Raw genomic sequence first — 57,671 nt, 5'->3', positions numbered from 1 at the left:
CTTCGGCTTCACCACGCGCTCCAGCCAGCTGCACGAACACAGGATGCTGCGCGTCGGCGGCACGCTGTTCCACTACGGACTGCTCTTCGTGGTCGCGGGGCATGCCGTCGGCCTCCTGGTGCCGGAGTCGTTCACCGAACGCCTCCGCATCCACGAGTGGCTGTACCACGCCGACGCCCTGCTCGTCGGCGGCACCGCGGGCCTCGCCACCCTCGCGGGCCTGGCGATCCTGCTCCACCGGCGGCTGCGCGTGCCCGCGGTGCGGGCCGCGACCAGCCGCAGCGACCGCGCCGTCTACCCGGTCCTGGTCTGTGTGATCCTCGCGGGACCCACCGCGACGGCCACCACGCTCCAACCCCATTCCTACGACTACCGGTTGGGGGCCTCGGTGTGGTTCCGCTCGCTGTTCGCCCTCGATCCGGACGTGCCCGCCATGGCCCACGCGCCGCTCGTCCACCAGGTGCACGCCCTGCTCGTATGGCCCTGTTCGCCCTGTGGCCCTTCAGCCGCCTGGTCCACGCCTTCACCCCGCCGCTCGGCTATCTGGCGCGCCCCTACATCGTCTACCGCTCGCGCGGCTCCCGGCAGGTGCCCGCGGGGCGCAGGTGAAGGACACCGGGCAGGGGCGTCGCGCCTCAGACCTGCTCGGCCCGGAACCCCGCAGGCGTCACTCCGGTGTGCAGCTGGAAGAACTTGGAGAAGTTCGCCGAGTCCCCGAAGCCCACCGCCGCACCGATCCGCCCCACCGGCAGATCGGTGTGGGCGAGGAGCCGCTTCGCCTCCAGGACGACGCGCCGGTCGATGAAGCCCTTGGGCGTCTGGCCGGTGGCGGCGCGCACGGCACGCACCAGCGTGCGGCGCGAGTAACCGAGCTCGTCCGCATACGCACTGACGCTGTGATTGGTGGTGAATCCCTGCTCCACCGCGGAGCGGAACCGGGTGAATGTCGTGTCGGGCTGCGGCCTGCACTCGTCCGCCGCGGCCTGCGCCGACACATGCGCCACCCGCAGCATGAAGGCCGTCAGGGAGTGCCGAAGCACGGACGCGTGCAGGCTCAGCGGCAGCGTCTGCGTGTCGAGGTACTCGCGCTGCAGCTGCTCCAGTGAGGCCTCCAGCGCCGCGTGTTGGGCCTGATCGGGGTGGAGCAGCGGCGGACGGTCGTAGCGGTACATGCCCGTCGACTCCACGGTCGCGCGCGGCAGGAAGCCGGGCTGCATCGTGAGCGCCGTACCCACGTACCGGTCGTTCGCCGAGAAGCCGTGCACCTGGCCGGGCCTGATCCACAGGATGTCGCCCGCCCCGGCCTCGTACTCGGTGAAGTCGACCATGTGGCGGACCGGGCCCTCGCGGAAGAACAGCAGGACGTGGAAGTCGATCCGGTGCACGCGCCGCGAGAGGCCCACGCCGCCCGCCCAGGGCCCGTCCGTGCCCATCGGGCCGACCTGTATCCCGACCCCGGAGACGCTCGCGCTCGGGTCGAAGGGATAGGTGCGGATGTGCTCCGCGGCTCCCAGATGTGCGCTCGGATGTGCGCTGCCCCGCTCCGTCATCCGCGTTCCTCGACCTCGACCGACTTCGACCTGTGATGGTGTCCCATTTTCACCGAACGCTGACACGGGGGCACCTACCTCGCCAAAAGTATGACCTTTAAGTTCGAGTCTGGCTGGACCAGGGGCTTTGGACCCGGGCCGCCGGTGCCTTTCGGCACTACGGATGCACAACGGATGCGAAGGAAGTCTTACAGATGAGCACGCAGACACCGGACGCCCTCGGTCCCTTCGAGTGGACCGAACTCGACCGGCGTGCCGTCGACACCGCCCGCCTCCTGGCGGCCGATGCCGTGCAGCAGGTCGGCAACGGACACCCCGGCACAGCCATGAGCCTGGCCCCCGTCGCGTACACCCTCTTCCAGAAGGTCATGCGGCACGACCCGGCCGACCCGGAGTGGACCGGCCGTGACCGCTTCGTCCTGTCGCCCGGCCACACCAGCCTCACCCTCTACGCGCAGCTGTTCCTCTCCGGCTACGAGCTGGAGCTCGACGACCTGAAGGCGTTCCGCACGCAGGGCTCCAAGACGCCGGGCCACCCCGAGTACGGGCACACCGCCGGTGTCGAGACGACGACAGGGCCGCTGGGCCAGGGCGTCGCCAACGCCGTGGGCATGGCGATGGCCGCCCGCTACGAGCGCGGCCTGTTCGACCCCGAGGCCCCCGAGGGCGCGAGCCCCTTCGACCACACCATCTGGGCGATCGTCTCCGACGGCGACCTGGAGGAGGGCGTCTCCGCCGAGGCCTCCTCGCTCGCCGGACACCAGAAGCTCGGCAACCTCGTCTTCGTCTACGACGACAACCACATCTCCATCGAGGGCGACACGGAGACCGCGTTCTCCGAGGACGTCCTGAAGCGGTACGAGGCGTACGGCTGGCACGTGCAGCGGATCACGCCGAGCGCCGACGGCGACATCGACGTCCAGGCCCTGTACGAGGCGCTCGCCGCCGCCAAGGCCGAGACCGGGCGGCCCTCCATCATCGCGATGCGCACGATCATCGCCTGGCCCGCCCCGAACGCGCAGAACACCGAAGCCTCGCACGGCTCGGCGCTGGGCGCCGAGGAGATCGCCGCCACCAAGCGCGTCCTCGGCTTCGACCCCGAGCAGACCTTCGAGGTCACCGACGAGGTCATCGCGCACACCCGGGGGGCCCTCGACCGCGGCGCGGAGGCCCACGCCGCCTGGGACAAGCGGATCGCCGAGTGGCGCGCCGACCACCCCGAGCGCTCCGAGCTCCTGGACCGCATCGTGGCAGGACGCCTCCCCGAGGGTTGGGAGCAAGCCCTGCCCGCCTTCGAGGCGGGCACGAAGGTCGCCACGCGCGCCGCGTCCGGCAAGGTCCTCAAGGCCCTCGGCCCGGTCATCCCCGAACTGTGGGGCGGTTCCGCCGACTTGGCGGGCTCCAACAACACCACCATCGACAAGGGCTCGTCCTTCCTGCCGAAGGGTAACCCGCTCCCGGAGGCCGACCCCTACGGCCGCACCGTGCACTTCGGCATCCGCGAGTTCTCGATGGCCGCCGAGATGAACGGCATCGCGCTGCACGGCAACACCCGTATCTACGGCGGCACGTTCCTCGTGTTCTCCGACTACATGCGCAACGCGGTCCGCATGTCCGCGCTGATGCAGCTGCCCGTCACCTACGTCTGGACCCACGACTCGATCGGCCTCGGCGAGGACGGTCCCACGCACCAGCCGGTCGAGCACCTCGCCTCGCTGCGCGCCATCCCGGGCCTGAACATCGTCCGCCCCGCCGACGCCAACGAGACGGCCATCGCCTGGCGCGAGATCCTGCGCCGCGGCGAGGGCTTGCCGGCCCCGCACGGGCTGGTGCTGACCCGGCAGGGCGTGCCCACCTACGAGGCCAACTCCGAAGCGGCCAAGGGCGGTTACATCCTCGCCGAGGCGTCCACCGGCACCCCGGACGTCCTCCTCATCGCCACCGGCTCCGAGGTGCAGCTGGCCGTCGCCGCCCGCGAGGCGCTGGAGGCCGAGGGCATCGCGACCCGCGTCGTGTCGATGCCGTCCGTGGAGTGGTTCGAGGAGCAGTCGCGGGACTACCGCGACAGTGTTCTGCCGCCCGCCGTGAAGGCCCGCGTCGCCGTCGAGGCCGGGATCGGTCTGACCTGGTACCGCTACGTGGGAGACGCGGGCCGCATCGTCTCCCTGGAGCACTTCGGCGCCTCCGCCGACGCGAACGTCCTCTTCGAGGAGTTCGGCTTCACCGCAGAGAACGTCGCGGCGAAGGCCCGGGAATCCCTTGCCGCCGCCCGCGCTTGATCACTCCATAACGAGCACCACCGAAAGAAGATGACGAACATCATGAGCAACGCCGTCGAACCCCTCAAGTCCCTTTCCGACGAAGGCGTTTCCATCTGGCTCGACGACCTGTCCCGCACGCGCATCGAGTCCGGCAACCTCGCCGAACTCATCGAGAAGAGCCACGTCGTGGGCGTCACCACGAACCCGTCGATCTTCCAGGCCGCCATCGGCTCCGGCGCGGGCTACGAGGACCAGCTCGCCGACCTGGCCGTGCGCGGCGTCACCGTCGACGAGGCCGTCCGCATGATGACCACGGCCGACGTCCGCGCCGCCGCCGACGTCCTGCGCCCCGTGTACGACGCCACCGGTGGCCGTGACGGCCGCGTGTCGATCGAGGTCGACCCGCGCCTTGCCCACGAGACCGAGGCCACCGTCGCCGAGGCCAAGCAGCTGGCCTGGCTCGTCGACCGCCCGAACGTCATGATCAAGATCCCGGCGACGAAGGCGGGCCTCCCGGCCATCACCGAGGTCATCGGCCTGGGCATCAGCGTGAACGTCACCCTGATCTTCTCGCTGGACCGCTACAAGGCCGTCATGGACGCCTACCTCAAGGGACTTGAGCTGGCACACGAGCGCGGCATCGACCTCTCCACCGTCCACTCCGTGGCCTCCTTCTTCGTCTCGCGCGTCGACTCCGAGATCGACAAGCGCCTCGACAAGGTCGGCACGGACGAGGCCAAGGCCCTCAAGGGCAAGGCCGCTCTCGCCAACGCCCGTCTCGCCTACGAGGCGTACGAGGAGGTCTTCGCCTCCGAGCGCGCCGCCAAGCTCGCGGCCGCGGGCGCCCACAAGCAGCGTCCGCTGTGGGCCTCGACCGGCGTCAAGGACCCGGCGTACAAGGACACCCTGTACGTCGACGAGCTGGTCGCCCCGGGCACGGTGAACACCATGCCGGAGGGCACCCTGAAGGCCACCGCCGACCACGGCGACATCCACGGCGACGCCGTCTCGGGCACGTACGAGACCTCCCGCGCGGAGCTCGCCGCCGTCGAGAAGCTCGGCATCTCCTACGACGAGGTCGTCCAGCAGCTGGAGGACGAGGCCGTCGCCAAGTTCGAGATCGCCTGGAACGACCTGCTCGGCGCCGTCTCGACGGCTCTGTCCGCCAAGGGAACCAAGGGAATCAAGGAAACCAAGGGAGTTGACGCCAAGTGAGCGTCACCGCCAAGGAGTGGCTGAACCCGCTCCGCGACCCCCGCGACCGCCGTCTGCCGCGCATCGCGGGCCCCTCCGGCCTCGTCATCTTCGGCGTCACCGGCGACCTGTCCCGCAAGAAGCTGATGCCGGCGGTCTACGACCTCGCCAACCGCGGTCTGCTCCCGCCGGGCTTCTCCCTCCTCGGGTTCGCCCGCCGCGAGTGGGAGGACCAGGACTTCGCCCAGGTCGTCCACGACTCCGTACGCGAGTACGCCCGCACCCCCTTCCGCGAGGAGGTCTGGCAGCAGCTCGCCGAGGGCATGCGGTTCATCCCCGGTGACTTCGACGACGACACGGCCTTCAAGCAGCTGCGGGAAGCGGTCGACGACCTGGACGAGAAGCGCGGGACGAGCGGCAACTACGCCTTCTACCTCTCCGTACCGCCGAAGTTCTTCCCCAAGGTCGTCCAGCAGCTCAAGAAGCACGGGCTCGCGGACGCCCCCGAGGGTTCCTGGCGGCGTGCGGTCATCGAGAAGCCGTTCGGCCACGACATGGAGTCGGCGCGCGAGCTCAACCGCATCGTGCACGACGTGTTCGCGCCCGAGCAGGTCTTCCGCATCGACCACTACCTCGGCAAGGAGACCGTCCAGAACATCCTGGCGCTCCGCTTCGCCAACCAGATGTACGAGCCCATCTGGAACCGCAGTTACGTCGACCATGTGCAGATCACGATGGCCGAGGACATCGGCATCGGCGGCCGCGCCGGGTACTACGACGGCATCGGCGCCGCCCGTGACGTCATCCAGAACCACCTGCTCCAGCTCCTCGCCCTCACGGCGATGGAGGAGCCGGCCGCGTTCGACGCCGAGTCGCTCGTCAACGAGAAGCTCAAGGTCCTCAAGTCCGTGCGGCTCCCCGCCGACCTGGAGAAGTCCACGGTCCGCGCGCAGTACGCCGAGGGCTGGCAGGGCGGCGAGAAGGTCAAGGGCTACCTCCAGGAAGACGGCATCGACGCCAGGTCGAAGACCGACACCTACGCCGCCGTGAAGCTGGAGATCGACAACCGCCGCTGGGCGGGCGTCCCCTTCTATCTGCGCACCGGCAAGCGCCTGGGCCGCCGCGTCACCGAGATCGCGGTCGTCTTCCAGCGCGCCCCGCACTCCCCGTTCGACTCCACGGCCACCGAGGAACTCGGCCAGAACGCGGTCGTCATCCGCGTCCAGCCGGACGAGGGCATGACCGTGCGCTTCGGCTCCAAGGTGCCGGGTACGTCGATGGAGATCCGCGACGTGTCCATGGACTTCGCGTACGGCGAGTCGTTCACGGAGTCCAGCCCGGAGGCGTACGAGCGGTTGATCCTGGACGTTCTGCTCGGCGACGCCAACCTCTTCCCGCGCACGGAGGAGGTGGAGGAGTCCTGGCGCATCCTCGACCCGGTCGAGGAACACTGGGACGCCCACGGCAGGCCCGCGCGGTACGCCTCGGGCAGCTGGGGCCCGAAGGAAGCGGACGAGATGCTCGCACGAGACGGACGGAGCTGGCGCAGGCCATGAAGATCGATCTGACCGACACCACGGCAAGCAAGATCAACAAGGCGCTCGTCGAAGGACGCCGCGCCATCGGGACCCCGGCCGTGGGCATGGTCCTCACGATGGTGGTCGTCACCGACGAGGAGAACGCGTACGACGCCACGAAGGCCGCCCAGGAGGCGTCCCGTGAGCACCCCTCGCGCACCCTCGTCGTCATCCGGCGCACCGCACGCTCGCCGCGCGACCGCCAGGGCACCCGCCTCGACGCGGAGGTCCGGGTCGGCGCCGACGCGGGCACCGGCGAGACGGTGGTCCTGCGGCTGTACGGCGAGGTGGGCAACCACGCCGACTCGGTCGTCCTGCCGCTGCTCCTTCCCGACGCGCCGGTCGTCGTGTGGTGGCCCGTCGACGCCCCGGACGAGCCCGCGAAGGACCCGCTCGGCGCGCTCGCCGCCCGCCGCATCACCGACGCCTATGCCGTCGAGGACCCCATCGCCGCGCTCGCCGACCGGGCCAAGTCCTACGCGCCCGGCGACACCGACCTGGCCTGGACCCGCCTCACGCCGTGGCGCTCCATGCTGGCCGCCGCCCTCGACCAGGCCCGCGCCGACATCGTCTCCGCGGCCGTCGAGTCCGAGGCCGAGAACCCCAGCGCCGAGCTCCTCGCGTGCTGGCTCGGCGCCCGCCTCGGCGTCCCGGTCGAGCGCGTCACGACCGCGGGGCCCGTCGTCACCGCGGTCCGCCTCGGCACGGCGAACGGAGAGATCCGCATCGACCGCCCCGAAGGCCCCCTCGCCACCCTGTCCCTGCCCGGTCAGCCCGAGCGCACCCTCGCCCTGAAGGTCCGCTCGACCTCCGAGCTGATCGCCGAAGAGCTTCGCCGCCTCGACGCCGACGAGATGTACGCCGTGGCGCTGCACGGAGACGCCTCCGGCTCCACCGCCACCAAGGAGTCCGTTCAACATGCCTGACACCGCACCCCTCCTGACCCGCCGTCCGCAGTGGACCGCCCTGGAGGACCACCGCGCCAAGGTCAACGGCACGCATCTGCGCGAGCTGTTCGCCGCCGACCCGGGCCGCGCCGAGCGCTACACCGTCCAGGTGGGCGACCTGCACATCGACTACTCCAAGCACCTGGTCACGGACGAGACGCTCGCCCTCCTACGGGAACTGGCCGCCGCCACCGACGTGTTCGGCCAGCGCGACGCCATGTTCCGCGGCGAGAAGATCAACACGACCGAGGGCCGCGCGGTGCTGCACACGGCGCTGCGGGCCCCCGCCGACGCCGTGGTCGAGGTCGACGGCGAGAACGTCGTGCCCAAGGTGCACGCCGTCCTCGACAAGATGGCCGCCTTCGCACAGAGGATCCGTACGGGCGAGTGGACCGGCCACACCGGCAAGCGGATCAAGAACGTCGTGAACGTCGGCATCGGCGGCTCCGACCTCGGCCCCGCGATGGCGTACGAGGCGCTGCGCCCGTACACCGCACGGGACCTGACGTTCCGCTTCGTCTCGAACGTCGACGGCGCCGACCTGCACGAGGCCGTGCGCGACCTCGACCCGGCCGAGACGCTGTTCGTCATCGCGTCCAAGACCTTCACGACGATCGAGACGATCACCAACGCCACGGCGGCCCGCTCCTGGCTGCTCGCCGGGCTCGGCGGCGACGAGAGCGCCGTCGCCAAGCACTTCGTCGCCCTGTCGACCAACGCCGAGAAGGTCGCGGGCTTCGGCATCGACACGGCCAACATGTTCGAGTTCTGGGACTGGGTCGGCGGCCGCTACTCCTTCGACTCGGCCATCGGCCTGTCCCTGATGATCGCCATCGGCCCGGACCACTTCCGCGAGCTGCTCGACGGCTTCCGCCTGGTCGACGAGCACTTCCGCACGGCACCGGCCGAGGCCAACGCCCCGCTGCTCCTCGGCCTGTTGGGCATCTGGTACGGCAACTTCCACGGTGCCCAGTCGCACGCGGTGCTGCCGTACTCGCACTACCTCTCCAAGTTCACCGCGTACCTCCAGCAGCTGGACATGGAGTCCAACGGCAAGTCCGTGGACCGCGAGGGCCGGGGCGTCCAGTGGCAGACCGGCCCTGTGGTGTGGGGCACGCCCGGCACCAACGGTCAGCACGCCTACTACCAACTCATCCACCAGGGCACGAAGTTGATCCCGGCGGACCTCATCGGCTTCGCGCGTCCTGTCGACGAGCTGAGCGACGGCCTCAAGGACCAGCACGACCTGCTGATGGCCAACCTCTTCGCGCAGGGCCAGGCCCTCGCGTTCGGCAAGACGGCCGACGAGGTACGGGCCGAGGGAATCGCCGAGGAGCAGGTCGCCCACCGCACGTTCCAGGGCAACCACCCCACGACGACGATCCTCGCGAAGTCCCTGACCCCCTCGGTCCTCGGCCAGCTCATCGCCCTCTACGAGCAGAAGGTCTTCGTCCAGGGCGCCGTCTGGAACATCGACTCCTTCGACCAGTGGGGCGTCGAGCTCGGCAAGGTCCTCGCCAAGCGCGTCGAGCCCGCCCTCACCGAAGGCGCGGACGTCGCGGGCCTCGACGCCTCCACCCAGTCCCTGGTCGCCACGTACCGCGCCCTGCGCGGCCGTAACTAATTACTGAAGGTAAGTGAACTGACATGCAGCTCGGACTGATCGGTCTCGGCAAGATGGGCGGCAACATGCGCGAGCGCATCCGCCGCGCGGGCCACACCGTCATCGGCTACGACCGCAACCCCGAGGTCTCCGACGTCGCGTCGCTCGCCGAACTCGTCGAGCGCCTCGAAGGCCCGCGCGTGGTCTGGGTGATGGTCCCGGCCGGTGCCCCCACCCAGTCGACCGTCGACGAACTGAAGGACCTGCTCTCCGAGGGCGACATCGTCGTCGACGGCGGCAACTCCCGCTGGACCGACGACGAGAAGCACGCCGCCGAGCTCGCCGAGCGCGGTATCGGCTTCGTCGACGCCGGTGTCTCCGGCGGCGTGTGGGGCCTTGAGAACGGCTACGCGCTGATGGTCGGCGGCTCCGACGAGAACGTCGCCCGCGTCAAGCCGGTCTTCGATGCCCTCAAGCCGGAGGGCGACTTCGGCTACGTCCACGCGGGCAAGGTCGGCGCGGGCCACTTCTCCAAGATGGTCCACAACGGCATCGAGTACGCCATGATGCAGGCCTACGCCGAGGGCTGGGAGCTGCTGGAGGCCGCCGACTCGGTGACCGACGTCCGCGAGGTCTTCCGCTCCTGGCAGGAGGGCACGGTCATCCGCTCCTGGCTGCTGGACCTCGCCGTCAACGCCCTGGACGACGACGAGCACCTGGAGAAGCTGCGCGGCTTCGCGCAGGACTCCGGTGAGGGCCGCTGGACCGTCGAGGCCGCCATCGACAACGCCGTGCCGCTGCCGGCGATCACGGCATCCCTCTTCGCGCGCTTCGCCTCGCGCCAGGAGGACTCCCCGCAGATGAAGATGATCGCCGCGCTGCGCAACCAGTTCGGCGGCCACGCGGTGGAGAAGAAGTAGCGCCATGGGTGACCTCCTGCTGGTCCGCCACGGCGAGACCGAGTGGAGCCTGTCCGGGCAGCACACCAGCTGGACGGACAAGCCCCTCACCCGGAACGGCGAGGAACAGGCCAAGTCCCTGGCCCCGTTCTTCTCCGGCCGCCCCTTCGCGCTCGCTCTCACCAGCCCGCTGGACCGCGCGGTCCGCACCGCCGACCTGGCGGGCCTGGTGGGGGCCACCCCGTACGACGACCTGCACGAGTGGGACTACGGGGCCTACGAAGGCATCACCACCCGCGAGATCCACCGCACCCGGCCCGGCTGGGACCTCTGGACGGACGGCGTGCCGCCGGGCGTCGAAGGCCGGCCGGGGGAGTCCCCGGCGCAGGTGGGGGAGCGGGCCGACCGCGTCCTGTCCCGCGTGGACGCGGCGCTCGCGGCCGACGGGGGAGACGTCGTCCTGGTCGCGCACGCGCACTTCCTGCGCGTGCTGACCGCGCGCCGCCTCGGGCTCGCGCCCGCCGAAGGGCGGCTGTTCCAGTTGGCCACGGGCACGGTGAGCCGTCTGTCGACGGAACACGGCAGGCCTGTGATCGCGGCGTGGAACGTGCGGCCGGCGGCGTGACCGCCTCAAGACCGACGGTCTGAATGCGTCAAGAAAGGCGCCTGACGGGCAAAAGCCCCAGTCGGGCGCCTTTCGCATGTCCGCGCGCGTTACCGCGAGTTCACGCGAGGCCGGGCGCGGTGAAGATCACTTGCGTACGCTTCGGCTGGTTAGTTAGGTTAGCCTTGCCTAGTCAAACGGGGGTGGTGCATGCCGGATTGGAATGCGTGCCGACCCCGCTGCCGTCACCGACCCCCGCAGGAGCCGCCCCGATGAGTCAGAGCCTGTCAGCCGAGAAGATCCGCGCCGACGTCGCGGAGCTGCTCGACTGCGACCCCGCCGACCTCGAGCCGGACGACAACCTGCTCGACCACGGCCTCGACTCGATGCGGATCATGACGCTGATCGAGCGCTGGCGTGCCGCGGGGGCGACCACGGTGGAGTTCCCCGACCTGGCCGAGCAGCCCGAACTCGCGCACTGGACGGCCCTGCTGACGGGCGAGAAGGCATGACCCGCGAGGACCACCGCCACCGCCACCTGGAGCGCATAGCCGAGGTCAGGGCCGGGCGCCGGGCCGAGAAGGTGGGCTACCCGATCCACGTGCGCAAGACCGAGGTCGTCCGCACCGTCATGGTCGGCAGCGGCCTGCTGCGGGTGACCCTGGGCGGCCCCGGGGCCGAGGGCTTCGAGGCGCACTCTCCCGACGAGCACGTGAAGCTGATCTTCCCGGAGCCCGACGGCTCCCTGCGGCTGCCCGAGCAGAACGGGACGATGCTGCGCTGGCCGCGGCCCTCGCCCACCTCGCGCGAATACACCGTGCGCCGCTACGACCCCGTCACGGCCGAGATCGACCTCGACTTCGCCCTGCACGACGGCGGCCTCGCCTCGGACTGGGCGCGTGCGGTGGAGGAGGGCACCGTCGTACACGTCGCGGGCCCGCCCGGCGGACTGATCGTCCCGCACACCTACGACCGCTACCTGCTCGTCGGCGACATCACGGCGCTGCCCGCGATCGCGCGCTGGCTGGAGGAGCTCCCCAGGAGCGCGAAGGGCTGGGCGTTCGTCGAAGTCGCCGACGCCGACGAGGAGATCGAGCTGCTCGCGCCCGAGGGCGTCGAGGTGCGCTGGCTGCACCGCGGCGAACGCCCCGCGGGCACCGGCGAGGAGCTGGCACAGGCCGCGATGGCGGTGACCGTGCCCGAGGGCGAGCGGGTCTACGTGTGGGCCGCGGGCGAGGCGGGCCAGATCAAGCCGCTGCGCCGCTGGGTCCGCGACGAACTGCGCCTGGACAAGGCCGATCACGACATCACCGGCTACTGGAAGCGCGGCGTCGCCGACTTCGACGACGACCACTGAACCTGCCGACGACCACTGAGCAACCGGCCGCCGAGCCACGGCGAGCCGTTCAGGAAGAACAAGGAGCAACACATGTCCATACGCAGATCGTCGGGTCTGATCGGCGCCGTGGCACTGGCCCTCGCCCTGTCCGGGTGCGGCTCGTCGGACGGCGGGTCGGACGACGCGGGCAACGGCAAGACGCGGGTCTTCAAGGCCGACAACGGCAAGATCAAGATCCCGGACGACCCGAAGCGTGTGGTCGCCACCGGTTACGCCGTGCCCGTCATGATCGAGGCGCACGCCCCGCTGGTCGGCATCTCGTCGTGGAAGCGCGGCGAGCCGATGATGAGCAAGCAGGACCTCGCCACCTACAAGAAGACCCCCAAGGTGGCGGGCGAGCTCGCGACCGAGACCAACTACGAGGCCATCGCCGAGGCCGAGCCCGACCTCATCGTCATCGGCGTCCCCGCCCCGGTGCTCGGCGACATCGACGTCAAGCGCCTGGAGGGCATCGCCCCGGTCGTCGCGATCGGCCCGACCGTGCCGTCCATGTGGCGCGAGCAGTCCCGCCAGCAGGCCGACGCCGCCGGTTCGCTCAAGCAGTTCGACGCCATCCAGGCCAAGTACGAGGCCAAGGCCAAGAAGCTCGCCAAGAAGTACGAGAACGTGCTGCCCGACCTCAAGATGGGCCACGTCGGCGCGTACGGCGAGAACGCCAAGGGCACCTGGCAGCGCGAGTTCGGCGGCTCCTGGGGCACCAACGTCGCCGAGGACGTCGGCGCGAAGTACTACGGCAAGGTCAAGAAGAAGGGCCCCGGCTCGCGCGCCGTCAGTGAGTACCCCTCCATCGAGGAACTCCCCGAGGCCCTCGGTGACGCCGACGCCATCACGTACTCCGTCAACGCCGACGGCAGCGTCCCCGAGCCGGTGAAGTACGTCATGGACTCGAAGCTGTGGAAGAACCTGCCCGCCGTCAAGGCCGGCAAGACCTTCCCGATCCGCTACACCGAGGCCGCGACCTACGGGCAGGCCATGCAGACCCTGGACGCGATCGACAAGTCGTTCGCGCCGCTCCTGAAGCGGTGACCGCCGCAGGCCGCACGTCCACGGCTGCGGGAAGCGGGCGGGCCGCGCCACAGATCGGCCTGCTCGTCGGCGGCCTGGTGCTGCTCGCGGTCGTCGCCGTGGTCAGCATCGGCGTCGGCGCCCGCCACATCTCGCCCGCCGAGGTCGTGCGCGCGCTGCTCGACTACCAGGGAACGGACGACCACGTCGTCGTGCGCGACGTCAGGGCGCCCCGCGCGCTGCTCGCCATCGCGGTGGGCGCCGCCCTCGCGGTGGCGGGCGCGCTGATCCAGACGCTCGCCCGCAACCCGCTGGCCGAGCCCGGCATCCTCGGCGTGACCGCGGGCGCCGGGTTCGCCATCACCATCGGCTCCGGGCTCGGTCTGGCCGCGGGCCAGGCCGGGCAGTTGGGCTGGGCGATCATCGGCTCCGTCTTCGCGGCGCTCCTCGTCGCCGCGGTCGGCCGCCGCTCACCGCTGCGCCTCGTCCTCACCGGCGTGGCCCTCACCGCGATCCTGAACGGTGTCGCGCTGGGCATGCGGCTGATGCTCCCGGACACCTTCGACACGTACCGCTTCTGGTCCGTCGGCTCGCTCGCGGCCCGTGAGAAGGCGCCGCTGGCCCTGCCGTTGACCGCGATCGGCGTGTGCCTGGTCGGCGCTCTGCTGATGAGCCGGGCCCTCAACGCCCTCTCGCTCGGCGAGAACGTGGCCAGCACCCTGGGCGCGAGCGTGAACCGGGTACGGGGCCTCGCCCTCGTCCTGATCACCGTGCTCAGCGGCGCGGCGACCGCGGTGGCCGGGCCGATCCTGTTCGTCGGCCTGATCGTGCCGCACCTGGTCCGCAAGCCTGCCCAGGGCTCGGTTCCGTGGCTCATCCTCTACACGATGGTCCTCGGCCCGATCCTGCTGCTCATCGCCGACATCGGCTCGCGGATCCTGCTGCCCACCGGCGAGGTGCCGGTGGCCATCGTGACCGCTTTCCTCGGCGGCCCCATGCTGATCTGGGCCGTCCGTCGCTACGGGGCGGGATCGCTGTGAACGTGAACGTCATCGGACTGCGCGTCGAACGCCGCACCGTGGTGCTCGTCGCCGTACTCGTCCCCCTGATCCTCGGCCTCGGCCTGCTCGGGCTGTGCTACGGCGCCTCCTGGTCCTCTCCGCGCGAGGTGTTCTCCGTGCTGAGCGGGGCCGAACCCTCCGTCGTGATCTGGGACTGGCGGATGCCGCGGGTCCTGGCCGGTCTCGTCTTCGGCGCCGCCCTCGGCGTGGCCGGGGCGATCTTCCAGAACCTCACCCGCAACCCGATGGGCAGCCCGGACGTCATCGGCCTGGACGCGGGCGCCTACACCGGCGCCCTGGTCGCGATGACCGTCCTGTCGGGCACGGCCGCGCAGGTGGCCGTCGGCTCGGTCATCGGCGGACTCGTCGTCGCGGCCGCCATCTATCTGCTCTCCTTCGACAAGGGCTTCTCCGGAATGCGCCTCGTGGTGATCGGCATCGCGATCAACGCGATGGTCACCGCGGTCAACTCCTGGATCGTGCTCCGCGCCGACCTGGAGGTGGCGATCGCCGCGGTCGGCTGGAGCGCGGGCTCCCTCAACAACGTGGGCTGGGGCGACCTGGGCATTCCGTTCACGGTCATCGGTGTGCTGCTCGCCCTGATGGCCACCCGCGCGCACGCCATGCACCAGGCGGCGCTCGGCGACGCGGTCGCGGTCTCCACCGGCGTCGGACTCGACAGGCTGCGGCTGTTGATGGTCCTCGTCGGCGTCGGCTGCACCGCCACGGTGACCGCGGTGGCCGGACCCATCGCGTTCATCGCCCTTGCCGCCCCGCAGATCGGCCGCCGCCTCGCCGGCGCGGCCGGAGTGCCGCTGCTGCCGGCCGCCCTGACCGGATCGGCGCTGCTCATGGGCGCCGACCTGATCGCGCAGATGCTGCTCGCGCCCGTCTCGCTGCCCGTCGGCGTGGTGAGCACCGCGATCGGCGGTTGCTATCTGATCTGGCTGCTGACCAAGGAGGTGAGGCGCGCGTGACCGCACGCCTGACCGCGCGGGACATCACCCTGCGCTACGGAGACCGTGTGGTGTCCACACGGCTGAGCCTCGACGTCCCCGACGGCGCGTTCACCGCCATCGTGGGCCCCAACGGGTGCGGGAAGTCGACCCTGTTGCGCGCCCTGGTGCGGCTCCTTCGCCCCGACGAGGGGCAGGTGGAGCTGGACGGCCGCGACGTCGGCGGCTACGGCGGCAAGGCACTGGCCAAGCAGCTCGGCTTCCTGCCGCAGGACCCACAGGCCCCCGACGACATCAAGGTCCGCCAACTCGTGGGCCGGGGCCGCTTCCCGCACCAGTCGATGCTCGCCCTGTGGTCGAAGCACGACGAGGAGGCCGTCGCCGAGGCGATGATCGCCGCCGGCGTCACCGACCTGGCCGACCGCCCGGTGCAGGAGCTGTCCGGTGGCCAGCGGCAGCGGGTGTGGATGGCCATGGTGCTCGCCCAGGAGACGCCCTATCTGCTCCTCGACGAGCCGACGTCCTTCCTGGACATCACCCACCAGTACCAACTGCTCGGCCTGCTGGCCAGGTTGCGCGATCAGGGCCGCACAGTCATCGCCGTCCTGCACGACATCAACCAGGCGTGCCGGTTCGCCGACCACCTGGTCGCCATGAAGGACGGCAGCGTGATCGCCGAGGGCGACCCCACGGACATCGTGGACGCCGCGCTGATCAAGGACGTCTTCGACCTGCCGAACGTCATCATCCCCGACCCCGTGACGGACACGCCGATGGTCGTCCCCACACTGCAAGGAGAGTGAGTTGAGCACCATCGTGTCCTCGGAGGGACTGCTCGACCTGACCAGCGCCCAGCTGGGCATCTGGAACGCGCAGCGCCTGGAGCCGGACTCGCCGTACTACGTGGTCGGCGACGTCGTGGAGATATCCGGCGACGAGCCCGTCGACGTGGACGCGCTGGTCGAGGCGGTCAGGGCGACCACCGAGGAGGCCGAGACCCTGCGGCTGCGGGTGTACGACACCCCCGAGGGCCCGCGCCAGCGGATCGGCGACGAGCCCGTGGAGCCGCCCCGGGTGGTCGACCTCAGCGGCGAGGCCGACCCCGCGGCGGCCGCCGAGGCGTTCGTGGCCGCCGAGCGGGCCCGCACCGGCGAGGCCTGCCGCACGATGGTGGACATCCCGCTCTACTCGCGCACCGTCATCAAGCTCTCCGACCGCGAGGTCTGGTACACCCAGCTCGGTCACCACCTGATCTTCGACGGCTACACCGCGGCGATGCTCGCCCGCCGTACGGCCGCCCGCTACACCGCGCTGGTGAACGGCACCGAACCCCGCACGTCGACCTTCGGGTCCTTCACCGATCTGGTCGCCGCCGACCGCGCCTACCGCGAGAGCGAGCGCTTCGCCGAGGACCGCGCCTACTGGGTCGAGCGGTTCACCCCGCTCCCCGAACTGGGGGACCCCGGAAGTTCCGACTCCGCCGCGGGCCCGCCCGAGGCCACCCTGACCGCCCGTGCCGTCCTGCCGCCCGAAGAGCTGGCCAGGCTGCGCGAGTTCGCCGACCGTGAGGGCGTCACCTGGGGCGAGGCCCTGATCGCCGGATACGCCGCGTTCCTGCATCGCGTCCTTGGCCGCACCGATGTCGTCTTCGCGCTGCCGCTGATGTGCCGGACCGGCTCGATCGAACTGCGCACCCCCTCCATGGCGGTCAACGTGCTCCCGCTGCGGGTGAGCGTGCAACACGGCGACGGGCTCGGGGAGTTGAGCAAGCGGGTCGCCGCAGCGATGAAGGAGATGCGCGACCACCAGCGCTACCGCGGCGAGGACCTGCCGCGCGACCTCGGCGTGCCCGGCGCGGGCGCGCTGCTGCACGGACGGGGCATCAACCTCAAGGCGTTCGACCTGGCGATCGACTTCGCGGGCTCCACCGGCGTCATGCGCAACGTCGCGGGCGGCCCGCCCGAGGACATGGGCCTGAGCGTCCTGCCGACCCGCGACGGCGGACTGCTGCTCGGCTTCGAGGTCGACGCCCGCGGCACCGACCAGAGCATGGTCGACGCCAAGCTCTCCGGCCTTCGCGCGCTGCTCACCGGGCTCACCGACGGCCTTCCCGTGGGGCGCATCGCCCTGGCCGATGACGTGGCGGGGCTCCTCGCGGACTGGGCGCCGCCCGCCCTGCCCGGCACCCCCGTCGACGTACCGACCGCCTTCGCGGCGATGGCCGCGGCCGATCCCGCTCGCACCGCCCTGGTCTGCGGCGACGTCCGGCTCACCGCGGGGGAGTTGGCGGGCCGCGTGCACCGCGTCGCCCGCGCGCTGCGGGCCCGCGGCATCGGCACCGAGGACATCGTGGCCCTTGCCCTGCCGCGCTCGGCCGACTCCGTGGTCGCCCTCCTCGCGGTCATGGACGCGGGCGCCGCGTTCCAGCCGCTGGACGCCGCGCACCCGCCGGAGCGGCTGCGCGAACTGCTCGACGACACCCGTCCCGCGCTGGTCCTGACCGACGGCGCGGTCGCCCTGACCGACGGCACGCCCGTCCTCACCGACGGCACGCCCCTCCTCACCGACAGCACGGTCGACGGACTGCCCTGGACCACCCTGCTCGCCGAGGCCGCGGGCCTCTCCGACGCGCCGCTGGGCGCCGACGAGTTGGCCGCGCCCCGCCACCCCGAGCACCTCGCCTACGTGATCCACACCTCCGGGTCGACCGGCCGCCCCAAGGGCGTCCTCGGCCGGGTCGGCGGTCTCGCCTCGCTCCTGCACCACCAGCGGTCCACGGTCGTCGCCGAGGCCGAGCGGTCGGTGGACAGGCCGCTGCGCGCCTCCCACACGTACTCGTTCGCCTTCGACTCCGCCTTCGACCACCTGATGTGGCTGCTGTGCGGGCACGAACTGCACGTCTACGACGCCGAGACCGCCCGTGACGCCGACGCCCTGCTCGCCGCGTACGTCCGTGACGGCATCGACGTCGTGGACACCACGCCCTCGATGGCCGCGCCCCTGATCGACGGCGGCCTCCTGGAGCGGCGCCCCGCGCTCCTCGTCCTCGGCGGCGAGGCGACCCCGCCCGCGCTGTGGCGGCGGGTCGTCGAGTCCGGGATCGCCGCGCGCAACATCTACGGGCCGACCGAGGCGACGGTGGACGCCACCACCGCCCGCGTCGAAGGCGACGAGCCGACGATCGGTCACCCGCTCGCCGGCACCCGGATCCACGTCCTCGACAACGCGCTGCAGCCGGTGCCGCACGGCACGGCGGGCGAGCTGTACCTGGCAGGGCCGCACCTGGCCCGCGGCTACCTCGGCAGGCCCGGCGCGAGCGCCGAGCGCTTCGTCGCCGACCCGTTCGGGGCGCCGGGGGAGCGGATGTACCGCACCGGCGACGTCGTCCGGTGGCTTCCCGGACGCGGCCTGGAGTACCTCGGCCGCGGCGACGGCCAGGTCAAGATCCGCGGCCACCGCGTGGAGACCGGCGAGGTCGAGGCCGCCCTCGGCGCGGTGCCGACCGTCACCGCGGCGGCCGCCACGGTGCGTGCGGGGCGCCTGATCGGCTACGTGGTGTCCCCCTCCGCCACCGCCGAAGCGGTCCGCGCCCACTTGGCCGAGCGGCTGCCCGAGCACATGGTGCCCGCCGCGGTCGTGGTCCTGGACGAACTGCCGGTCACGGCCAACGGCAAGCTCGACCGCGCCGCCCTGCCCGCGCCCGCCGTCTCCGGCGGCGGCCGCGAGGCGGGCACCGAGCGGGAGAAGCTGCTCTGCGCCGTCCTCGCCGAGGTGTTCGAGGTCGAACGGGTCGGTGTGGACGACGACTTCTTCGCCCTCGGCGGCGACAGCATCACCGCGATCACCGTCAGCAGCAGGCTGCGGGCCAAGGGCTTCGAGCTGCGCCCGCGCGACCTGCTCGCCCGCCGCAGCTTCGCCTCCCTCGCCGCCTCCGCCGAGGTGGTCAAGGACACCGCCGAGCCCATCGACGACCCGACCGGGTCCGTGCCCGCGCCGCCCATCGTGCGCGCCCTGCTCGACCCCCACCCGGACGTGGACACCGTCGCCGGATACGCGCAGTGGACCGCCCTGCGCGTCGACCAACTCGCCCACGACGACCTGGCCAAGGGCGTCCAGGCCGTGCTCGACCACCACGACGCGCTGCGGCTGCGCGCGGACGACGGCCTGGAGGTGCTGCCCCGCGGGGCGGTGCGCGCCGTCGTCAACGAGGTGCACGGCGAGGACGTGACCGAGCTGGCCGGGCGCCTCGCCGGTGAACTCGACCCGCGCTCGGGCGACCTGCTGCGCGCCGCCCTCGTGAGGACCGGCGACGGCACCCCCGACCGCCTGGTCCTCGTCGTCCACCACCTCGCCATGGACGGCGTCTCCTGGCGCGTCCTGCTGCCCGACCTGCACACCGCCTGCGCCGGCGGCGCGCTCGCCCCGGTCGGCACCTCCTGGCGGCGGCACGCGCTGTTCCTCGCCGAGCAGGGCGTGTCCGGTGCGCGACAGGGCGAACTCGCCTACTGGCGCACCGCGTTGGACTCCGCTTCCCGTCTGGGTGCCCGCCCCCTCGACCAGACGAAGGACACCGTGGCCACCGCACACCGGTCGGTCACCGTGGCCTCGCCCGAGGTCACCGATGCGCTCCTGACCACGCTGCCCGCGGCCTACCGCGCAGGCGTGGACGAGGTCCTGCTCGCCGCCCTCGTGCTCGCCCTGCGCGAGTGGGGCCTGACCGGCGACGCGACGACCGTCACGATGGAGGGCCACGGCCGCGAACACCTCGACCTGGCCCGCACGGTGGGCTGGTTCACCGGCGAGTACCCGGTGCGCGTGCCCTCCGTCGGCGATGTCGGGCGGGTGCTGCGCGCGGCCAAGGAGGCCCGCCGCGGCGTCCCCGACGGCGGCATCGGCTACGGCGTGCTGCGCTCCCTTGACCCGGCGGTCGACGCGGAGTTCACCTCGGCCCCGCCGCCGGACGTCCTCCTGAACTACCTGGGCCGCTTCGCCGCGCAGCCCGCCGAGGGCTGGCGCCTGCCGGAGCGCGACGCCTTCTCGGTCGTCGAGCCCGACGCCAAGGCCCTCGAACAGGTCCTCGCCCTCAACTGCTTCGTGCACGAGGAGGGAACCGAAGAGGGCGGGCCCCAGCTCGCCGTCGAGTGGACGGCCGCGACCGAGGTGCTCGGCACGGACGTCGTGGCAGCCCTCCAGGCCGCCTGGGCCACGGCCTTGGACGCGCTGGCCGAGCACGCCCGCCACACCGTCGGCGGGCTCACCCCCTCCGACCTGCCGCTGGTCGACCTCGACCAGGCGGCCATCGACGCCCTCGAACGCACCGACGGCGTCGGCCGCATCGCGGACGTCCTGCCCGCCACCCCGCTCCAGGTCGGTCTCTCCTTCCACACCCTGGTCCGCGACGACCAGGACACCGATGTGTACGTCGTCCAGGCCGTGACCACCCTCGTCGGCGCGCTCGACCCGGACCGCATGGCCGAGGCCGCGCGCGAACTGCTGCGCCGCCACTCCGCGCTGCGCGTGTACCTGGGCACGGCCGGGGACGAGGTCGTGCAGGTGATCCCCGCCGACGTCACCCTGGACTGGCGTCAGGACGACCGGTTCGAGGAAGCCGTCCGCGCGGATCTCGCGCGGCCGTTCGACCCGGCGAAGGCGCCGCTGATCCGCTTCCTGCTGTCCCGGATCGGCCCCGACGAGCACAAGCTGGTGATCACCAACCACCATGCCCTCCTTGACGGTTGGTCGATGCCGCTGGTCGGTCGCACCCTGCTCGCCATCTACGCCGAGCTGGGCGGCGGCCCCGCGGCTCCGGTCTCCCCTCCGCTGTCGGAGTACTTCCGCTGGCTGGCGGGCCGCGACCACGCGGCCTCGCTGCAGGCGTGGCGCGACGCGCTGGCCGGTGTCGACGACGCGACGCGCCTCGCGCCCGCGAGCGTCGGCACCGCCGTCGAGCGGCCCGGCCGCGTCGGCGTCGGCCTCGGCCAGGAGTTCAGCGACCGGCTGCGCACGTTCGCCCGCGACCAGGGCGTCACCCTGACCACGGTCCTCCAGACCGCCTGGGGCCTGCTGCTCGGCCGGCTCACCGGGCGCCGCGACGTCGTGTTCGGCTGCCCCGTCTCCGGACGGCCCGCCGAGGTCGACGGCGTGGAGTCGATGGTCGGCCAGCTCGGCACCACCATCCCGGTGCGGGTGCGGCACACCCAGGACCGCACGGCGCGGGACCTGATGGCCGACGTGCACGCCGAGAGCGTGGCGCTCGCCGACCACCACCACGTCGGCCTGCCCGAGATCCAGCGCGCGGTGGGCGTCGGCGAACTCTTCGACACCATGCTGGTGATGGAGAACTTCCCGCTCTCCAGCCGCAAGCGCACCCCGCTCGCCCCCGGGCTCGACCTCGCGGGCGTCGACATCACCGACGCCACGCACTACGCCCTCACCGTGATCGTCATCCCCGACGACGAGATCACGATCGGCCTCGGCTACCAGCCGCACGCCTTCGCCGAGGAGACCGTCCGCGACTACGGCCGCTGGCTGCACACCCTCCTGAAGGAGATCGTCGAGGACCCGGCACGGCCCGCGATCCGCATCCCCTCCCTCGACGCCGAGGAGCGGGCGCGGATGCTGCGCACCGGCACCGAGGTCGTCCCCGCCAGGGACCGCGGTCACTGGCTGGAGGAGTTCGACGCCTGGGTGCGCAGCAAGCCCGACGGCGAGGCCCTGGTCTGCCGCGATCGCAGCCTCAGCTATGCCGAACTCGACCGGCAGGCCAACCGCGTGGCCCACGCGCTAATCGAGCGCGGGGTCCGTCCCCAGGACCCGGTCGCCGTCCTCCTCGGCCGCGACATCGAGATGACCGTGGCGCTCTTCGGGGTGGCCAAGGCGGGCGCCGTTTACGTCCCCCTGGACGCGAGCTACCCGCGCGAGCGGCTCGCGTACATGATCGACGACATCGTCCCCGCCGCCGCCCTGACGACCGGCGCCGACGTGCCCTCCGAGCGCGACATCCCGGTGCTGCGCCTCGACGACCCGGCGACGCTCGCCGCCGTGCCCGACACCGACCCGGTCGAGGCACGCGCGAAGCTCACCGACGACGCCCTCGCGTACGTCATCTACACCTCGGGAACCACCGGGCGCCCCAAGGGAGTCGGCGTCACCCACCGCGGTGTGCCCGACCTGATCGCGCTGCAGGAGGAGGTCGTCGGCGTCACCGAGCACGACCGGTATCTGCACTTCGCTTCGACCAGCTTCGACGTCGCGTTCTGGCAGACCATGGTGCCGCTGCTCTCCGGCGGCACGTCGGTGATCGCCCCCGAGGAAGTGCGCGTCCCCGGCGACGAGTTGCTCGACTACATCGCCGAGCACCGCGTGACCGGCGTCAACCTGCTGCCGTCGTTCCTCGCCGCGATGCCCGACGACCGCACGGTCCCCTCCGACGTGTTCTTCGTCGTCGGCGCCGAGCGGCTCGACCCCGAGCTGGCGCGCCGCTGGGGCCAGGGACGCAAGGCGCTCTTCAACGCCTACGGACCCACCGAGGTCACGATCAACTCCGTGACCTGGCACTACGACCCGGACGACCAGGGACCCCTGCCCATCGGCCGTCCCGACCCCAATGTCCGCGCCTACGTCCTCGACGGCGGACTCCAGCCCGTCGGCGTCGGTGTCACGGGCGAGCTCTACCTCGGCGGACCCAGCGTGGCCCGCGGCTACCTCGGCCGCCCCGGCCTGACCTCCGAGCGGTTCGTCGCCGACCCGTTCGGCGCGCCGGGGGAGCGGATGTACCGCACGGGCGACCTCGTGCGCTGGCGTCCCGACGGACAGATCGTGTTCCTCGGCCGCGTCGACCACCAGGTCAAGGTCCGCGGCTTCCGCGTCGAGCTGGGCGAGATCGAGTCCACGCTGACCCGCCACCCCGACGTCCGCGCCAGCGCCGTCATCGTGCGCGAGGACCGCCTCGTCGGCTACGTCATCCCGACCGACGGCGCCGACCTGGACATCGCGCAGGTACGCGAATACCTGGCGGGCGAACTGCCCGACCACATGGTGCCGACGGCGTACGTGGAGATCGACCGGCTGCCGCTGACTCCCGGCGGCAAGCTCGACCCCACCGCGCTGCCCGCCCCCGAGGCCGCGTCCGCCGCGCGCCGCGAGCCCGCCACCGAGGCCGAGGCGATCCTGCTCGGCGTGTTCCAGGACGTCCTCGGCACCGAGGACATCGGGCCCGACGACGACTTCTTCACCATCGGCGGCGACAGCATCGTGTCGCTGCAGGTGGTCTCCCGCGCCCGGCGCAAGGGCCTCGGCCTGACCGCGCGGGACGTCTTCGAAGGAGAGACGGTCGCCGGCATCGCGGCACGGGCCCGCGCCCTGGACGGCGGCACGGCGCCCGCGACCGGCGACGCGCCCCTGACCCCGGTCATGAAGGACCTGCTGCGCCGCGCGGGCACCGCCGCGGACGGGTTCTGCCAGTGGGTGGAGATCTGCGTCCCGCCGGGCGGCGACGAGTCCACCTGGCAGGCCGCGCTCGACGCCCTCCTGGCCCGGCACGACGTGCTGCGGGCCCACCTCGTCGACGACGCGCTGCGCGTGCCGCAGGTCGGCGCCGTCACCGGCGCCGACGTGCTGACCCGCGTACCGGCGACGGACGACCTGCGCGCCCTGATCGCCTCCCGCGTCACCGAGGCCCTCGACGCGATGGACCCCCGCACCGGGCCGCTGCTGCGCGCCCTGTGGGTGGACGCCGGGCCCGAGCGTCCGGGCAGGCTCGTCCTGGTCGCCCACCACCTGGTCGCCGACGGCGTCTCCTGGCGCGTCCTGCTCGACGACGTCGAGCACGCCTACTCGGGCGGCGCGCTGACCCGGCACGGCCAGTCGTTCGTCGGCTGGGCGAGCTCCCTGCGCGAGGCCGACCGGCGGGCCGAACTGCCGCACTGGCAGCGGATGACCGCCACCAAGGCGCTCACCGCACCGCTCGATCCCGCACGGGACACCGCGGCCACCGCGGCGCACCACGAGATCTGGCTCGGCGCCGACGCGACCCGCGCCCTGATCACGACGCTGCCCGCCGCCTACCGCACCACCCCGGACGCGGTGCTCCTCACGGCGCTCGCCCAGGCGGTCAAGGCCTGGCGCGGCACGCCGGAGCTGCTCGTCGCACTGGAGAGCCACGGCAGGCCGACACAGGTCGACCTCTCCCAGACGGTGGGCTGGTTCACCGCCGTCCACCCCGTACGGCTCGACGCGGACGACGACGTCCGCGCGGTCGGCGAGCGGCTGCGCGCCCAGGGCGACGGCCTCGGATACGGCATCCTCACCTCGGCCGGTCTCCTCGACCCGGTGGAGCCGGAGGTCGCCTGGAACTACCTCGGTCAGTTCCCCGGCGCCCCGACCGACGAGACGCCGTGGCAGCCGGCGCCGGACGCCGACCCGCTCGGCTCCGGCGGCACGGACGAGATGCCGCTGCCGCACAGCCTGATGGTCAACGCCCTGGTGCGCGACGACGCGCTCGGGATCCGGATCACCTGGCCGTCGGCGCTGTTCACCGCCGCCGAGATCGAGGAGCTCGCCGGGCACCTGCGTGCCGCGGCCGAACGCACCGCCGCCGCACCGGAGATCAGCGCGCTCGGCGGCGACCGCCCGATCGCCGAGGTCCAGCCGCTCACCCCGCTCCAGGAGGTGATGCTGCGGCACTCGCGCACCGAGCGCCCCGACCCGTACACCGTGCAGTCGACGTTCTCGCTCGCCGGGCCGCTCGACGTCGACGCCCTGCGGGGCGCGGGCGGCGACCTGCTGGCCCGTCACCCGAACCTGGGCGCCGTGTTCCCCGCCGACCTGGCGGTGATCCCCAAGGAGCCCCTGCCGGACTTCCGGGTGGCCGAAGGACCCGCCGACGAGGTCCTCGCGGCCGACCTGGCCGAGCCGTTCGACCTCACCGAGGGCCCGCTCGTACGGCTGACCGTGATCCGTCGCGGTGCCGAACTCGCCGACCTGGTGCTGACCACGCACCACGTGCTCTCCGACGGCTGGTCGGCGCCGCGCATCCTCACCGAGCTGTTCACCCTCTACACCGCACGCGTCCAGGGCCGTGAGCCGGACCTGCCCGCACCGGTGCCGTTCGCCGACTACCTGAACTGGCGCGCCGAGCACGAACCCGAACTCGGCGTGTGGGCGGCGGAGTTGGCAGGGCTGCCCGAGGGCGACTACCTGGTGGGCGCCGCCGAGCCCGGCCCCGCCTGGCAGGAGCCCGAGCTCATCGCGTTCGACGCGGCCCTCGTGTCCGAGCTCACCGACCTCGCCGCACGGCGCGGCCTGACGCTCAACACGCTGGTGCAGGGCGCCTGGTCGGTGCTGCTCGCGCGGCGCTCAGGACGCGCGGACGTCTGCTTCGGCGCCATGGTCGCCTGCCGTCCTCCGGAGCTGGAGGGCGTCGAGGAGATCATCGGTCTGCTGGCCAACACCGTTCCCGTACGGGCACGTCTCGAGGGCACGCTCGCCGAGGCGCTCGTGGACCTCCAGGCCCGGCAGCGCACGCTGGTCGAGCACCACCACGTCGCGCTCACCGACCTGGAGCGGCTGACCGGCAGGGCCAGGCTCTTCGACAGCCTGGTGGTCTTCGAGAACTACCCGGTCGACCCGGACCGCCTGCGCGAACCCGCCCCCGGCCTCACGGTCGTCGGCACGCGCTTCCGCGAGTCCACCCACCACCCGGTGACCCTCACGGTCATGCCGGACGGCGACGGCTGGACGGGCGTGCTCGCCCAGCGGGCCGGAGTGGACGTCGACGGGCTCGCCGAGGAACTCCTCGACCTGCTCCGCACCCTGGGCGGCCACCTCGACGACGCCGTGCGCGACCTCCTGGAGCGAGTGTGAGCGAGAAAGTCGCAGCCCCGCCCGCACGGGTGGACGCACCGCTGCTGCGGATCGCGTTCATCCTCGTGCTCGGCACGTTCATGGCCACGGTGGACGCCACGATCGTCAGCGTCGGCATCGACACCCTGTCCGAGGAGTTCGGCGCGTCCGTCGCCGAGATCCAGTGGGTGTCCACCGCCTACCTCCTCGCGGTGGTGGGCGCCGTGCCCGCGTCCGGCTGGCTCGCCGACCGCTTCGGCGGCCGGCGCACCTGGCTCGTCGCCGTGGGCGTGTTCCTGCTGGGCTCGGTGCTGTGCGCGCTGGCCTGGTCGGCCACCAGCCTGATCGTGTTCCGGGTGATCCAGGGCCTCGGCGGCGGGCTGCTTCCCGCCACCGGTCAGGCGCTGCTCGCCCGGATCGCGGGACGCGAGCGCACCGGGCGGGTCATCAGCGTCGTCTCGGTCGTCCCGCTCCTGTCCCCGGTGCTCGGCCCGCTGGTCGGCGGCACCATCCTCGGGGTCGCGCCCTGGCCGTGGCTGTTCCTGGTCAACCTGCCGATCGGCGCGGCCGCGATCCTGCTGGCACGCCGCCATGTGCCGGTGGTGCCGCCGTCGCCGCAGCGGACGGCGTTCGACCTGCGCGGCGCGGCGCTCCTCTCGCCCGGCCTCGCGGTCCTGGTGTACGGCCTGACCGAGGTCGCCCACGGCCGCACCCTCCCTGCCGTGATCGGCATCGCGGCGGGCCTGACGATGCTGGTCGGGTTCGCCGTGCACGGCCTGCGGACCAGCGGCACACCGCTGGTCGACCCGCGCCTCTTCGCCCGGCCGCCCTTCGGAGCCGCCGCCCTCGCGCTGCTCGTCCTGGGCGCGTCGGTGTTCGGCACGATGTTCCTGCTGCCGCTGTACTTCCAGACCGGCCGCGGCCTCTCGGCCTGGGAGGCGGGTCTGCTGCTCGCCCCGCAGGGCATCGGCGCCGCGGCCGGTTCGGTCCTGGTGAACCGCACGATCGACAAGGTCGCGCCACGCACCCTGGTCGTCACCGGCATCGCGCTGATCCTGGTGGGCACGGCCCCGTTCACCCAGCTCGGCCACGACCCGGCGGACGCCGTGATCGCCGCGGCGCTCGTGGTCCGCGGCGTCGGCATGGCCATGATCGGCGCGCCCGTGATGAACATCGTCTACAGCCGCATCGAGCCCGCGCAGATCCCGCGTGCGGCCGGAGCGCTCAACCTCCTCAACACGGTGGGCGGTTCGCTCGGCACCGCGGCGCTCGCCGTGGTCCTGCAGGAGAGGCTGACAGCCCGCGGCGCGGACATCTCCTGGGCGTTCGCCGACACCTTCTGGTGGGTCCTCGGCTTCTGCCTGCTCGCCGCGGCGGGCGCCACGAGGCTGCCCCGCACGCACGCGGGGAAGCCCTGACGGGCGACCCACCCGACCGGTCAGCCGAAGGCCCCCGTGACACGCGACTCGTCACGGGGGCCTTCGGCACGGAAGCGCGAGACCACCACGGCGACGATGCAGAGCGCGATGACCAGCCTCCGCCCGGAAGAAGGCGACGTAATCCAGCAGCGGACAGGGGGAGTCGTCGCTGCGGACCACAGCCGTTCCGTGGGGTGGGGCCGGGCTCAGTCGACCGGCTTGCCGGGCTCGTCGTGCGTGGAGCAGTGGATGCCGCCACCGCCGGAGGCGATGGTGTCGATCCGGACCGGCACGATGTCGCGCTTGGGGAAGTGCTCCTGCAGGATGCCCTCGGCCCGCTTGTCGGCCTTCCTGTCCCCGAACCTGGGCATGAACACCGAGTTGTTGGCGACGTAGAAGTTCGCGTACGTCGACACGAAGTCGTCGCCCTCGCCGGTGATCTCGTACAGGTCGGGCTGCGGCAGATCGACGATCTCGAAGGGCCGCCCCTTCGCGTCGGTCGCCTTGCTGAGCACGGCCTTGGCCTGGTCGGCCGCCCGGGACCAGGAGTCGGCGGGCGTGTCCGGGTGCGCCCTGTCGAGGAGCACCACGCCGGGCCCGGTGAAGCGGACGAGGCTGTCCACGTGCGCGTCGGTGATGTCCTGGCCGCGCACGCCCGCCAGCCAGATCACCTTCTTGATGCCCAGGGTCTGCTTGAGCTCGGCCTCGATCTGCTCCCGGCTCTTCCCGCGGTTGCGGTTGTCGTTGACGATCGAGCTCTCGGTGATGAGGAGCGTGCCCTCGCCGTCGGTCTCGAAGGAGCCGCCCTCGGAGACCAGGGGCGCCTTCCTGCGCGGGATGTCGTACTTCTCCAGGAGGGCGCGGCCCACCTCGGCGTCGTTGGTGTGCTCCTGCTTGTTGCCCCATCCGTTGAAGTTGAAGTCGACGCCCGTGACCTTGCCGTCGTCCTCGACGAAGACGGGCACGGTGTCGCGGGCCCACAGGTCGTCGACGGCCAGCGGGATCACCTCGACGTCGCGCCCGCACGCCTTCCGGGCGGCCTTCACCTGTTCGGGCCGGGCCATCATCACGACGTACTCGTACTCCGCGATGGCACGGGCGATACGGGCGATGTCCTCGCGTACGTAGGGAAGGTCCTCCTCCCACACCGACTCCAGGGCGGGCCACGACATGAAGGTCCGCGCGTGGCTCTCCCACTCGGCACCCATGCGGAGCCCTTCGGTGGCTGCGGCTTCGGCGCCGGGACCGCACGCGGAGCCGCCGAGGACGACGGCGCCGATTCCGGCGAGGCCCCGGAGGGCCGAGCGGCGGGAAGGGAAGAGGGAGGACACGGTGAGCTCCGATCGTGTGAGGTCAAGCTAGCCGTCGCCGTGGTGCGGCGCGCGACGAGCGCCCGCCTCGGCTCTGCCGCTCGTCTGATCTCGACTGTGACACGGACTGAAAATTCAGTCAAAGAAGGTTCGGTCGTCAGTCGTACGAGATCACTGGGCAGGGAACGGGCCGGTAGGGTTCGGACGCATGGCGCCTCGCACCACTCAGATCCTGGAAGCTGCCGCACGGCTCATCGCCCGTCGCGGCGTGCGCGGCCTGCGCGTCGAAGAGCTCGCCGCCGAGGCGGGCGTCTCGACCGGGCTCATTTACTACCACTTCAAGGACCGCACCGGGATCCTGCGTCACACGCTGGAGTTCATCAACGACCGCGCCGAGCGCTACACGACGGACCGCGCGGCCGACGCCGAACCGCTCGCCCCGCGCGAGGAGCTGGAGGAGATGCTCCTCCTGGAGCTGCAGGACGCCCCGGAGGTCAGGGAGAACAGCTCCGCCTGGGGGGAGCTGCGGGCGAGCGCGGTCTTCGACGAAGTGCTGCGGGAGGACCTCGCGAGGGCCACCCTGGTGTGGGTCCAGGAGGTGGCGGCCCTGCTCGGCCGGGTGCGGCCCATGGCCCCCGCGCCCGCCTTGGCCGCGGCGGGGGAGCGGCTCACCGCCCTGCTCGAAGGGCTCAGCATGCGCTGGCTCAGCGGCGGACTGCACATCGACCACGCGCGGGACCTGATGCGCGGCGCCATCGATGCCGAGCTGGCGCTGCTGGGGGAGAAGTAGTCGGCCACGACTGAAAATCCAGTCAGTGGCGTGCCGGTCCATGAAGCTGCGGTTCGGGTGCGGCCTGGCCGAGTTCCCCCTTGTGGGCGCCGGGCGAGGGCGTTACGCAGGGGCCTGTTTCACCGCTCAATAAGGTTAGGCTAACCTCTGCGGCGTGCATGTAGGCGATGAGACCACCGCGGCCACGGGCCCCCAAGGTCATGAACTCTCGGCCACGGGCGTCACCGTGGCGTACGACGGCGTCGACGTCGTCCACGACGCCTCGATGACGCTGCGGCCGGGCGAGGTGACCGTCCTCGTGGGCCCGAACGGCAGCGGCAAGTCCACCCTGCTGCGCACGCTCGCACGGCTGCAGCGCGCCAGGGCCGCCACCCTCGTCATCGACGGAGACACCGACGGCCTCGCCCTCGGCCCCCGCGAGTTCTCGCGCCACGTCGCCCTGCTCACGCAAGGGCGCCCCACCCCCAGCGGCCTGACGGTACGGGACGTCGTCGAGTTCGGGCGCTACCCGCACCGGGGCCGCTGGGGCAAGGCCGACCCCGGCGGCCGGGCCGCCGTCGACCGCGCGCTCGCCATGACGGGCGTCGAGGACCTCGCCGAACGCGGGGCCGAGCACCTCTCCGGCGGACAGCTCCAGCGCGTCTGGCTCGCCGGCTGCCTCGCCCAGGAGACGGGCGTACTGCTGCTCGACGAGCCGACGAACCACCTCGACCTGCGCTACCAGGTCGAACTCCTGGACCTCATGCGGGACCTGGCGGACGACCACGGGATCGCCGTCGGAGCGGTCCTGCACGACCTCGACCAGGCCGCCGCCATCGCCGACCGGATCCTCCTCCTCGACGCGGGACGGATCGTCGCGGACGGCGAACCCGAAGACGTCCTGACGCCGGAGCGGCTCACCGACACGTACGGCATCCGCATCGAAGTCGACTCCGACCCCCTCACCGGCCGCCTGCGCACCCGCGCCATCGGCCGCCACCACTCGCGAAGCGAAAGGCTCAGCACCACCTCATGAGACGCCTCCTGATCACCGCGGCGGCCGCCACCACCGCGGCCCTCGCCCTGACGTCCTGCGGCACCACCGAGCCCGCAGCCGACGACGCGAAGAAGAACGCCGAGTCGATCACCCTCACCGACGGCACCGGCACGAAGGTGAAGCTGAACGGCCCCGCCAAGAAGGTCGTCGGCACCGAGTGGAACGCGGTCGAGAGCCTGATATCCCTGGGCGTCGCCCCGACCGGCGTCGCCGACGTCAAGGGCTACAAGACGTGGGACACCGCCGTCCCGCTGAAGAACGACCCCAAGGACGTCGGCACGCGCGGTGAGCCGAGCATGGACACCATCGCGTCCCTGAAGCCCGACCTGATCGTCGCGACGACCGATCTGCCGGCCGCCGCAGTGAAGCAGATGCGCAAGATCGCCCCGGTCATCAACCTGCGCCCCGCCGACGCCGCGGACCCGATCGGCCAGATGACCGAGAACCTCGACCTCCTGGCCAAGGCCACCGGCACCACCGAGCAGGCCACGAAGCTCAAGAAGGACTTCGAGGCGAAGCTCGCCGAGGGCAAGAAGAAGCTCGCCGACGCCGGACGCGGCGGCGCGAAGGTCGCCTTCGCCGACGGCTACGTCACCGGCAACCAGACCTCGATCCGCCCGTACACCAGCGGTTCGCTGATCGGCGCCGTCAACGAGAAGCTCGGCCTGAAGAACGACTGGAAGGTCAAGGGCGACAAGGCGTACGGCCTCGGCTCCACCGACGTCGAGGGCCTGACCGAGCTCGACAAGGACGTGCAGTTCGCCTACATCGGCAACGACGGCGACAAGGGCAGCAACCCCTTCACCGGCGTCCTGAAGAAGGACAAGGTCTGGACGTCCCTGCCGTTCGTGAAGAAGGGCGACGTGCACCGGCTGCCCGACGGCATCTGGATGTTCGGCGGCCCCGAGTCGATGAACAGTTACGTCGACTCGGTCGTCGAGGCGCTGAAGAAGTAACACCATGGCCGTCACCGCAACCACCCCCGCCACCCGTCCGTCGACAGCCGCCGCTCGTACGGGCGCGGCCGCGGTGACGGCCGCACTGGTTCTCCTCGTCGCGGCCCTCGCGGTCGTGGACATCACACAGGGCACGGCCGCCGTCGGCCCGTCCGAGGTGTGGAAGGCACTCACCGGCAGCGCCGACACCTCCGACGCGTCCGTCGTCATCGCATCGCGGCTGCCGCGGATGACCGCCGGACTGCTCGTCGGCGCCGTGCTCGGCATGGCGGGCGCGGCCCTGCAGGCGGTCAGCCGCAACGTCCTCGCCTCGCCCGACACGCTCGCCGTCAACGCGGGCTCCTACGTGGCACTCGGCATCGCGGCCGCCACCGGAGTCTCGCTGCCGTTCCTCGCCTCCTCCGGCATCGCCTTCGTCGGCGGCCTCGCAGCGGCGGCCGTGGTCCTCGGCCTCTCGGGGCTCGGCGCGGGCACGGTGCGGCTCGTCCTCGCGGGCAGCTCCCTGACCCTCGGCCTCCTCGCCGTCACCGAGGGCCTGCTCCTGCTGTTCCCGCACGAGACGGAGGGCCTCTACAAGTGGAACCAGGGGAGCATCGCGCAGAACGGCTTCGACGGTGTCCTGCAGATGCTGCCGATCGCCGTCGTAGGCCTGGTCGGTCTCGTCCTGATCGCCCGCAGGGTCGACGCGCTGGCCCTCGGTGACGACGCCGCGCACGGCGTCGGTGTGCCCGTCCGCTCCACCCGCGTCGTCGCCGTCGTGCTCGCCGCGCTGCTCTCCACCGCCGCCGTCACCCTCGCCGGGCCGGTCGGCTTCGTCGGCCTGTGCGCGCCCGCCCTCGTCCGCCCGCTCGCCCGCAGGTTCCGTGCCTTCACCCGGTCCCGCGCGCGGCTGCCGTTCGCGGGCCTGACCGGCGCGGCCCTGGTGCTCGGCTCCGACGTGCTGCTGCGCGCCGCCGTGCCCTCGGACACGGCGGTCGCCGTACCGACCGGCGTCGTCACCAGCCTGGTCGGCGCCGTCTTCCTGATCGTCATGGCCGCACGGGCCAAGGACACGGCGGGCGCTGCCCCCGCCGACCGGCTGCGCATCCGCAGCAGGACCGTCTTCGTCGTCACGACCGTCGTCCTGGTGGCCGTCCTGATCGGCTTTGCCGTCGCCGCCGTACTCATCGGCGACAGCAAGCTGCTCCTCGGCGACGTGGTCAACTGGGCGCAGGGCAGGGCCGGTCAGACCGTCTCCTTCGTCCTGGACACCCGGGTGCCGCGCGTCACCGCCGCCCTCCTCGCGGGAGCCGCCCTCGCCCTCGCCGGCACGCTCATCCAGGCCGTGACGCGCAACCCCCTGGCGGAACCGGGCGTGCTGGGCGTGACCAACGCCGCCGCGGTGGGCGCCGTCCTGCTCGTGACGACCGTGCCCACCGCCGGTTCGTGGAGCATCGCGGCGGGGGCTTTCGCGGGCGCCGCGATCGGCTCGGTCATCGTCTTCGGACTCGCGGCGCGGGGCGGATTCCAGCAGAACCGCCTCGTCCTCGTCGGCTTCGGCGTCGCCACCGGTTCCGCGGCGATCATCAGCATGCTGATCATCCTCACCGACCCGTTCAACGCGACCAAGGCGCTCACCTGGCTCGCGGGCTCCACCTACGGGCGGACCCTGCCCGACGTGGTGCCCCTCGCGATCGTGCTCGTCGTGAGCCTGGCCCTCGCGGTCACCCGGCGCACCGAACTCGACCTGGTCTCCCTCGACGAGGACACGCCGAGACTTCTCGGCCTGAACCTGAGCCGCGGCCGCCTCGGCTTCCTCGTCCTCAGTGTCCTGCTGAGCGCCACGGCCGTGGCCGCCGCAGGCACGATCGGCTTCGTCGGCCTCGTCGCACCGCACGCGGCCCGCGCCCTGGTCGGGCGTCAGCACGTGCGGGTGGTGCCGGTCGCCGTGCTCCTCGGCGCGATCCTCGTGTGCACCGCCGACCTGGTGGGCCGCACGGTGATCGCACCGGCCCAGCTGGGCGCCGGGCTCATGACGGCCGTGATCGGTACGCCGTACTTCCTCTACCTTCTCGTGCGCAGCCGCCGATAGGGGACGACGTCGGGACGGCTCACGGCCGGAAGTCGCCCACGCCCGAACGCCGGAGCGGCGGAGCGCACGCCTCACACAGGCCGGAAGCCGGGCGGCGCCCTGCCCGGGATGACCGATGTGGTCGTCCCGACGTTCGACGAGGGCGACCGGGCCGACGAGGTGATCACGGGCGACGGCGACAACAACGCACTCGACCACTCCGACCACCGCACGGTCGGAGCCCGTGTGCACTACTGACACGCCCGCGTGCACTCCTGGCACCCATGAGCCGGGCGCCCGGAGGGCAACGTCCCCTCCGGGCGCCCGACTTGATCAGGTGCCGCTCGCGGGCGTCAGACCCGGTCGGCCGCGATCAGCACGTACTGGAAGGACCTGTCCTTGTAGGAGTTGATGAACGCGTCCTCGATCCCCGTCACCAGTGACGAGGTGGCCCGCAGCTCCCAGTACGGCAGCGTGTCGGGCGTGAGGTCGATGACGGCCTGCGGCACGAGGCGGTTGTCCGCCATGGCGCGCAGGTACTCCCGGCGCGAGTGGATGTTGCACTCGAAGTGCGCGTTGATCTGGGAGACCCACTTCGAGGGCTGCCCGTACCGCGGATTCCAGCAGCCGGTGATGGTCACGTAACGACCGCCGACCGCGAGCACGCGGGAGTGTTCGGCGAAGAGGTCGTTCAGGTCGACGTACATGCTCGACTCGTTGTTCCACGAGGCCGCGGCCTGCCCGGTCTCGAAGGGCGTGGCGAGCATGTTGCAGACGCGGGCGCGCACATGGTCCTGGATACGGAGTTCCTGGGCGCGCCGGTTGGCGAACTCGGCCTGCTTGGCCGAGAGGGTGACGCCTTCGACCGAACATCCGAAGCGCTGGTGCGCCATCACCATCGAGCCGCCGCGCCCGCAGCCCGCGTCCACCAGGGTGTCGTCGCTCCCGATGTCACCGAGGTGCTCCAGGAGCAACTCCGCCTGAGCGGACTCCAGTCGGTGCAACTCCGCGATCAGCTTCTTCTCGCTCTCGCTGTCCTCGGGATGGCCGAGGGCGGCGTGATCGACCTCCCCGATGCCGTAGTGGTGGTGGTAGAGACCGTCGACATCGCCGAGACGCAGGTTCACGGGCCGGGCCTCCCCGTCCCAGTAGCGGGCGATGTCCCCCTGGTAGGGCGTCGCCGGGCCGGGGATCCGCAGGGGAGTACCGGTGGAAGTGGCGCTGAGTTCGGTGTGGGTCACAGAGGAATCCATTCTCTTACCAGAAGTCGGGCAAGCTGTAGCGATAGGTGTTGGTCCGGTGCCAGTAGTGGTTGCCGTCGACCCACGCGGCCACGCCGCGCAGGAAGCGCTGCACGCTCGGGACGGGGCAGGCGGCGGCGAGGGACGCGGCTTCGCTCTCGAAGTCGTGCATGAGGTCGTTGTGGACCTCGACCGACTTCAGATACGCGTCCCGGTCGGAGAGTCCCTCACGTTCGGCGATCACGACGGGCAGGTTCAAGTGCCGCCCGGGAGCGTCGAGTTCCTTCGTGTACGAGTACAGGTCGTTCACGATGGTCGTCGCGTTCCCCGCGAGTGCGATGACCTTCTGCATGGCCGGCTGGGCGTGCAGGTCCATCGGCAGTTCGTAGCCGCCGACGGTGTCGGTGATGGTGGGGCAGGGGCGGAAGTTGTTGAACTGGCGCATCGCCAGGTACTCCCAGACCTCGGGTACGTGGTCCAGCTGGGCCCAGGCGGCTTCGGCGAGGTAGCCGAGGTGCAGCCGTGCCATGTCGTGCCGGAACCGGTCGGCCTGGGAGGGGGTGCCCATCCGGACGAAGTACTCCATGGCGGAGCGGTAGGCGCGCCGGGGCGCGTCCGCGTGGAGGGACTTCGCCCACCCCGGCTCGTACTCCCGCGTCGTGTGCAGGGGGTCGAGGGCGGTATGCGCGAGGAGCAGGCGTTCGCCGAGGCCGACGGGCGAGCCGCCGTGGTCCTCGCAGTAGCAGTCGTCCACGGCGTTCTCGGCCACCATCAGGCGGGTGGCGATCATCAGGTGGTCGATCGTGGGCGCGTCCGGATGGCAGGCGACCATGTAGCGGCCCACGGAGAAGCCGTCGAACTGGTCCTCCCAGTCCTCTGGATACAGGGAGACCTCGTCCAGTGCCCAGGACTTGATCCTGCGGCTGACCTCCTCGACGCGCACCGGGTCGGGGGTGGGGACCGGGTGGTGGTAGAGGCCGGGGATGGGTGTGCCTTCCTCGGCGGCCGCCGACGCCTCCGGGAGCGGCGGGGTCTCCTTGCGCGGAGTCAGGTGCAGCCCCTCCGTGCCCAGGCCGCTGGGGCCGCGCAGGATCCGTGCCAGGTCGGCGTCCGGCACGGGGACGGTCGGTGCGGCCAGGGCGGGCGCCGAGGGCATGGACGGCGGCTCGGGCACGGACGGCCGCTCGGGCACGCCCGTCGGTGAGGGCACGGTGGGTGGTCCGCCGAAGGCGGCCGTGATGTCGCAGGCGCGGGCCGCTGCGTCGGCGAGGACATGTGCCCCGAAGCGGGCAGCGGCCTGAGGCAGGCTCGACTGCGGTGGTGTCGGATCGGGCGCGGGCATCCAGGGCTCCTTGGTGGGGTGGGCGACCGGGGCCACTACCTGGGCCAGCGGGCGATCTGCACGTTCTCCAGGACGCCGACCGCGTCCGGCACGAGGATGGCGGCGGAGTAGTACGTGGTGACGAGATAGGACGTGATGGCCTGTTCGTTGAGCCCCATGAAGCGGACCGAGAGCCCCGGCTCGTACTCGTCCGGCAGGCCGGTCTGGTGCAGACCGATGACGCCCTGGTTGTCCTCGCCCGTACGCATGCACAGGATCGAGCTGGTCTTCTCCTCGGTGATGGGGATCTTGTTGCACGGGAGGATCGGCACCCCGCGCCAGGCGGGCACCTGCTGACCGCCGAGGTCGACGTGGTCCGGGTAGATCCCGCGCGCGTTGAACTCGCGCCCGATCGCCGCGATCGTCTTGGGGTGCGCGAGGAAGAGCTTGGAACCGCGGCGCCGGCAGAGCAGTTCGTCCAGGTCGTCCGGGGTGGGCGGCCCGGAGTGCGGCTGGATGCGCTGCTTGAAGTCGGCGTTGTGGAGCAGGCCGAACTCCCGGTTGTTGACCAGCTCGTGCTCCTGGCGCTCCCGCAACGCCTCGATGGTGAGCCGGAGTTGCTCCTTCGTCTGGTCCATCGGGCCGTTGTAGAGGTCGGAGACCCTCGTGTGGATCCGCAGGATGGTCTGCGCGACCGAGAGTTCGTACTCGCGCGGCTTGAGTTCGTAGTCGACGAACGCGCCGGGCAGCGCGTGCTCGCCGGTGTGGCCGGCCGACATCGCGATCTCCGCCTCGCCGCGATGGTTCTGGCGGCGCTGGGCACGCGACCTGAACTCCTCCAGGTGCTCCCGCAGTCCGGGCGCCATGGAGAGCACGGCCGCGAAGTCGGCGCGCGACAGGGTCAACAGGGTGCCCGAGGTCTCGGCGGTGGCGGTCTGCTCCCACCGGGCGTCCTCGTCCAGCAGGGTGTGCTCGCCGAACTGGTCGCCGTCCGCGAGCACGTCCAGGGCGACCTCGTCGCCGTAACTGCCCACGGTGGTCTGGCTGATGCGACCGTGGGCGATCAGGTGCAGCTGGTCCGCGGGCGCCCCGCGCACGACCAGCGTCTCGCCGACCTCGAAGTCGCGCTGGACGCACCGGTCGGCGATGGCCGTCAGCACGTCCACGTCGTCGAAGCCGCGCAGCACGGCCAGTTCGCCGAGTTCGCGGGGGATGACCCGGACCGTGGCGCCGTCCTGGACGAACTCCACGGTCCCGTCGCCGACGGTGTAGTTCAGGCGGCGGTTCACCCGGTAGGCGCCACCCTTGGTCTCCACCCAGGGAAGCATCCTCAGCAGCCAGCGGGAGGTGATCTCCTGCATCTGCGGTGCGGACTTCGTCGTGGTGGCGAGGTTGCGGGCGGCCGCCGTGCCCAGGCTGGATTGCCGGGGCGGCTCGAGGCGTGTCTCCGGGCTCGAGTCAACAGTCATCGGGCGAGCTCTCCTTGGTAAAAGCAATACTCACGTATGCGGACGTCAATGGACGTAGCCAGGCAACAGTGGAGAAAGGTGGTATGTGACGGGGAATCCGTCGAGATCCAGCGGAACAGTAGTGGCCGTTTCGCCCGCCGGGCCAAGGAAAGCCGTGGACATTAACTCGATACGATGATCGCGCCCGCGCGATGTTTGCCCGGGTACCGGCAGGATTCAGCCGTGATTGGCGGCGCCTTCCGGCACTCCCGCCGGGTCGTCCACGGTGCGCGACCGATGGCCCCGGGGCCCGCCGAATCCCCGTACACCAGGGCCGTCACGGGCGATCGAGCCGACGGGCCGGGTCCCGCCCGCTGCCGCATCCCTCCACATGCGTCACTGCGGACCTCGAGGCGCGACGTCAGAAACGCGACGGAACTCGGCCGGGGCACGGCACGCCTTGCTCCATACTCCGTGGACCACCGGTGCGGGCAGGCGCCGGGCGAGGTGGCGGACCCGCGTCGCGGGGGAGCCGAGCCGAGAGGAACAGGACCGCTCATGGCCAAGAACCAGGACAACTCGCCGCCCGGCACCCGGTGGGGGCGTGCGGTCGTCGTCGGCGGCGGTTACGCCGGGCTCGTGACCGCGAGAGTCCTGGCCGATCACTTCGCCGAGGTGCTCGTCCTGGAGCGCGACCCGGTGGCCTCGGACACGGGGGTGCATCCCCACGTCCCGCAGGGCTACCACGCGCACGCCATGCTCGCCCGGGGCGGCGAAGCGCTGGAGGTGCTGTTCCCCGGGCTGCGGGCGGAGCTCGCCGAACTGGGCGCGCCCGTCTTCGACTACGGCGAGCGGATCAGCTTCCTGCTGCCGACCGGCTTCGCGCCGACCGCGAAGGTCGGTGTGTCCATCCAGACCTTCACCCGCGACGAGCTCGAACGGCGCCTGCGACACAGGGTGTTGGACCTGCCGACCGTACGAATCCTTTCGGCGACCCGCTGCGAGACGGTCACGTCCGACACCCCCGGCCGCCTGGACCGGGTGCGCTACCGCACCGACGGCGCCGACGAATCGGTCGACGTCACCGCCGACCTGGTCGTCGACGCATCGGGCCGTGCCACGTCCGTCGACCGCTGGCTGGCCGACGCGCGGCTGCCGGTGTCCGCCAAGAACACCATCAAGGCGAAGATCACCTACACCTCCGCGTGCTACGAGCGCCCGCCGGGGGACACCCAGGACTTCGACGTCGCCTACCAGATGGCCTTCGCGCCCGGTGTACCGCGCGGCGGGGTGATCCTCGCCGTGGAGCACCACCGCTGGATGTGCTCGCTGCTCGGCGTCGACGAGCACGTGCCGCCCACCGACGACGAGGGCTACCTCGACTTTGCCCACAGCCTCGGCAACCCCCGGCTCGCCGAACAGATCAAGCGCGGCACCCGGCAGGGAGAGATCCACCGCTACACCAACCCCGGCAACGAATGGCGCCTGCACCACAAGAACGCCCGCTGGCCGGAGCGCCTGATCGCGGTCGGCGACTCGCTGTGCGTGTTCAACCCGGCGTACGGACAAGGCCTCACGGTCGCCGCCCTCGAAGCGGAGCTGCTCGGCCGCCTGCTGCGCGACCGCCGGGCCGACGCGGCAGGACTCGACGGCCTCAGCCGTGCCTACCAGCGCGCAGCGGCCCGTGTCATCCAGGTCCCCTGGACGATGGCCACCAGCTCGGACCTGATGTGGGCCCCCGCCGGCCAACCGCTGTCGGCCCGCTTCGCCCACTGGTACAACCAGCATGTCTTCGCGCTGGCCGTGCGCCGCCCGGACGTATGGGCCCGCTTCGTCAGGGTCCTGAACATGTCGGCCCCACCGTCCCTGCTGTTCCGCCCGGCGGTCCTCGGCAAGGTGGTGCGCCGCGCGCTCACGCGGCGACGGAACTGAACCGGAGGCAGGGGCCAACCATCCGGGCGGTTGGGCCTGCCGGGGCGAGACGATGTCCTCCCGGTTCCCGACGATTCGCCAGGTTCGCGGCCGCGCGGCGACGGCTCACAGGCTGCGGACCAGTGCCGCGAAGGCCGATTCGTCGCGGAACTTGCCGTCGGCCCAGGTGTCCACCACCTTCTTGAGCGCCGCCTTCTGCCGTCCGTTCGGCTCGGACGGCAGTGCCGCGGGGACATCGGGTTCCTTCGGGAGCAGTCCCGCTTCCTTGAGGTGGCCGATGAGTTCGGTGAAGTGCCGGCCGCCGTGGGCCCGTACCGCGTACAGCGCCTCGTCGAGTTCCCGCTCCTCCTTCTGGACGATCGTTTCGGGCGCGTGAATGGCCACGTCGAAGAGGTCGCTGGGGTCGTCGGCGATGCCTTCGATACGGCTGACGAGTTCCTTCTGCACCTTGTCCGCGAAGGCGATCAACGGCTTGATGGTCGTATTGCGGCCGAAGACGCGTTCCCGGTCGGGGGTCAGCTTGTCCACGCGCTGCGCGTATTCGGCGAGGGCCGGGGCATAGAGGTTCGCGTCCACGTCGAAGTCCTCGGGAATGTAACGGACATGCTGCTTCGGCGGGCCCTTGTATCCCTTGGCGAGGCTTCCGATGTACTCCAGCTTGCCCACCGGTGCCTTGTTCCGGATGTGGGAATTCCTCTGGATCCAGGCGTCGAGCTGCTTCTCGTACTCGGGCCAGATGCTCCCGATCACGATGTTCACCTGCGTGATGCGTTCGTGCCAGGTCTTGCGCCAGTCGTCCTCGGTGACCGCGTCGTGGATCTCACGGGTTCCCGAGCCGGGGCGGGCATAGGCCTGACTCAACTGGCCCAGTTGGGCGCGGAGTTCGTCGGCCCGCTCCTCCACGAACAGCTCGAACTCGACCTTCTCCGCCTCCATGGCGTACAGGTCGTTGTTGAGGTCGCGGAACGCGGCCTTGTACTGCTTGGTCCGCGCCTTGATCTCCTTGGTGAAGCGGTGCCGCATTTCCAGGTCGTACTTCTTCGCCGCGGCGTCGTACGTGTCGGGGCTCTCCTTGCGCAGATGCGTGCACCAGCTCTCCAACTGGTTGAAGGCGTGCCGGAACCGGTCCACGATGGGGGCGTCCTCGACGCGCGCGCCCGCCATGTGGACGCCGACTTCCTCTCCCGTGGCATCGGGGTCCACCGCGGCATTGCGATGGGTGTTACCGAACTCCTCGAATTCCGAACTGCCGACCGCCGCGCCGTCCGTCTCGACATTGCGCAGCTCCGCGCCGAGTGCACGATCCTTGCGCTTCTCCTTGCGCTCTTTCCGCTTCGTTCCGTTGCCGGCCCTTTGTACGGGTGCGGAGTCCTGGGCGGTGCCTTCCGGCGAGGGACGTCCACCCGCGTGCGCGGCGGAACGGCGCACCGTCGAGGGTGCCTCGCTCATGACCCGCTTCGCTGTCGCCTCCGCCTCCCGTTCGAACCGGTCGGAGGGGTCGGACACCTTGAGGCCGGAGCCGTCTTCGGTGCCGGCGACGGGGCCCTGGCGCTGCTGGATGACGTGGGTCAGCTCATGCGCGAGCGTATGGCCGTCGCCTCCGCCCTCGCCGATGACGACGTGGCTGCCCGAGGTGTAGGCCCGTGCGCCGACCTCGGCGGCGGAGGCCTTCGCGGCGCCGTCGTCGTGGATGCGTACGTCGGAGAAGTCCGCGCCGAGCCGGGTCTCCATGTCGGTGCGGGTGGCGTCGTCGAGGGGGCGTCCCGGCGCGCGGAGGACGTCGTGGACGGCGGAGCGCTGGACCGGGGCCGCGGTGCGCTCGGGCTGCCGGTGGCCGCAGTCGGGGCCGTGCCGGTGTCGGTCCTCGGACCGGTCCTGATCCGTGCCCTCGGCCCAGGCGTGGCCGGACTGGCGGAGCAGTTGGACGACGGCGGTGTTGCCGACCGTGTCCTGCAGGCCCGGCAGGCCGTGCAAGGGCTGGGGCGGGGCCGGCTTGCGGGCGGGGGCGCGGTCGCCGTCGGCCCTGGTGGCTGCGACGTTCTCGTGATCGTGCAAGGGAGCTCCTTGTGACGCGGTTCGTCGGCTCCTTCTGCATACGCCGCGGGGTGCGGTCGATACCAGGTACGGGCGGGCACCATCGACTGACCGGAGGGGCAGGGCCGCCTCTTGACCTGCGTGGCCGCAGCCACTAACTTCCGGTAATCGCCGACCCACGACTGCCGAAAGGAGGCGACCAGCGGATGTACACCAGCTCTGACCTCGGTCGCCTCGCCCAGTGCACGGTCTGGGTTCCGGGTCGTATCGCGCACGGCTGCTGAGCACGCCGTTCTGACGTGCCCCTCCGCGGCACGTTCCGGGTTTCCCGTCACCACCTTCCGGTACGCCGCTGTTGCGTGCCGTATCGCGGGGCCCGCCCCTCTCGCGCGGCGTGCCCGAGCACAGAAAGTTTCTCGACATTGGCGAACATGCCTGACATTGGCGAACACGATGAACCGACCGATCGCGTACCGGACCGAGGGCCTGTCATGACAGCGGCGCGGATCACGGTCAACGGGAAAGAGACACCGCTCGCACCGGCCGCTCCCCACACCACGGTGCTGGACTTCCTGCGCGAGCGTGGCCTCACCGGCACCAAGGAAGGCTGCGCCGAGGGGGAGTGCGGGGCCTGCTCGGTGCTGGTGGCCCGGCCCGGGGTGAACAAGCCCACCGACTGGGTGGCGGTCAACGCCTGCCTGGTCCCGGCCGCGGCGCTGGACGGGCAGGAGGTCATCACCTCCGAAGGCCTCGGCACCGCGGGCGAACCCGGCACGTCGCCCTCCCTGCACCCGGTGCAGGAGGAGATGGCGGTCCGCGGCGGCTCCCAATGCGGTTACTGCACACCGGGGTTCATCTGCAGCATGGCCGCCGAGTACTACCGGCCGGACCGCTGTGCCCGTGCGGATGCGGATGCGCACGGCGGCGCGGACCCTGCCGACGAGGCCCACGGCGCGGACCCTGCTGGTGCGGCCCACGGCACCGACGCCGAACACGGTCCGAACGGCTTCGATCTGCACGCGCTGAGCGGCAACCTGTGCCGCTGCACCGGCTACCGTCCGATCCGCGACGCCGCGTTCGCCGTCGGGGAGCCCACCGACGAGGACCCCCTCGCCCGGCGCCGCGAGCAGTCCCCGCCCGCGCCGGTCGCCACCGAATACACCCAGGACGACAGCGCCTTCCTGCGGAAGGACACCCTGGCCGAGACGCTGCGGCTGCTGCGCGAGCGGCCCGACGCGGTCGTCGTCGCCGGTTCCACCGACTGGGGTGTGGAGGTGAACATCCGCTCCCGGAGGGCGAGTTGTGTCGTCGCCGTCGACCGGCTTGCCGAACTCCGTGAACTGCGCGTCGAGTCCGACCACATCGAGATCGGCGCGGCGCTGACGCTCACCGAGATCGAACGCCGTCTCGACGGTGGCGTCCCGCTCCTCGCAGAGCTGTTCCCGCAGTTCGCCTCACGGCTCATCCGCAACGGCGCGACCCTCGGCGGCAACCTCGGCACCGGCTCGCCCATCGGCGACAGCCCTCCGGCGCTGCTCGCCCTGGAGGCCTCGGTGGTGCTCGCCGACGCCGACGGCGAGCGCGTGATCCCGCTGGCGGAGTACTTCACCGGCTACCGGCAGAGCGTGCGTCGCCCCGGCGAACTGATCCGTGCGGTCCGCATTCCGCGGCCGCTGTCGCGGGTCACCGCCTTCCACAAGATCGCCAAGCGGCGCTTCGACGACATCTCCAGCGTGGCGGTCGCCTTCGCGCTCGATGTCGAGGACGGGGTCGTACGCAAGGCACGCATAGGCCTGGGCGGCGTGGCCGCGACGCCGATCCGCGCCCTGGCCACCGAGGCGGCCCTGGAGGGCAAGCCGTGGTCGGCGGAGAATGCGGAGGCCGCGGCCCGGGTACTGCGGGGCGAGGGCACGCCGATGGACGACCATCGCGCCAGCGCCCTCTACCGTTCCGCGATGCTCGGCCAGAGCCTGAGGAAGCTGTACGCGCAGACCACCGAGGCGGTGTCGTCATGAGTCAACTGTCCCAGCGCCCCGAGAAGCCCGTCGTCGGCGTCTCGATGCCGCACGAGAGCGCCGCCCTCCACGTCACCGGCACCGCGCTCTACACCGACGACCTGGTCGCCCGCACCAAGGACGTGCTGCACGCCTACCCGGTGCAGGTCATGAAGGCCCACGGTCGGATCACCGCGCTGCGCACCGGGGCCGCGCTGGAGGTGCCCGGTGTGGTCCGCGTCCTCACCGGTGCCGACGTGCCCGGCGTCAACGACGCCGGGATGAAGCACGACGAGCCGCTCTTCCCCGACACGGTCATGTTCTACGGCCACGCGGTCGCGTGGGTGCTCGGCGAGACGCTGGAGGCGGCCAGGCTCGGTGCGGCGGCCGTCGAGGTGGATGTCGACGAACTGCCCTCCGTGGTCACGCTGCAGGACGCGATGGCGGCCGACAGCTTCCACGGCGCCCGGCCGCAGATGGTGACCGGTGACGTGGACGCCGGCCTCGCCGACTCCGCGCACGTGTTCACGGGGGAGATCCAGTTCTCCGACCAGGAGCACTTCTACCTGGAGACGCACGCGGCCCTCGCCCAAGTCGACGAGGGCGGGCAGGTGTTCGTCCAGAGCAGCACCCAGCACCCGTCGGAGACCCAGGAGATCGTCGCCCACGTACTCGGACTGCACAGCCACGAGGTGACCGTGCAGTGTCTGCGGATGGGCGGCGGATTCGGCGGCAAGGAGATGCAGCCGCACGGCTTCGCCGCCGTCGCCGCGCTCGGCGCCAAGCTGACGGGACGGCCGGTCCGGCTGCGGCTCAACCGCACCCAGGACCTCACCATGTCCGGCAAGCGGCACGGCTTCCACGCCCAGTGGCGGATCGGCTTCGACGCCGACGGCCGCATCCGGGCCCTGGACGCCACGCTGACCGCGGACGGCGGCTGGAGCCTGGACCTGTCCGAGCCGGTGGTGGCCCGCGCCCTGTGCCACATCGACAACACCTACTGGATCCCCAACGCCCGCATCACGGGCCGTATCGCCAAGACCAACAAGGTCTCCAACACGGCCTTCCGCGGCTTCGGCGGCCCGCAGGGCATGCTGGTGATCGAGGACATCATGGGCCGGTGCGCGCCACGACTCGGCCTGGATCCCATGGAGTTGCGGGAACGCAACTTCTACCGGCCGGGCCAGTCGACGCCGTACGGACAGCAGGTCACCCAGCCCGAGCGGATCGCCGCCGTCTGGGAGAAGGTCCAGGAGAACGCGGGCATCGCCGACCGCAGGCGTGAGATCGCCGCCTTCAACGCCGCGCATCCGCACACCAAGCGGGCGCTGGCGGTCACCGCCCTCAAGTTCGGCATCTCGTTCAACCTCACCGCCTTCAACCAGGGCGGCGCGCTGGTCCTGATCTACAAGGACGGCTCGGTCCTGATCAACCACGGCGGCACCGAGATGGGCCAGGGCCTGCACACCAAGATGCTGCAGGTGGCCGCGACCACGCTGGGCATCCCGCTGCACAAGGTGCGCCTCGCCCCGACGCGGACCGACAAGGTGCCCAACACCTCAGCCACCGCCGCCAGTGCCGGGGCGGATCTCAACGGAGCTGCGGTGAAGAACGCCTGCGAGCAGCTGCGCGAGCGCCTGCTTCAGGTGGCCGCGACCCAACTGGGGTCGAGCGCATCGGACGTACGCATCGTCGAGGGCGTCGCGCGCGCCCTGGGCAGCGACGCCGAGCTGGCCTGGGACGACCTGGTGCGCACCGCGTACTTCCAGCGGGTCCAGCTGTCGGCGGCCGGTTTCTACCGGACCGAGGGGCTGCACTGGGACGCGAAGACGTTCCGGGGCTCGCCGTTCAAGTACTTCGCCCACGGCGCTGCCGCGGCGGAGGTGGAGGTGGACGGCTTCACCGGCGTGTACCGCATCCGGCGGGTGGACATCGTGCACGACGTCGGCGACAGCCTGTCCCCGCTGATCGACATCGGTCAGGTCGAGGGCGGCTTCGTGCAGGGCGCGGGCTGGCTGACCCTGGAGGACCTGCGCTGGGACGCGGGTGACGGTCCGCACCGCGGCCGCCTCCTCACCCAGGCCGCGAGTACGTACAAGCTGCCGAGCTTCTCGGAGATGCCCGCGGAGTTCAACGTCACGCTCCTGGAGAACGCCTCCGAGGAGGGTGCGGTGTACGGCTCCAAGGCGGTGGGCGAGCCGCCGCTGATGCTGGCGTTCTCGGTACGGGAGGCGTTGCGGCAGGCCGCGGCCGAGTTCGGGCCGAGCGGGGCGGTCGTCGAACTGGTCTCGCCCGCGACGCCGGAGGCGGTGTACTGGGCGATCGAGGCGGCGCGCGAGGGCGATGCCGCGGAGAACGGCCGGGCCCGTGAGCGGGGTCGCGAGGGGTCTGCCGTCCGGAGCGACGCCGTCCGGACCGACGCCGTCCGGACCGACGCCGTCCGGACCGACGCCGTCCGAACCGACGTCGACCGAACCGACGTCGACCGGCCTGGCGTCGACCAGACCGACGCCGAAGCGCTGAGCGGTGCCTGACATGACATGGGTCGCCGCGGTCGCGCGGTTGCGGGCGCGCCGGGAGTCCGGCGTCCTGGTGACCGTCGCGACCGTGCGCGGCCATGCCCCGCGCGAGGCCGGCGCGAAGCTCGTCGTGGGGCGGAGCGAGACTTGGGGCTCGATCGGTGGCGGCAACGTGGAGGCCGTCGCGATCGACCGGGCGCGGGAGATGATCGCCGCGGCCAAGCCGGAACCGGAGCTGATCGACTTCGCCCTGAACGACAAGGTGACCAACCAGCACGGCGTTCAGTGCTGCGGCGGCACGGTCTCGGTACTGCTCGAACCGCTGCGGGTGGTGGGGTCGGTGGCGATCTTCGGCGTCGGGCACGTCGGCCTGGAACTGGCGCGTATCCTGGCCCGCCAGGACCTCGACCTCCATCTGATCGACTCCCGCGCGGACATGCTGACCGATGAGCGGCTCGACGTGCTGGCGACGGACGCGGTGGCGCAGGTGCACGTGCATCACACGCCGCTGCTGCCCGAGGAGGTCCTGGAGGAACTCCCGCGCGGAACCCACGCCTTGATCATGACCCACGACCACGCCGAGGACGCGGCCCTGTGCGACGCGGCCCTGCGCACCAGCCACCTCGGCTCCATCGGCCTGATCGGCTCGGCGGCCAAGTGGTCACGCTTCCGCAAACGCCTGTCCACCGAGGGCGGCCACGACGAGGCGACCGTCGCCCGCATCAAGACCCCGATCGGCCTGCCGGACATCACGGGCAAGGAGCCCGCGACGATCGCGGTGAGTGTGGCGGCGGATCTGCTGCGCATCTTGGAGGGCGAGGCGGCCTGACGAGGCGAGGCGGTCTGACGAGGTGAAGTGGTCTGACGAGGTGAGGTGGCGCCTCTCGGCGCGAGAACCGTGGACTGTGCACGTGGGCGGTGACCTTGCTGTCGGCGACGGAGCCGGGGCCATCGCGTTCCCCGCATGATCAGCACGAACAGCGTCACCACGCCCGCCCCGGTCAGGGCGGCCGTCCCCAGCCCCGGATACTTCAGTGCCGCAACGGTGCACAGCCCCCACAGCATGAGCAGTACCAGAGCGCGCAGCGTGATGTCCTCGTTCACCCGAGTCCTCCAGCTCGATGAGGTCGTTCCCTGGCGTGGCTCGGACGGTGAAGGGACGCTGCTCTGTCGGCCCGGTGGTTCCTTGCGTTCCTTGCGTTCCTTGCTGTTCGCCCGCGCTTCACGGGCTCGTCATGGCATTCTCGTGCACGCCGGATCCGTTCCGGCGCCGGTGGCGATCGTCGTGCTCGGCTGTGGGTCCGGAGGTATCCGTGCGGTTGAGCGTGCTGGACGTCGGGTCGAAGACGGCGCGTCTGGTCGTGGCCGATGCCCAAGGCGGGGTGCCGTTGCCGGTGCACACGGCCAAATGGAAGCTGGGGCTCTCCGAGCATGTGCGGCCGTGCGGGCGACTCACCTCCGAATCCATGGACCTGCTGGCCGAGGCAGTCGCGCAAGCGGGGGATGAGGCGCGGCGCCAGGGCGCGGAGGAGCCGCTCGCCTTCGCCACGGCGGTGATCAGGGACGCGGTGAACCGCGATGAGGTCCTGCGCAGGGTCCACGAGGCCACCGGTGTGCGGCTGCGTGTCATGTCCGGCGAGGTCGAGGCGGAGCTGACGTTCCTCGGGGCCCGGCGGTGGATCGGCTGGCAGGCAGGCCCCCTCGCGCTCCTGGACATCGGGGGCGGTTCGCTAGAGGTGGCCTTCGGGCGCGGCCGGCTCCCGGACTTCGTCAAGTCCCTGCCCCTGGGCGCCAACCGGCTCACCCGGGAGTACCTCAGCGGGCATGCCGACCCGCCGACCGGCGACCAGGTCAAGGCGATGCGCCGGGCGGTGCGGCACCGCCTGCGGGACGTGGCCGCCCGTATCCGCTGGGAAGGGCCGCGGACGGCGGTGGCGACCTCACGTACCTTCCAGCAGTTGGCGCGGCTGTGCGGGGCGGAACCCGGACGCCACGGGCCGTTCGTGACCAGGACGCTGCGCCGCTCCGACCTCCGGGAGGCCGAGGGCCGGCTGTCCGAACTGCCTGAGGCCGAGCGGGCCAGGCTTCCGGGCATCTCCGCGCCGCGCGCCGCGCAGAGCCTGGCGGGAGCGGTGGTCGGGCGCACCGCGATGAAGTTGATGGACCTGGACGTCGTCACAATCTGCCCGTGGGCGATCCGTGAGGGCATTCTGCTGCGCCGCATCGAGGACGGCGCGGATTGGTGGACGGCGATGGACCGGGCGGAGCCCTCGTACGACGCGGAGCCCTCGTACGACGCGGAGTCCCCGTACGACGCGCAGCCCCCGTACAACTCCGTGTCGTTGCGGGTGGCCGGTCGCGCGGAATCCACGACTTCTGGCGGGGACGCGGGACAGGGCTCGCGATCACCGAGACGGTCGGGCACCGGAGAGACCGGCGGCACTGATGGCTCCAGCGGCACCGGCGCCGCCGCGGTCATGGGCGGAGGGGCTTTCACACAGACCTGACCCTCACCCGGGGCGGAGTGACGCGACCTGCGGGCAGGGAGGGGCGCTTCGGCTCCCGTACTCGTACCCGTATCCGTCCCCGTGGCTGCCTTCGCCTCCGCTGCGTGAGAGGGAACCGCTGGCCTGGTCCAGGACTCCCCGGTGATACTCCCGTGCATGGCCTCGACCCAGCAGCTCGCGCGCGTGTCCCCGCGGTACCTCGAACAGTGCCGTGCGGCGGTCCCGCGCCGCTGCCAGTGAGCGGGAGATGGCGATGGTGGCCTGGGCCGACTGAGCAACCGGCCAGGGCAGGTACAGTCCGCGCGAGGAGTCCACGCTCGGCGGCCTGCCACAGCGTCCCGCTCCTGTCCCCCAACCGGCAGTTGGTCGGGGTGATGTCCACGCACCACTGTGAACCGCTCGAAGCCCTCACCGCGGCACAGGCCGGAGCCCTGGACGAAACGGCCCAACTCCTGGGCGCCTGGCTGTTCTGGCACAGCCGCGTACACGTCCTCGACGCCCTCGAACACCTCCACCGCCGCGCCACCGCCGAAGGATCGGTCCGCCGCATCCACCGCCCACCCCGCCCCGGTATCAGCTGAAGGCGCAGAAGGAGCTGGAGGATGTGAAGGGTCTTGACACGTCTGGAGAGCTCTCTAAATTTGGAGTGCTCTCCAGATTTCGCTCTCCAGATTTCGGTGAAGGGGCGTGCGTATGCGGGTGGTCCAAGGAGGGCTACGTGAGCACCGCAAGGCCGAGCGGCGGGTCCGGATCCTCGAGGCGACGCGTGAACTCCTGCGGGAGAGCCCGGAGTCGGTGATCAGTACGGAGCGGATAGCGGAGAGGGCGCAGGTCTCCCCGGCCACCGTGTACAACCTGATCGGGCCGCGGGAGAAGATCTGGGAGGCCCTCGCCGCCGGGTTCATGGATGAACTCGACGGCCGCTTGGCGGGGTTGGGGGACGTCGAGCCGCGCGAGGTCGTCAGGTCCACCGTCCAGCTGTTCGTGGACGACCCGGTCGTGTCGCGGCGCATGGTGCGCGAGTGGGAGCAGAGCGGCCTCGTCCTCGACCGCAGTCCCCTCACCCAGCTCCGCCAGGCGTTGGCTGAGGCACGGTCAGAGGGCCTGCTGCGCGCAGACATCGACACCGACGCGCTGGCCTCCGCCATCGGCACCTCGTGCGTGGGCGCCCTGCATCAGTGGGTCGCCGCCCTCATCGACGACGAACGGTTCTACCGGCGAGCTCTGTTCGCGCTGGACGTCGCGCTCGCCGCGGCGGCCGCGGACCCCCGCCGTGATCAGCTCCTCGCCCCGCTGCGCACCCGGGGCACGGCATGACGGCCGGTGCGCCGCCACGCTCCCAGGTCTTCGCGGGCCACGACGGGATGCCCCTCACGGCGGATGTGTGGGGAGAGCCCTCCGCGCCGCCCCTCGTCCTGCTGCACGGCGGCGGCCAGACACGGCACGCCTGGGACCGGACCGGCCCTCGGCTGGCCAGGCTCGGGTGGCGGGTCATCGCCCCGGACCTGCGCGGGCACGGAACGAGCGCGTGGTCGGCCGACGGCGCCTACGACCTCGACCTGTTCGCCGGGGACACCCGCGCGCTCGTCGCCGTGCTCGGCGACCGGCCGGTGGTCGTCGGAGCCTCGCTCGGAGGTCTGAGTTCACTGCTGGCCGCCGGAGAGGCGCCCCGGGCGGCGATCCGCGCGCTGGTGCTCGTCGACGTCGCCCACCGGCCGGACCCTCAAGGGGCCCGCAGGATCGTCGAGTTCATGCGTGGCCGGCCGGATGGGTTCTCCAGCGTGGGGGAAGCCGCCGCGGCGGTGGCGGCCCATCTGCCCCACCGTCCACGCCGGGACGACCCCGAGAGGCTGCGGAACAACCTGCGACGCCGCGGCGACCGCTGGGTCTGGCACTGGGACCCGCGGCTCCTGGACAGCTTCGAGGGCCGGACGGACCCGCCCGGCATGGCGGAGCGCCTCCTCGACGCCGCGCGCCGCACCGACGTACCGATCCTGCTCGTCCGCGGTGGGATCAGCGACGTCGTGCGCGAGGACATCGCGGAGGAGTTCCGCGACAAGGTCCCCAACGCGCGACGCGTCGATGTCGCCGACGCGGGGCACATGGTGGCGGGCGACCGGAACGAGCACTTCATCGATGCGATCGTCCCGTTCCTGGAGGAGACGCGGGCCGGCCGCTGACCGGGCCGGGCGCACGGCGCCGCCGCTATCCACTCCAGGGAGTGCTGGACACCGGTGAAGTTGCTCTGCGCGGGACAGGCGAGCAGCCCGCGCCGGTGGGCCCCGCCGCGCCCCCGCAGGGTGCCGGACCGCCGTGTGCGCGCCGACAGGGCGGCCGTCAGGCTGTGTTCGTCCATCAGAAGTTCCGGCGCGCCCACGGGTACGTACGTACGCGGAGACGGTGCCCCGCAACCCCGTCCGCACCCGAGCGGACGGGGTTGCGGGGCGCGCGGGTTCAGGAGGTCTGGGCCTTGTCGTACAGGGCCTTGGCCTCATTGCCGAAGTACGGGCCGAACATCCGGTTGGGCAGGAAGACGTAGCCGAAGCTGTTCACCGACGCCTGCAGGCCGGTGCCCGCGGACTCGTTGAACGAGGTGAACCAGGGGCCGCCGCTGGAGCCGCCGGTCATGTTGCAGCCGAGGCCGTGGTCCTTGGTCATGCCCAAGGGGTCCCTGCCCGCGGTGCCGCTGCAGTAGATCAGTTTCTTCCCGTCGTACGGGGACGCGGCGGGGTAGCCGAAGGCGTACATCGCCCTGCCGTAGGCGCCGTTGAACTCCAGCCCCTGCGCGCCGACCGTCTCCGCGAGCTTCTTGCCGTTCAGCGGAGCCACGACGGCCGCTCCGACGTCGTAGCTGATGTCCTCCCGCGCCGCCCACTGGTCGGTGGCGAGGGTCTTGGTGGCGGACCACTGGCCGTAGGGCGCCTGGCCGTCGTTGTAGGCGGGGACGAAGACCCAGTTGGTGTGCCAGGCGCCCTTGTACTTGACGCAGTGCCCGGCGGTCAGGACGGTCGAGCCGTTCTGGCTGGTGACCGAGGAGCCGGAACAGGATGCCGTACGCCCGTCCATGGTGAAGAACACCCGCCCCGTGGTCTTCGCCACGGCGCCGTTGCCCGTCCAGGGGCCGCCCGGCTGGGGGATGGCGGTCGGGGAGACGACGCTTCGTTCCGCTCCGGGAGTGGGTGCGTCGAGTGCCTTCAGGGCCTTCGCCCCGGAGCGGGAGAGGTCCAGGTCGAGCGGTGTGGCGTCGCGCATCCGCTCCGCGGTCCAGAATCCCTTGGGCGCTTCGCGCTGCTGGAACGACGTGCTGGGGGCGGGAGCCGGAGCGGCGCCCGCGGTGGCGGCCGTGAGGGATGCGGTCAACAGGCTGCCGATGGCCAACAGGATTGCTGTGGCGGTGCGTTGGTGTCTCACGCGTGTCTCCTTCTGCCGCAGTGGGGACTGGCCGGGCCAGGCTGTGCGGTGCGGATCGACGTGCGAGGGGAAGCGTGCACGCATTGTCAGGGGCCGGTCAATACGCTTATCCGCCGCCTCTGCCGGAGCAGGTGCGGCGGCGGCCCGATCGGGCCGCCGCGGACCACGTTGACGTGCCCGTGCTCATGAGGCCGTCTTCGCCGTGCGCCCCTCGACCCAGGCGTGGAGCGCCGACGCGGTCGTCTCCGCGTGCTCCCGCATCATCGTCAGGTGGTCGCCGGGCACGTCCACGACGTCGTGCCTGGTCGGCCAGGACGTCCGCCAGTCGTCCCGGGAGGCCGCCATGGCGGGTGTGGGGCGCGACGCGCGGATCAGGAGCGTGGGTGTGGCGATCGGCTCGGGGGACCAGTCGAGGAAGAGCCGGTTGTAGGCGCCCGTCGCGGCCAGGGTGCCGTCGTCGGGGCCGGTCAGGTCGCTCCCGTCGGTGTTGCTCCGGCCCGTGTTGCTCCGGCCCGTGTTGCTCCGGCCCGTGTCGCTCCCTCCGGTGTCGCGCGGAGGTGGGGCGCCCAGGGAGAGGAGCCAGTCCTTGCCGCTGTTGTCCGCGGTGATGTGGTACGTGTCCAGCAGCACCAGACCGGTCGGTGCCCGGCCCGTGCTCTCCAGCCGATGGGCCACCAAGTGGGCCACATTGCCGCCCGCCGAGCGTCCCACGATCACGAAGGGGCCGTCCCCGACGTGCCGCAGCACGCTCTCGGCCTGCGTATGGGCGAGAGCGGCGAGGTCCTCCGGCACGGCGGTACCGGCGCCGATGCCGGGGTGCGGGAACTCCAGGGTGGCCAGGTCGTCCTGGAAGGCGTTCCGCAGTGCGGTGTGGAAGCGGGGGAACTCTCCGCCGGGCGACGCGAACGACGGGTGGTACGCGGGGAAGTGGACGATGGTGGGCCTGTCGGAGCCGGGGCGGCCGTGGGAGCGGCGGAGCGGCGGCAGCGCGTGCTCGTGGCCTTGAGCGGCCGTGAAGGTGGGCAGTGCCCAGGAGGCGGTGACGAGCAGGTGCATGGCCGCCACCGGTTGTCCTGCGGCGCTGACCGCCCGGAACAGCGAGGAGAGGGTGTACGCGGGCCGATCGGCCGATGCCGCCCCGGGGGCGGCATCGGCCGCGCCGTCCGGCGGGCCCGCGGCGGTCGTGTCTCCGTCCGGGAGGTCGAGCAGGTGGCGCGCCAGTTCCTCGGCCGTGCGGTGCTCGAACACCACCGCCACCGGCAGCCTGACCGCGAGCGCCGTACTCAGCCGGTTGCGCAACTGCACGGCGGTCAGCGAGTCGAAGCCCAGCTCGGCGAGGGACCTGCCGGCCGGGAGTGCCTCGGCGTGCGGGTACCCGAGCACCTCGGCCACGACGGCCCGCAGCAGGTCGACGAGCGTCGACTCCCGCTCTTCCGGCGGTAGTCGGGACAGTCGCTTCCGCCAGGCTCCCGCCGCAAGGACCTGATCGGAGCCCGATCCGGAGCCGTCTCCGGCGGGCGTCTTCGCCGCGGTCGGACGGACTCGGCGGATCAGTCCGCTCAATGGTGGAGGGAGCAGGCCCGCGGCTGCCCTGAGGGCGGCCCGGTCCAGCAGGATCGGCGCCAGTACCGGCTCCGTCGAGCGCAGGGCGGCGTCGAACAGGGCGAGGCCCTGCCGCGTGGACAGGGGCACGAGGACCTCACGTGGCCGGGGGCGCCGTCCGGCCCGGCCGGAAACCGGCCCCGCCGCCATGCCGCCGGTGTGCTCCCAGGGGCCCCACGCCAGCGAGACCGTCGGCAGTCCTTCGGCGGCGCGGCAATGGGCGAGGGCGTCGAGGAAGGCGTTCGCGGCCGCGTAGTTGCCCTGACCCGCCCGGCCGAGCAGGCCGGAGACGGAAGAGAACAGGACGAACGCCGACAGCCCCATGTCCCGGGTCAGTTCGTGCAGATGCCAGGCCGCGTCGGCCTTCGGCCGCAGCACGGCCGCCATCCGCTCGGGCGTCAGCGAGTCCAGTACGCCGTCGTCCAGCACCCCGGCGGCGTGCACCACGGCGGTCAGGGGCGGTTCGCAGCGCTTGACCACCTCGGCCAGCGCCGCGCGATCGGCCGCGTCACAGGCGACGACGTCGACATCGGCGCCCAACGCCGCCAGTTCGTCGCGCAGTTGCCGGGCTCCCGGCGCCTTCGGGCCGCGGCGTCCGGTCAGCAACAGCTGCCGCACGCCGTGTTCGGCGACCAGGTGGCGTGCCACCTCCGCGCCCAGCGCGCCGGTGCCTCCGGTGATCAGCACCGTGCCGTCCGCGTCGAAGGTCGTCGCCTCGCTTTCGGAGGGAGAGGTGCGGGCAGCGGTCAGGCGCGGAACCGTCACTCGCCCTTCTCGTAGGCGCAGTTGTGGCTCACCGGTGGCGACGGCCGCGGCCAGCAGGCGCAGTGACTCGGGCCGCCCGTCCACGTCCACCAGGACGACACGGCCGGGCAGTTCCGACTGAGCCGCACGCACGAGGCCCCAGACCGCCGCACCCGCCAGGTCCGGCACGGGGGCCGTGGCATCCCGCGTCACCACCACGAGCCGTGAGCTCGCCGCCTCCGGATCGCCCTGCCAGTCCTGCAGCGTCCGGAGCATCCTGGCTGTCAACTCATGTGCTGCAGCAAGTGGTTCGGAGTCGGTCGTGAGGGCGGTGACGGCTACGAACTCGGGGTGCGCGGCGGTGGACAGGAACGCGGCAAGGTGCAGGTCGTCGGGACCTCGTACGGTCCAGGCGTGAGCGTCGGCCCCGTCGGCCCCGTCAGTGTCGTCAGGGAGTTCGAGGGCGGCCCATTCGGGGTGCAGCAGTGACCTTCGTACGAAGTCGTCGGCTCCGTCCCCCGCCACGCCGCCCGCCATGTCGCGCTGGGCGACGGGGAGTTCCCTGGTGGTCAGTGAGTCCACGCGTGCCACGAGCCGACCGGCCGGGTCGGTGAGGGTGAGCGAGAGCGTGTCCGTGCCGGTCCTGGTGGACCGCACGCGCAGTTCCGTGGCTCCGGAGGCGTGCAGGCTCACGCCGCTCCAGGCGAACGGCACGCGGACCGTATCCGTATCCGTGTCCGTGGCCGTCTCCGTGTGGGGCGGCGCGGCGAGCACCCTCGCGTGCAACGCCGCGTCGAACAGCGCCGGATGGAGCCCGAAGCGGCCCGTTTCCGAGATGTGCGACGCGGGCAGGCGGACCTCCGCGAAGACGTCGTCGCCGCGCCGCCAGACCGCGTCGACCCCCTGGAACGCGGGGCCGTAGGCGAGCCCGGCGTCGGCGAGGGCGGCGTACCCGTCGGTGAGGTCCAGCGCGTCGGCGTCCTGGGGTGGCCACTGAGCCGGTTCGGCCTCCGCCGCATCGCCCTGCGGCGCGTGCCCCCGGCCCAGGTGTCCGGACGCGTGACCCAGGTGGCCGGTCACATGTCGGGTCCACGGCAGGTCCTCGGCGGACTCCTCCGGCCGGGCGTGGATGTCGACCGGTCGGCGGCCCGTGTCGTCCTGACCGCCCACCACGACCTGGACGCGTACGGCCGCGCAAGGAGGCAGGGCGAGCGGCGACAGCATCACCAGTTCGTCGACCGTCCCGCAATCCACCTCGTCACCCGCCCGCACGGCCATCTCGACGAACACCGTCGCCGGCACGATCACCTTCCCGGCGACGACGTGGTCGGCGAGCCAGGGGTGGGACCGAAGGGACAACAGCCCGGTCAGGACGGTCTGTTCCGTGCCCGGCACCGGAAAGGCCGGGCCCAGGAGGGCCGGGGCGTCGCCGAGTTCCGTGCGGTGCGCGTCCAGCCAGTACCGCTGCCGCTGGAAGGCGTACGTCGGCAGGTCCACGCGCCGCGCCTCGGAACCCGCGTACACCGCTGCCCAGTCGACGGCGACTCCGGCCACATGCAGGCGCGACACGGCCGACAGGAGCGTCTCGGGCTCGTGTTCGCCGCTTCGGGTGGCCACGGCGAGCACGGAGCGGCCGTCGGGCACATCGGAGCGGCCCTCGGACGCATCGGCCAGACAGTCGGTGGCCGCCGCGCTGAGAGCCGGTCCGGGGCCGAGCTCCAGATGGGCCGAGACCCCGTCGTCAGCCAGGCAGCGCACGGCATCGGCGAAGCGCACGGGCAGCCGGGCGTGCCGTACCCAGTACTCCGGCGAGCACAGCTCCCCGGCCTCGGCGGGCCTGCCCGTGACGGTGGAGACGATCGGGATGCGCGGCGGATGGAAGGTCAACTCTGTCGCGATGCCGCGGAATTCGTCGAGCATCGGGTCCATGAGGGGTGAGTGGAAGGCGTGGCTCACACGCAGCCGTACGACTCTGCGGCCACGCCGCTCGAAAGCGGACGCGACCGTGAGCACCGCACTCTCCGCGCCCGAGATCACCACCGAACGCGGTCCGTTGACGGAGGCGACGGACACCTGCGGTCCGAACTCGACCTCGTGCGGCCCGAACTCGGCCAGCTGTGTGTCCGGCTCGGCCGCCTCCGTGTCCGACTCGGCCATCCGGGACCCGAACTCGGCGATCGCCGACAGGACTTCGTCCTCGCCCGCGTCGAGCGCCATCATCGCGCCGCCGTCGGGCAGGGCCCGCATCAGCCGACCGCGAGCGGCGACGAGCGTGGCCGCGTCGGGCAGGTCGAGGATGCCCGCGACATGCGCCGCGGACACTTCGCCGACGGAGTGCCCCACAAGGCGGTCGGCGCGCACACCCCACGACTCGAGGAGCCGGAACAACGCCACCTCGAAGGCGAACAGTCCGGCCTGAGTGAAGTCCGTGCGGTCCACGAGTGCCGCTTCCGGCGAGCCCGGCGTCGCGGAGAGCACCGTGCTCAGCGGCTGCGGGAGGCGGTCGTCCAGGGCGCGGCACACCTCGTCGAAGGACGCGGCGAAGACCGGGAACGCGGCGCGCAGTTCGGCGCCCATCCGGGGACGCTGTGCGCCTTGTCCGGTGAACAGGAAGGCCGTACGGATCCTCGGGTCCGCGAGGCCTTGGACGACTCCCGGAGCGTTCCGCCCCTGTGCGAGTGCGCTGAGCGCGTCCAGCAGCGCTGCCCGGTCCCTGGTCGGCACGAGCGCCCGATGGGTCAGGGCGGAGCGCGACACGGCGAGCGAGTGGGCGACGTCGGCGGTCAACAGGTCGTTCCGGTCGGCCAGTTCGGACGACAGCCGTCCTGCCTGGGCGCGCAGCGCGGGTGCGTCGGCGGCGGAGAGCAGCAACGGGACGGGTGTCGAGTGCGGCCACGGGTCGGGTGTGGAGTGCGGCCACGGGTCGGGTGTGGAGCGCGGTCGCGGATCGGATGCGGAACACGGCGGCGGACCGGGCAACGCCGCGGCGCCCTCCCGGCGGGCCGCGGCCTCGCCCCTCGGCGCCTCCTCCAGGATCACATGCGCGTTGGTCCCGCCGATCCCGAAGGCGGAGACCCCGGCACGCCGAACCCGGTCCGTGGTCGGCCAGGGCCGGGCTTCCCGCAGCAGTTCCACCCGGCCCGACGACCAGTCCACTTGGGGTGTCGGGGAGTCGGCGTGGAGGGTCCGCGGCAGCTCGCCGTGGTGCATGGCCTGCACCATCTTGATGACACCGGCGACCCCGGCGGCCGCCTGGGTGTGCCCGAGGTTGGACTTGACGGAGCCGAGCCACAGCGGCCGGTCGCGGTCCTGACCGTACGTGGCCACGACGGCCTGCGCCTCGATGGGGTCGCCGAGACGGGTGCCCGTGCCGTGTGCCTCCACCGCGTCCACGTCACCGGTGCGCAGCCCCGCGTCCGCGAGGGCCTGCCTGATCAGTCGCTGCTGCGCGGGGCCGTGG

General features: G+C 71.8%; 35 protein-coding genes and 2 pseudogenes (2 of these 37 only partly in view). 29 read left to right on the top strand and 8 right to left on the bottom strand.

Annotated elements, in window-relative coordinates; translation table 11 throughout:
• Positions 1 to 609 (top strand): annotated as a pseudogene (narI, locus tag AB0B50_RS29650) (respiratory nitrate reductase subunit gamma); it begins 95 nt to the left of the window's first position.
• Between the two features lie 26 nt (positions 610 to 635).
• Here narI and AB0B50_RS29645 read toward each other — a convergent pair.
• Positions 636 to 1,550 (bottom strand): AraC family transcriptional regulator, encoded by a 915-nt coding sequence (locus tag AB0B50_RS29645; RefSeq protein ID WP_362338564.1) that lies wholly within the window; start codon positions 1,548 to 1,550, stop codon positions 636 to 638.
• 194 nt (positions 1,551 to 1,744) lie between these two features.
• Here AB0B50_RS29645 and tkt point away from each other — a divergent pair, with 194 nt between their 5' ends.
• From tkt to AB0B50_RS29570, 15 genes are all read left to right on the top strand, one after another.
• Complete coding sequence (gene tkt / locus AB0B50_RS29640) at positions 1,745 to 3,829, top strand: transketolase (RefSeq protein ID WP_362338561.1); 2,085 nt, start codon at positions 1,745 to 1,747, stop codon at positions 3,827 to 3,829.
• 30 nt (positions 3,830 to 3,859) lie between these two features.
• Positions 3,860 to 5,026, top strand: coding sequence for a transaldolase (gene tal / locus AB0B50_RS29635; protein WP_362338558.1), 1,167 nt, complete (start codon positions 3,860 to 3,862; stop codon positions 5,024 to 5,026).
• Positions 5,023 to 6,561 carry a glucose-6-phosphate dehydrogenase gene (gene zwf / locus AB0B50_RS29630; protein WP_362338555.1) on the top strand — a complete coding sequence of 513 codons (1,539 nt, stop codon included), beginning with the start codon at positions 5,023 to 5,025 and terminating at the stop codon, positions 6,559 to 6,561. The genes tal and zwf overlap by 4 nt, the downstream gene beginning before the upstream one ends.
• Positions 6,558 to 7,508, top strand: coding sequence for a glucose-6-phosphate dehydrogenase assembly protein OpcA (gene opcA, locus AB0B50_RS29625; protein ID WP_362338552.1), 951 nt, complete (start codon positions 6,558 to 6,560; stop codon positions 7,506 to 7,508). Before zwf ends, opcA begins: the two co-directional genes overlap by 4 nt.
• Positions 7,501 to 9,153, top strand: a complete 1,653-nt coding sequence (gene pgi / locus AB0B50_RS29620) for a glucose-6-phosphate isomerase (RefSeq protein ID WP_362338549.1) — start codon at positions 7,501 to 7,503, stop codon at positions 9,151 to 9,153. The genes opcA and pgi overlap by 8 nt, the downstream gene beginning before the upstream one ends.
• 23 nt (positions 9,154 to 9,176) lie before the next feature.
• A complete protein-coding gene (gene gnd, locus AB0B50_RS29615) occupies positions 9,177 to 10,052 on the top strand; it encodes a phosphogluconate dehydrogenase (NAD(+)-dependent, decarboxylating) (protein WP_362338546.1) in 876 nt (291 codons plus the stop codon).
• 4 nt (positions 10,053 to 10,056) lie between these two features.
• Positions 10,057 to 10,656 (top strand): histidine phosphatase family protein, encoded by a 600-nt coding sequence (locus AB0B50_RS29610; RefSeq protein ID WP_362338543.1) that lies wholly within the window; start codon positions 10,057 to 10,059, stop codon positions 10,654 to 10,656.
• A 251-nt stretch (positions 10,657 to 10,907) separates the two neighbouring features.
• Positions 10,908 to 11,147: a phosphopantetheine-binding protein gene (locus AB0B50_RS29605; protein WP_362338540.1), complete on the top strand. Its 240-nt coding sequence runs from the start codon at positions 10,908 to 10,910 to the stop codon at positions 11,145 to 11,147.
• Positions 11,144 to 11,992 (top strand): siderophore-interacting protein, encoded by an 849-nt coding sequence (locus AB0B50_RS29600; protein ID WP_362338537.1) that lies wholly within the window; start codon positions 11,144 to 11,146, stop codon positions 11,990 to 11,992. Before AB0B50_RS29605 ends, AB0B50_RS29600 begins: the two co-directional genes overlap by 4 nt.
• 72 nt (positions 11,993 to 12,064) lie before the next feature.
• A complete protein-coding gene (locus AB0B50_RS29595) occupies positions 12,065 to 13,060 on the top strand; it encodes an ABC transporter substrate-binding protein (RefSeq protein ID WP_362338535.1) in 996 nt (331 codons plus the stop codon).
• A complete protein-coding gene (locus tag AB0B50_RS29590; protein ID WP_362338532.1) occupies positions 13,057 to 14,079 on the top strand; it encodes an iron chelate uptake ABC transporter family permease subunit in 1,023 nt (340 codons plus the stop codon). The genes AB0B50_RS29595 and AB0B50_RS29590 overlap by 4 nt, the downstream gene beginning before the upstream one ends.
• 2 nt (positions 14,080 to 14,081) lie before the next feature.
• Positions 14,082 to 15,077 (top strand): iron chelate uptake ABC transporter family permease subunit, encoded by a 996-nt coding sequence (locus AB0B50_RS29585; protein WP_362338529.1) that lies wholly within the window; start codon positions 14,082 to 14,084, stop codon positions 15,075 to 15,077.
• The gene (locus AB0B50_RS29580) at positions 15,074 to 15,859 is read left to right on the top strand and encodes an ABC transporter ATP-binding protein (protein ID WP_362338526.1); all 786 of its coding nucleotides are present in this window, start codon (positions 15,074 to 15,076) and stop codon (positions 15,857 to 15,859) included. Before AB0B50_RS29585 ends, AB0B50_RS29580 begins: the two co-directional genes overlap by 4 nt.
• 1 nt (position 15,860) lies before the next feature.
• Entirely contained in the window at positions 15,861 to 25,919 is a 10,059-nt protein-coding gene (locus AB0B50_RS29575; RefSeq protein WP_362338524.1) for an amino acid adenylation domain-containing protein, read from the top strand.
• Positions 25,916 to 27,316, top strand: coding sequence for an MDR family MFS transporter (locus AB0B50_RS29570; protein WP_362338521.1), 1,401 nt, complete (start codon positions 25,916 to 25,918; stop codon positions 27,314 to 27,316). Before AB0B50_RS29575 ends, AB0B50_RS29570 begins: the two co-directional genes overlap by 4 nt.
• Positions 27,317 to 27,522: 206 nt before the next feature.
• On the opposite strand, the gene AB0B50_RS29565 is transcribed toward AB0B50_RS29570, so the two are convergent.
• A complete protein-coding gene (locus tag AB0B50_RS29565) occupies positions 27,523 to 28,647 on the bottom strand; it encodes an agmatine deiminase family protein (RefSeq protein ID WP_362338518.1) in 1,125 nt (374 codons plus the stop codon).
• 187 nt (positions 28,648 to 28,834) lie between these two features.
• Here AB0B50_RS29565 and AB0B50_RS29560 point away from each other — a divergent pair, with 187 nt between their 5' ends.
• The 5 genes from AB0B50_RS29560 (at position 28,835) to AB0B50_RS29540 (ending at position 33,716) form a co-directional block, all read left to right on the top strand.
• Entirely contained in the window at positions 28,835 to 29,416 is a 582-nt protein-coding gene (locus tag AB0B50_RS29560; RefSeq protein WP_362338515.1) for a helix-turn-helix domain-containing protein, read from the top strand.
• Between the two features lie 154 nt (positions 29,417 to 29,570).
• Positions 29,571 to 30,431: an ABC transporter ATP-binding protein gene (locus tag AB0B50_RS29555; protein ID WP_362338512.1), complete on the top strand. Its 861-nt coding sequence runs from the start codon at positions 29,571 to 29,573 to the stop codon at positions 30,429 to 30,431.
• Complete coding sequence (locus tag AB0B50_RS29550; protein ID WP_362338509.1) at positions 30,428 to 31,408, top strand: iron-siderophore ABC transporter substrate-binding protein; 981 nt, start codon at positions 30,428 to 30,430, stop codon at positions 31,406 to 31,408. The genes AB0B50_RS29555 and AB0B50_RS29550 overlap by 4 nt, the downstream gene beginning before the upstream one ends.
• A gap of 4 nt (positions 31,409 to 31,412) precedes the next feature.
• Complete coding sequence (locus AB0B50_RS29545) at positions 31,413 to 33,479, top strand: iron ABC transporter permease (protein ID WP_362338506.1); 2,067 nt, start codon at positions 31,413 to 31,415, stop codon at positions 33,477 to 33,479.
• A 108-nt stretch (positions 33,480 to 33,587) separates the two neighbouring features.
• Positions 33,588 to 33,716, top strand: coding sequence for a hypothetical protein (locus tag AB0B50_RS29540; RefSeq protein ID WP_362338503.1), 129 nt, complete (start codon positions 33,588 to 33,590; stop codon positions 33,714 to 33,716).
• Between the two features lie 95 nt (positions 33,717 to 33,811).
• On the opposite strand, the gene AB0B50_RS29535 is transcribed toward AB0B50_RS29540, so the two are convergent.
• From AB0B50_RS29535 to AB0B50_RS29525, 3 genes are read right to left on the bottom strand one after another with little or no spacing between them, the layout of a single operon-like run.
• Positions 33,812 to 34,699, bottom strand: a complete 888-nt coding sequence (locus tag AB0B50_RS29535) for a geranyl diphosphate 2-C-methyltransferase (protein ID WP_362338500.1) — start codon at positions 34,697 to 34,699, stop codon at positions 33,812 to 33,814.
• Between the two features lie 16 nt (positions 34,700 to 34,715).
• A complete protein-coding gene (locus tag AB0B50_RS29530) occupies positions 34,716 to 36,041 on the bottom strand; it encodes a family 2 encapsulin nanocompartment cargo protein terpene cyclase (protein WP_362338497.1) in 1,326 nt (441 codons plus the stop codon).
• Between the two features lie 35 nt (positions 36,042 to 36,076).
• Entirely contained in the window at positions 36,077 to 37,489 is a 1,413-nt protein-coding gene (locus AB0B50_RS29525; RefSeq protein ID WP_362338494.1) for a family 2B encapsulin nanocompartment shell protein, read from the bottom strand.
• Between the two features lie 537 nt (positions 37,490 to 38,026).
• Here AB0B50_RS29525 and AB0B50_RS29520 point away from each other — a divergent pair.
• A complete protein-coding gene (locus AB0B50_RS29520; protein WP_362338491.1) occupies positions 38,027 to 39,400 on the top strand; it encodes an FAD-dependent monooxygenase in 1,374 nt (457 codons plus the stop codon).
• 105 nt (positions 39,401 to 39,505) lie between these two features.
• On the opposite strand, the gene AB0B50_RS29515 is transcribed toward AB0B50_RS29520, so the two are convergent.
• Complete coding sequence (locus AB0B50_RS29515; protein ID WP_362338488.1) at positions 39,506 to 41,455, bottom strand: DUF4157 domain-containing protein; 1,950 nt, start codon at positions 41,453 to 41,455, stop codon at positions 39,506 to 39,508.
• A gap of 470 nt (positions 41,456 to 41,925) precedes the next feature.
• Here AB0B50_RS29515 and AB0B50_RS29510 point away from each other — a divergent pair, with 470 nt between their 5' ends.
• The 7 genes and pseudogenes from AB0B50_RS29510 to AB0B50_RS29480 all read left to right on the top strand — a co-directional run bounded on the left by AB0B50_RS29510 (position 41,926) and on the right by AB0B50_RS29480 (position 50,634).
• Positions 41,926 to 43,449, top strand: coding sequence for an FAD binding domain-containing protein (locus AB0B50_RS29510; RefSeq protein ID WP_362338486.1), 1,524 nt, complete (start codon positions 41,926 to 41,928; stop codon positions 43,447 to 43,449).
• Positions 43,446 to 45,962: a xanthine dehydrogenase molybdopterin binding subunit gene (gene xdhB, locus AB0B50_RS29505; RefSeq protein ID WP_362338483.1), complete on the top strand. Its 2,517-nt coding sequence runs from the start codon at positions 43,446 to 43,448 to the stop codon at positions 45,960 to 45,962. The genes AB0B50_RS29510 and xdhB overlap by 4 nt, the downstream gene beginning before the upstream one ends.
• A 1-nt stretch (position 45,963) precedes the next feature.
• On the top strand, positions 45,964 to 46,776 hold the full coding sequence (gene xdhC / locus AB0B50_RS29500; protein ID WP_362338480.1) for a xanthine dehydrogenase accessory protein XdhC: 813 nt from the start codon (positions 45,964 to 45,966) through the stop codon (positions 46,774 to 46,776).
• A gap of 484 nt (positions 46,777 to 47,260) precedes the next feature.
• A pseudogene (locus tag AB0B50_RS29495) lies at positions 47,261 to 48,301 on the top strand (Ppx/GppA family phosphatase); the annotation flags it as partial.
• Positions 48,302 to 48,828: 527 nt separating this feature from the next.
• Entirely contained in the window at positions 48,829 to 49,035 is a 207-nt protein-coding gene (locus AB0B50_RS29490) for a hypothetical protein (RefSeq protein WP_362338478.1), read from the top strand.
• A 112-nt stretch (positions 49,036 to 49,147) separates the two neighbouring features.
• Complete coding sequence (locus tag AB0B50_RS29485; RefSeq protein WP_362338475.1) at positions 49,148 to 49,771, top strand: TetR/AcrR family transcriptional regulator; 624 nt, start codon at positions 49,148 to 49,150, stop codon at positions 49,769 to 49,771.
• The gene (locus AB0B50_RS29480; RefSeq protein ID WP_362338473.1) at positions 49,768 to 50,634 is read left to right on the top strand and encodes an alpha/beta hydrolase; all 867 of its coding nucleotides are present in this window, start codon (positions 49,768 to 49,770) and stop codon (positions 50,632 to 50,634) included. Before AB0B50_RS29485 ends, AB0B50_RS29480 begins: the two co-directional genes overlap by 4 nt.
• Positions 50,635 to 50,908: 274 nt before the next feature.
• Here the strand turns inward: AB0B50_RS29480 and AB0B50_RS29475 are convergent, their stop codons facing one another.
• Both AB0B50_RS29475 and AB0B50_RS29470 read right to left on the bottom strand, forming a co-directional pair.
• Positions 50,909 to 51,865 (bottom strand): peptidase, encoded by a 957-nt coding sequence (locus AB0B50_RS29475; RefSeq protein ID WP_362338470.1) that lies wholly within the window; start codon positions 51,863 to 51,865, stop codon positions 50,909 to 50,911.
• Positions 51,866 to 52,048: 183 nt separating this feature from the next.
• Positions 52,049 to 57,671: the 3' portion of a type I polyketide synthase gene (locus tag AB0B50_RS29470; protein WP_362338467.1), read on the bottom strand. Its footprint extends 2,852 nt past the window's final position; the window shows 5,623 of its 8,475 coding nt (coding positions 2,853-8,475); the start codon falls outside the window, past its right edge; it ends in the stop codon at positions 52,049 to 52,051.

Origin of the sequence: Streptomyces sp. NPDC041068, assembly GCF_040647455.1 — a bacterium.
Taxonomy (GTDB): domain Bacteria; phylum Actinomycetota; class Actinomycetes; order Streptomycetales; family Streptomycetaceae; genus Streptomyces.
This window is presented reverse-complemented; position numbering and strand designations above follow the sequence as displayed.

What these genes read in the sequence shown, in the direction of transcription:
- gnd (WP_362338546.1), top strand. Translation starts at nt 9,177, where the DNA reads ATGCAGCTCGGACTGATCGGTCTCGGCAAGATGGGCGGCAACATGCGC.
- AB0B50_RS29610 (WP_362338543.1), top strand. Translation starts at nt 10,057, where the DNA reads ATGGGTGACCTCCTGCTGGTCCGCCACGGCGAGACCGAGTGGAGCCTG.
- AB0B50_RS29520 (WP_362338491.1), top strand. Translation starts at nt 38,027, where the DNA reads ATGGCCAAGAACCAGGACAACTCGCCGCCCGGCACCCGGTGGGGGCGT.
- AB0B50_RS29480 (WP_362338473.1), top strand. Translation starts at nt 49,768, where the DNA reads ATGACGGCCGGTGCGCCGCCACGCTCCCAGGTCTTCGCGGGCCACGAC.
- AB0B50_RS29545 (WP_362338506.1), top strand. Translation starts at nt 31,413, where the DNA reads ATGGCCGTCACCGCAACCACCCCCGCCACCCGTCCGTCGACAGCCGCC.
- AB0B50_RS29600 (WP_362338537.1), top strand. Translation starts at nt 11,144, where the DNA reads ATGACCCGCGAGGACCACCGCCACCGCCACCTGGAGCGCATAGCCGAG.
- pgi (WP_362338549.1), top strand. Translation starts at nt 7,501, where the DNA reads ATGCCTGACACCGCACCCCTCCTGACCCGCCGTCCGCAGTGGACCGCC.
- tkt (WP_362338561.1), top strand. Translation starts at nt 1,745, where the DNA reads ATGAGCACGCAGACACCGGACGCCCTCGGTCCCTTCGAGTGGACCGAA.
- AB0B50_RS29540 (WP_362338503.1), top strand. Translation starts at nt 33,588, where the DNA reads ATGACCGATGTGGTCGTCCCGACGTTCGACGAGGGCGACCGGGCCGAC.
- AB0B50_RS29510 (WP_362338486.1), top strand. Translation starts at nt 41,926, where the DNA reads ATGACAGCGGCGCGGATCACGGTCAACGGGAAAGAGACACCGCTCGCA.
- opcA (WP_362338552.1), top strand. Translation starts at nt 6,558, where the DNA reads ATGAAGATCGATCTGACCGACACCACGGCAAGCAAGATCAACAAGGCG.
- xdhB (WP_362338483.1), top strand. Translation starts at nt 43,446, where the DNA reads ATGAGTCAACTGTCCCAGCGCCCCGAGAAGCCCGTCGTCGGCGTCTCG.
- xdhC (WP_362338480.1), top strand. Translation starts at nt 45,964, where the DNA reads ATGACATGGGTCGCCGCGGTCGCGCGGTTGCGGGCGCGCCGGGAGTCC.
- AB0B50_RS29645 (WP_362338564.1), bottom strand. Translation starts at nt 1,550, where the DNA reads ATGACGGAGCGGGGCAGCGCACATCCGAGCGCACATCTGGGAGCCGCG.
- AB0B50_RS29550 (WP_362338509.1), top strand. Translation starts at nt 30,428, where the DNA reads ATGAGACGCCTCCTGATCACCGCGGCGGCCGCCACCACCGCGGCCCTC.
- AB0B50_RS29525 (WP_362338494.1), bottom strand. Translation starts at nt 37,489, where the DNA reads ATGACTGTTGACTCGAGCCCGGAGACACGCCTCGAGCCGCCCCGGCAA.
- AB0B50_RS29490 (WP_362338478.1), top strand. Translation starts at nt 48,829, where the DNA reads ATGTCCACGCACCACTGTGAACCGCTCGAAGCCCTCACCGCGGCACAG.
- AB0B50_RS29605 (WP_362338540.1), top strand. Translation starts at nt 10,908, where the DNA reads ATGAGTCAGAGCCTGTCAGCCGAGAAGATCCGCGCCGACGTCGCGGAG.
- AB0B50_RS29485 (WP_362338475.1), top strand. Translation starts at nt 49,148, where the DNA reads ATGCGGGTGGTCCAAGGAGGGCTACGTGAGCACCGCAAGGCCGAGCGG.
- AB0B50_RS29560 (WP_362338515.1), top strand. Translation starts at nt 28,835, where the DNA reads ATGGCGCCTCGCACCACTCAGATCCTGGAAGCTGCCGCACGGCTCATC.
- AB0B50_RS29595 (WP_362338535.1), top strand. Translation starts at nt 12,065, where the DNA reads ATGTCCATACGCAGATCGTCGGGTCTGATCGGCGCCGTGGCACTGGCC.
- AB0B50_RS29530 (WP_362338497.1), bottom strand. Translation starts at nt 36,041, where the DNA reads ATGCCCGCGCCCGATCCGACACCACCGCAGTCGAGCCTGCCTCAGGCC.
- tal (WP_362338558.1), top strand. Translation starts at nt 3,860, where the DNA reads ATGACGAACATCATGAGCAACGCCGTCGAACCCCTCAAGTCCCTTTCC.